At 65.8% G+C, this 55155-nt stretch carries 58 protein-coding genes and 2 pseudogenes (1 of these 60 only partly in view); 32 read left to right on the top strand and 28 right to left on the bottom strand.

Annotated features, from left to right (window positions below; genetic code table 11):
- The 3 genes from ACX80M_RS11370 to ACX80M_RS11360 form a co-directional block, all read left to right on the top strand.
- Positions 1-44, top strand: partial view of a response regulator gene (locus ACX80M_RS11370; RefSeq protein ID WP_252614812.1) — the end only. It extends 649 nt beyond the left edge of the window; 44 of the gene's 693 nt are visible here — the last part of the coding sequence; its start codon lies off the left edge, out of view; the stop codon is at positions 42-44.
- Between the two features lie 81 nt (positions 45-125).
- The gene (locus tag ACX80M_RS11365; RefSeq protein ID WP_459309696.1) at positions 126-983 is read left to right on the top strand and encodes an intradiol ring-cleavage dioxygenase; all 858 of its coding nucleotides are present in this window, start codon (positions 126-128) and stop codon (positions 981-983) included.
- Positions 984-993: 10 nt separating this feature from the next.
- The gene (locus ACX80M_RS11360; protein ID WP_459309694.1) at positions 994-2337 is read left to right on the top strand and encodes a M18 family aminopeptidase; all 1344 of its coding nucleotides are present in this window, start codon (positions 994-996) and stop codon (positions 2335-2337) included.
- Between the two features lie 377 nt (positions 2338-2714).
- Here the strand turns inward: ACX80M_RS11360 and ACX80M_RS11355 are convergent, their stop codons facing one another.
- Positions 2715-3371: an Ig-like domain-containing domain gene (locus tag ACX80M_RS11355; RefSeq protein WP_459309735.1), complete on the bottom strand. Its 657-nt coding sequence runs from the start codon at positions 3369-3371 to the stop codon at positions 2715-2717.
- 1374 nt (positions 3372-4745) lie between these two features.
- Between ACX80M_RS11355 and ACX80M_RS11350 the strand changes: the two genes are divergently transcribed.
- A complete protein-coding gene (locus ACX80M_RS11350; RefSeq protein WP_252600823.1) occupies positions 4746-5561 on the top strand; it encodes a glycosyltransferase family 2 protein in 816 nt (271 codons plus the stop codon).
- Between the two features lies 1 nt (position 5562).
- A complete protein-coding gene (locus ACX80M_RS11345; RefSeq protein WP_254749588.1) occupies positions 5563-6561 on the top strand; it encodes a glycosyltransferase family 2 protein in 999 nt (332 codons plus the stop codon).
- Between the two features lie 503 nt (positions 6562-7064).
- Here the strand turns inward: ACX80M_RS11345 and ACX80M_RS11340 are convergent.
- Positions 7065-7505, bottom strand: coding sequence for a CBM96 family carbohydrate-binding protein (locus ACX80M_RS11340; RefSeq protein ID WP_459309733.1), 441 nt, complete (start codon positions 7503-7505; stop codon positions 7065-7067).
- Between the two features lie 146 nt (positions 7506-7651).
- Here ACX80M_RS11340 and ACX80M_RS11335 point away from each other — a divergent pair, with 146 nt between their 5' ends.
- Positions 7652-8650: a glycosyltransferase gene (locus ACX80M_RS11335; protein WP_252599696.1), complete on the top strand. Its 999-nt coding sequence runs from the start codon at positions 7652-7654 to the stop codon at positions 8648-8650.
- A 100-nt stretch (positions 8651-8750) separates the two neighbouring features.
- Here the strand turns inward: ACX80M_RS11335 and ACX80M_RS11330 are convergent, their stop codons facing one another.
- The 3 genes from ACX80M_RS11330 to ACX80M_RS11320 form a co-directional block, all read right to left on the bottom strand.
- Positions 8751-9386 carry a NeuD/PglB/VioB family sugar acetyltransferase gene (locus ACX80M_RS11330; protein WP_252611444.1) on the bottom strand — a complete coding sequence of 212 codons (636 nt, stop codon included), beginning with the start codon at positions 9384-9386 and terminating at the stop codon, positions 8751-8753.
- Entirely contained in the window at positions 9383-10546 is a 1164-nt protein-coding gene (locus ACX80M_RS11325) for a DegT/DnrJ/EryC1/StrS family aminotransferase (RefSeq protein WP_252614505.1), read from the bottom strand. The genes ACX80M_RS11330 and ACX80M_RS11325 overlap by 4 nt, the downstream gene beginning before the upstream one ends.
- 244 nt (positions 10547-10790) lie before the next feature.
- Entirely contained in the window at positions 10791-13484 is a 2694-nt protein-coding gene (locus ACX80M_RS11320) for an AAA family ATPase (protein WP_459309690.1), read from the bottom strand.
- 425 nt (positions 13485-13909) lie between these two features.
- Between ACX80M_RS11320 and rpsF the strand changes: the two genes are divergently transcribed.
- The 4 genes from rpsF to rplI all read left to right on the top strand — a co-directional run bounded on the left by rpsF (position 13910) and on the right by rplI (position 15708).
- A complete protein-coding gene (rpsF, locus tag ACX80M_RS11315) occupies positions 13910-14215 on the top strand; it encodes a 30S ribosomal protein S6 (protein ID WP_011693941.1) in 306 nt (101 codons plus the stop codon).
- Between the two features lie 73 nt (positions 14216-14288).
- Positions 14289-14870, top strand: a complete 582-nt coding sequence (locus ACX80M_RS11310) for a single-stranded DNA-binding protein (protein ID WP_056341689.1) — start codon at positions 14289-14291, stop codon at positions 14868-14870.
- A gap of 128 nt (positions 14871-14998) precedes the next feature.
- Positions 14999-15238, top strand: coding sequence for a 30S ribosomal protein S18 (gene rpsR, locus ACX80M_RS11305; RefSeq protein WP_003800144.1), 240 nt, complete (start codon positions 14999-15001; stop codon positions 15236-15238).
- Between the two features lie 17 nt (positions 15239-15255).
- Complete coding sequence (gene rplI / locus ACX80M_RS11300) at positions 15256-15708, top strand: 50S ribosomal protein L9 (protein ID WP_056341694.1); 453 nt, start codon at positions 15256-15258, stop codon at positions 15706-15708.
- Positions 15709-15857: 149 nt separating this feature from the next.
- On the opposite strand, the gene ACX80M_RS11295 is transcribed toward rplI, so the two are convergent.
- The 8 genes from ACX80M_RS11295 to ACX80M_RS11260 form a co-directional block, all read right to left on the bottom strand.
- Positions 15858-16037 (bottom strand): hypothetical protein, encoded by a 180-nt coding sequence (locus ACX80M_RS11295; protein ID WP_308293052.1) that lies wholly within the window; start codon positions 16035-16037, stop codon positions 15858-15860.
- 112 nt (positions 16038-16149) lie between these two features.
- Complete coding sequence (locus ACX80M_RS11290) at positions 16150-17202, bottom strand: metallophosphoesterase family protein (RefSeq protein WP_252614507.1); 1053 nt, start codon at positions 17200-17202, stop codon at positions 16150-16152.
- Positions 17199-17423, bottom strand: a complete 225-nt coding sequence (locus ACX80M_RS11285) for a hypothetical protein (protein WP_252614508.1) — start codon at positions 17421-17423, stop codon at positions 17199-17201. The genes ACX80M_RS11290 and ACX80M_RS11285 overlap by 4 nt, the downstream gene beginning before the upstream one ends.
- Positions 17420-17758 (bottom strand): hypothetical protein, encoded by a 339-nt coding sequence (locus tag ACX80M_RS11280; protein WP_104062931.1) that lies wholly within the window; start codon positions 17756-17758, stop codon positions 17420-17422. Before ACX80M_RS11280 ends, ACX80M_RS11285 begins: the two co-directional genes overlap by 4 nt.
- Positions 17755-19533, bottom strand: a complete 1779-nt coding sequence (locus ACX80M_RS11275) for a glycosyltransferase (RefSeq protein ID WP_252611454.1) — start codon at positions 19531-19533, stop codon at positions 17755-17757. Before ACX80M_RS11275 ends, ACX80M_RS11280 begins: the two co-directional genes overlap by 4 nt.
- Complete coding sequence (locus ACX80M_RS11270; RefSeq protein ID WP_252611456.1) at positions 19530-20813, bottom strand: lipopolysaccharide biosynthesis protein; 1284 nt, start codon at positions 20811-20813, stop codon at positions 19530-19532. The genes ACX80M_RS11275 and ACX80M_RS11270 overlap by 4 nt, the downstream gene beginning before the upstream one ends.
- Positions 20803-21633: a glycosyltransferase gene (locus ACX80M_RS11265; protein WP_459309686.1), complete on the bottom strand. Its 831-nt coding sequence runs from the start codon at positions 21631-21633 to the stop codon at positions 20803-20805. Before ACX80M_RS11265 ends, ACX80M_RS11270 begins: the two co-directional genes overlap by 11 nt.
- A gap of 1 nt (position 21634) precedes the next feature.
- Entirely contained in the window at positions 21635-22726 is a 1092-nt protein-coding gene (locus tag ACX80M_RS11260; protein WP_141138841.1) for a hypothetical protein, read from the bottom strand.
- Positions 22727-23178: 452 nt separating this feature from the next.
- On the opposite strand from ACX80M_RS11260, the gene ACX80M_RS11255 reads away from it, so the two are divergent.
- The gene (locus ACX80M_RS11255; RefSeq protein WP_459309685.1) at positions 23179-23805 is read left to right on the top strand and encodes a CE1759 family FMN reductase; all 627 of its coding nucleotides are present in this window, start codon (positions 23179-23181) and stop codon (positions 23803-23805) included.
- A gap of 102 nt (positions 23806-23907) precedes the next feature.
- Positions 23908-24288: a zf-TFIIB domain-containing protein gene (locus ACX80M_RS11250; RefSeq protein WP_256472992.1), complete on the top strand. Its 381-nt coding sequence runs from the start codon at positions 23908-23910 to the stop codon at positions 24286-24288.
- A gap of 67 nt (positions 24289-24355) precedes the next feature.
- Here the strand turns inward: ACX80M_RS11250 and ACX80M_RS11245 are convergent, their stop codons facing one another.
- Positions 24356-24928, bottom strand: coding sequence for a hypothetical protein (locus tag ACX80M_RS11245; protein ID WP_252611463.1), 573 nt, complete (start codon positions 24926-24928; stop codon positions 24356-24358).
- Positions 24929-24930: 2 nt separating this feature from the next.
- Complete coding sequence (locus ACX80M_RS11240) at positions 24931-25386, bottom strand: hypothetical protein (protein ID WP_056341733.1); 456 nt, start codon at positions 25384-25386, stop codon at positions 24931-24933.
- Positions 25387-26076: 690 nt separating this feature from the next.
- Here ACX80M_RS11240 and dnaB point away from each other — a divergent pair.
- Complete coding sequence (dnaB, locus tag ACX80M_RS11235) at positions 26077-27459, top strand: replicative DNA helicase (RefSeq protein WP_058930676.1); 1383 nt, start codon at positions 26077-26079, stop codon at positions 27457-27459.
- Between the two features lie 63 nt (positions 27460-27522).
- Here dnaB and ACX80M_RS11230 read toward each other — a convergent pair whose 3' ends face one another.
- Both ACX80M_RS11230 and ACX80M_RS11225 read right to left on the bottom strand, forming a co-directional pair.
- On the bottom strand, positions 27523-28491 hold the full coding sequence (locus ACX80M_RS11230; RefSeq protein ID WP_252599684.1) for an acyl-CoA thioesterase: 969 nt from the start codon (positions 28489-28491) through the stop codon (positions 27523-27525).
- 123 nt (positions 28492-28614) lie between these two features.
- Positions 28615-28947 (bottom strand): annotated as a pseudogene (locus ACX80M_RS11225) (rhamnogalacturonan lyase family protein); the annotation flags it as partial.
- 64 nt (positions 28948-29011) lie between these two features.
- On the opposite strand from ACX80M_RS11225, the gene aztD reads away from it, so the two are divergent.
- On the top strand, positions 29012-30307 hold the full coding sequence (gene aztD, locus ACX80M_RS11220; RefSeq protein WP_252614510.1) for a zinc metallochaperone AztD: 1296 nt from the start codon (positions 29012-29014) through the stop codon (positions 30305-30307).
- A 96-nt stretch (positions 30308-30403) separates the two neighbouring features.
- Here aztD and ACX80M_RS11215 read toward each other — a convergent pair whose 3' ends face one another.
- Complete coding sequence (locus tag ACX80M_RS11215; protein WP_252599682.1) at positions 30404-30838, bottom strand: DoxX family protein; 435 nt, start codon at positions 30836-30838, stop codon at positions 30404-30406.
- Positions 30839-30966: 128 nt separating this feature from the next.
- Between ACX80M_RS11215 and ACX80M_RS11210 the strand changes: the two genes are divergently transcribed.
- From ACX80M_RS11210 to ACX80M_RS11200, 3 genes are all read left to right on the top strand, one after another.
- A complete protein-coding gene (locus tag ACX80M_RS11210; RefSeq protein WP_252611469.1) occupies positions 30967-32319 on the top strand; it encodes an MATE family efflux transporter in 1353 nt (450 codons plus the stop codon).
- 25 nt (positions 32320-32344) lie between these two features.
- A complete protein-coding gene (locus tag ACX80M_RS11205) occupies positions 32345-32935 on the top strand; it encodes a hypothetical protein (protein ID WP_252611472.1) in 591 nt (196 codons plus the stop codon).
- 103 nt (positions 32936-33038) lie between these two features.
- A complete protein-coding gene (locus ACX80M_RS11200) occupies positions 33039-33410 on the top strand; it encodes a hypothetical protein (protein ID WP_058930682.1) in 372 nt (123 codons plus the stop codon).
- Here ACX80M_RS11200 and ACX80M_RS11195 read toward each other — a convergent pair.
- Positions 33407-33952: a CGNR zinc finger domain-containing protein gene (locus ACX80M_RS11195; protein ID WP_252599679.1), complete on the bottom strand. Its 546-nt coding sequence runs from the start codon at positions 33950-33952 to the stop codon at positions 33407-33409. The genes ACX80M_RS11200 and ACX80M_RS11195 overlap by 4 nt on opposite strands.
- Positions 33953-34023: 71 nt before the next feature.
- Here ACX80M_RS11195 and ACX80M_RS11190 point away from each other — a divergent pair, with 71 nt between their 5' ends.
- Positions 34024-35028, top strand: a complete 1005-nt coding sequence (locus tag ACX80M_RS11190; RefSeq protein WP_252599678.1) for an EamA family transporter — start codon at positions 34024-34026, stop codon at positions 35026-35028.
- A 170-nt stretch (positions 35029-35198) separates the two neighbouring features.
- Here ACX80M_RS11190 and ACX80M_RS11185 read toward each other — a convergent pair whose 3' ends face one another.
- On the bottom strand, positions 35199-35462 hold the full coding sequence (locus ACX80M_RS11185; RefSeq protein ID WP_252611473.1) for a WXG100 family type VII secretion target: 264 nt from the start codon (positions 35460-35462) through the stop codon (positions 35199-35201).
- A 234-nt stretch (positions 35463-35696) separates the two neighbouring features.
- On the opposite strand from ACX80M_RS11185, the gene ACX80M_RS11180 reads away from it, so the two are divergent.
- Positions 35697-35969 carry a DUF2277 domain-containing protein gene (locus ACX80M_RS11180; protein WP_104062916.1) on the top strand — a complete coding sequence of 91 codons (273 nt, stop codon included), beginning with the start codon at positions 35697-35699 and terminating at the stop codon, positions 35967-35969.
- A gap of 89 nt (positions 35970-36058) precedes the next feature.
- On the opposite strand, the gene ACX80M_RS11175 is transcribed toward ACX80M_RS11180, so the two are convergent.
- The 6 genes from ACX80M_RS11175 to ACX80M_RS11150 all read right to left on the bottom strand — a co-directional run bounded on the left by ACX80M_RS11175 (position 36059) and on the right by ACX80M_RS11150 (position 41568).
- The gene (locus tag ACX80M_RS11175; RefSeq protein ID WP_252614511.1) at positions 36059-38485 is read right to left on the bottom strand and encodes a heavy metal translocating P-type ATPase; all 2427 of its coding nucleotides are present in this window, start codon (positions 38483-38485) and stop codon (positions 36059-36061) included.
- 24 nt (positions 38486-38509) lie between these two features.
- Positions 38510-38740 (bottom strand): heavy-metal-associated domain-containing protein, encoded by a 231-nt coding sequence (locus tag ACX80M_RS11170; protein ID WP_252599676.1) that lies wholly within the window; start codon positions 38738-38740, stop codon positions 38510-38512.
- 63 nt (positions 38741-38803) lie between these two features.
- The gene (locus ACX80M_RS11165; protein WP_252599675.1) at positions 38804-39151 is read right to left on the bottom strand and encodes a metal-sensitive transcriptional regulator; all 348 of its coding nucleotides are present in this window, start codon (positions 39149-39151) and stop codon (positions 38804-38806) included.
- Between the two features lie 322 nt (positions 39152-39473).
- The gene (locus ACX80M_RS11160; RefSeq protein WP_252599674.1) at positions 39474-39992 is read right to left on the bottom strand and encodes a universal stress protein; all 519 of its coding nucleotides are present in this window, start codon (positions 39990-39992) and stop codon (positions 39474-39476) included.
- A gap of 71 nt (positions 39993-40063) precedes the next feature.
- Positions 40064-40828, bottom strand: a complete 765-nt coding sequence (locus ACX80M_RS11155) for a class F sortase (RefSeq protein ID WP_252614513.1) — start codon at positions 40826-40828, stop codon at positions 40064-40066.
- 116 nt (positions 40829-40944) lie between these two features.
- Positions 40945-41568 (bottom strand): LPXTG cell wall anchor domain-containing protein, encoded by a 624-nt coding sequence (locus tag ACX80M_RS11150; protein WP_252614514.1) that lies wholly within the window; start codon positions 41566-41568, stop codon positions 40945-40947.
- A 284-nt stretch (positions 41569-41852) separates the two neighbouring features.
- On the opposite strand from ACX80M_RS11150, the gene ACX80M_RS11145 reads away from it, so the two are divergent.
- The 3 genes from ACX80M_RS11145 to ACX80M_RS11135 all read left to right on the top strand — a co-directional run bounded on the left by ACX80M_RS11145 (position 41853) and on the right by ACX80M_RS11135 (position 43596).
- Positions 41853-42053 carry a hypothetical protein gene (locus ACX80M_RS11145; protein ID WP_056342139.1) on the top strand — a complete coding sequence of 67 codons (201 nt, stop codon included), beginning with the start codon at positions 41853-41855 and terminating at the stop codon, positions 42051-42053.
- A 126-nt stretch (positions 42054-42179) separates the two neighbouring features.
- The gene (locus ACX80M_RS11140) at positions 42180-43316 is read left to right on the top strand and encodes a WD40/YVTN/BNR-like repeat-containing protein (protein ID WP_252614515.1); all 1137 of its coding nucleotides are present in this window, start codon (positions 42180-42182) and stop codon (positions 43314-43316) included.
- Positions 43309-43596, top strand: a complete 288-nt coding sequence (locus ACX80M_RS11135; RefSeq protein WP_058930693.1) for a MoaD/ThiS family protein — start codon at positions 43309-43311, stop codon at positions 43594-43596. The genes ACX80M_RS11140 and ACX80M_RS11135 overlap by 8 nt, the downstream gene beginning before the upstream one ends.
- Before the next feature lie 137 nt (positions 43597-43733).
- Here ACX80M_RS11135 and ACX80M_RS11130 read toward each other — a convergent pair whose 3' ends face one another.
- Positions 43734-43970, bottom strand: coding sequence for a hypothetical protein (locus ACX80M_RS11130; protein ID WP_056341782.1), 237 nt, complete (start codon positions 43968-43970; stop codon positions 43734-43736).
- A 238-nt stretch (positions 43971-44208) separates the two neighbouring features.
- Here ACX80M_RS11130 and ACX80M_RS11125 point away from each other — a divergent pair, with 238 nt between their 5' ends.
- Positions 44209-45285: an ATP-dependent DNA ligase gene (locus ACX80M_RS11125; protein WP_252611481.1), complete on the top strand. Its 1077-nt coding sequence runs from the start codon at positions 44209-44211 to the stop codon at positions 45283-45285.
- Between the two features lie 148 nt (positions 45286-45433).
- Here the strand turns inward: ACX80M_RS11125 and ACX80M_RS11120 are convergent, their stop codons facing one another.
- Positions 45434-46753: an MFS transporter gene (locus ACX80M_RS11120; RefSeq protein WP_252611482.1), complete on the bottom strand. Its 1320-nt coding sequence runs from the start codon at positions 46751-46753 to the stop codon at positions 45434-45436.
- Between the two features lie 232 nt (positions 46754-46985).
- Here ACX80M_RS11120 and ACX80M_RS11115 point away from each other — a divergent pair, with 232 nt between their 5' ends.
- The 9 genes and pseudogenes from ACX80M_RS11115 to ACX80M_RS11075 form a co-directional block, all read left to right on the top strand.
- Entirely contained in the window at positions 46986-47801 is an 816-nt protein-coding gene (locus ACX80M_RS11115) for an IclR family transcriptional regulator (protein ID WP_252599667.1), read from the top strand.
- Positions 47802-47940: 139 nt separating this feature from the next.
- Positions 47941-48822 carry a shikimate dehydrogenase gene (locus tag ACX80M_RS11110; RefSeq protein WP_252611486.1) on the top strand — a complete coding sequence of 294 codons (882 nt, stop codon included), beginning with the start codon at positions 47941-47943 and terminating at the stop codon, positions 48820-48822.
- The gene (locus tag ACX80M_RS11105; RefSeq protein ID WP_459309675.1) at positions 48822-50744 is read left to right on the top strand and encodes a bifunctional sugar phosphate isomerase/epimerase/4-hydroxyphenylpyruvate dioxygenase family protein; all 1923 of its coding nucleotides are present in this window, start codon (positions 48822-48824) and stop codon (positions 50742-50744) included. The genes ACX80M_RS11110 and ACX80M_RS11105 overlap by 1 nt, the downstream gene beginning before the upstream one ends.
- Positions 50745-50792: 48 nt before the next feature.
- The gene (gene pcaH / locus ACX80M_RS11100; RefSeq protein WP_252599664.1) at positions 50793-51575 is read left to right on the top strand and encodes a protocatechuate 3,4-dioxygenase subunit beta; all 783 of its coding nucleotides are present in this window, start codon (positions 50793-50795) and stop codon (positions 51573-51575) included.
- Between the two features lies 1 nt (position 51576).
- Positions 51577-52140, top strand: coding sequence for a protocatechuate 3,4-dioxygenase subunit alpha (pcaG, locus tag ACX80M_RS11095; RefSeq protein WP_252599663.1), 564 nt, complete (start codon positions 51577-51579; stop codon positions 52138-52140).
- A gap of 14 nt (positions 52141-52154) precedes the next feature.
- Positions 52155-53615, top strand: coding sequence for a lyase family protein (locus ACX80M_RS11090; RefSeq protein WP_459309731.1), 1461 nt, complete (start codon positions 52155-52157; stop codon positions 53613-53615).
- The gene (locus tag ACX80M_RS11085) at positions 53608-54426 is read left to right on the top strand and encodes an alpha/beta fold hydrolase (RefSeq protein ID WP_252611492.1); all 819 of its coding nucleotides are present in this window, start codon (positions 53608-53610) and stop codon (positions 54424-54426) included. Before ACX80M_RS11090 ends, ACX80M_RS11085 begins: the two co-directional genes overlap by 8 nt.
- On the top strand, positions 54423-54902 hold the full coding sequence (pcaC, locus tag ACX80M_RS11080; protein ID WP_252599661.1) for a 4-carboxymuconolactone decarboxylase: 480 nt from the start codon (positions 54423-54425) through the stop codon (positions 54900-54902). Before ACX80M_RS11085 ends, pcaC begins: the two co-directional genes overlap by 4 nt.
- 105 nt (positions 54903-55007) lie before the next feature.
- Positions 55008-55155: pseudogene (locus ACX80M_RS11075) on the top strand (3-oxoadipyl-CoA thiolase); the annotation flags it as partial.

Genomic DNA, 55155 nt, shown 5'->3' with positions numbered 1-55155 from the left:
CCTACGAGACAGGCCTGGTGGTCCCCAGCAATCCGGATTACTGACGCTGGCGCGGCCTACTGACGCACAGGTTCCGCACAGGAAGGGCCTATGCAGGGGATAGGCGGGGCGCGTTGGATGGAGCCATGAGCAACCACCTTCCCCACCCCAACCACGACCGAGGCCTTGAGTTTGATCTGTCCACCATGATCAGCCGCCGTTCCCTCGGAATGTTCCTCGGCGCCGGCGGTGCGGCAGCCGCTTTGGCAGCTTGCACGCCCGGCGGGTCAGGCACCACAGCCGGGACGTCGACGTCGGCCGCCACTGCCACAGCCACCGCAAGCGCCGCCACTACGACGGCGACACCCGCCGCCAGCCCCACGCTCACCCGGGCGATCGCGGAGTGCGGCGTGGAGATTCCGCAGGAAACTGCAGGTCCTTACCCCGGTGACGGCTCCAACGGCCCCAACGTCCTGGCCTCAAGCTTCGGAACCGGGTCTGCTTCGGCTGAAGGCGTGCCGCTGACGTTCACCCTGACCCTGCTGGACAACGCCAACGGCTGTGTACCCCTGGCCGGCGCGGCCGTTTACGCCTGGCACTGCGACCGGGACGGCAGGTACTCCATGTACGATTCCGGACTCGCAAACGAAAACTACCTCCGCGGCGTCCAGGAAGCGGACGCCAGCGGCCAGGTCACCTTCACGTCCATTTTCCCCGGAGCCTATCCCGGCCGCTGGCCGCACATCCACTTCGAGGTGTTCGAGTCCATGAGCAACGCCACCGCCGCCGGACAGGTGCTGGCGGTATCGCAGATCGCCCTGACGAAGGCCGCCTGCGACGACGTCTACGCCACTCCCGGCTACGAGGCCAGCATCGCGAACATGAAGCGGACTACCCTGCAGTCGGACAATGTCTTCAAGAATGACGGCGGTATCTACCAGCTGGCCACCATGATCGGATCGGCTTCGGCCGGCTACACCGCCGGGCTCAATGTGACCATCTAGACTCGGAACCATGCCTTCGCCTTCCGTTGCCGCCGCCTCCAAAGCCGTTGACCACATCCAGGACCTTGGCGCGTATGTCAGCGCATCGCCGTCGAGCTTCCACGCCGTCCACGAGGCCGCCCGGCGCCTGGACGCCGCAGGGTTCACGGGCCTGGACGAGCGTGAGCCCTGGGCCGGCGGGGCTGGTTCGTTCTACCTGGTCCGCGACGGCGCGCTGATCGCTTGGGTGGTCCCGGAAAATGCCGGGCCCACCACAGGGTTCAACCTCCTTGGCGCGCACACGGATTCCCCGTCCTTCAAGCTCAAGCCGCAGCCCACCACGGGAGCGTTCGGCTGGCTGCAGGCCGGGGTGGAGGTCTACGGCGGGCCGCTGCTCAACTCCTGGCTGGACCGCGAACTTCAGCTGGCGGGCCGGCTGGTCATGCTGGACGGCACCGAACACCTCACCGCCACCGGGCCCATGCTCCGCTTCCCGCAGCTGGCCATCCACCTTGACCGTGCCGTGAACGACGGCCTGACGCTGGACAAGCAGCGGCACATGAACCCTGTGTGGGGCCTGGGCGATCCCGCCGATTTTGACCTGCTGGCGGTTTTGGCATCGCATGTGCCTGGCGGCACTTCTGTTGATCCGGCGCGGATTGGCGGGTACGACGTCGTTATTGCAGACACGCAGCCACCCGCGGTTTTCGGGGCCAACAGCGAGTTCTTCGCCTCCGGGCGCCTGGACAACCTTTCCGCGACGCACGCAGGGCTGGCGGCGCTGATCGCGCATTCTTCTGCTGCGTCTGGCGGCGCGGCCGGTGGGCCGATCGGCGGCGCCCCGATCGCCGTTCTCGCGGCGTTCGACCACGAGGAAATCGGCTCCAACTCCCGATCCGGCGCGTGCGGGCCCATCCTCGAAGACGTGCTCGTGCGCGTCTCCGACGGCCTCGGCGCAACGGTGAGCCAACGGCGGCAGGCGCTGGCGGCGTCGTTCTGCGTTTCCGCGGACGCCGGCCACGCCGTCCACCCCAACTACCCGGAGCGGCACGATCCGGCCAACCACCCGGTCCTGAACGGCGGCCCGCTGCTGAAGATCAACGCCAACCAGCGGTACGCGACCGACGCGCCGGGCGCGGCATTCTGGGCCAGACTGTGCGGGGAGGCGAAGGTGCCGTACCAGGAATTTGTGTCCAACAATGTGATGCCCTGCGGCTCCACCATTGGCCCGCTGACCGCCACGCGCCTGGGGATCCGGACGGTCGACGTCGGCGTGCCCCTGCTCTCGATGCACTCCGCCCGCGAGCTCTGCGGCGTGGCGGACCCGCACCGGCTGGCAACGGTCACGGAGCTTTTCTTCCGGACGGCGGTGTAGGCGTGGCCTGAACGCGGTCAGCCAATTCGGCTATCTGGCCGGAAGGGGCCTCCCAGCGTTCGGTCCGCCCGCTGACGGATGTCGGCGGTGCTGTATGGAAGGCGGGACACCTAACGCTACGGGCCATTTTCATCGGGGCTCCCGGGCACTTGGAAATCGTCAACCTGAAGTCCCTTTTGCGCGCTAGCCCACATATAGCGGTCAAATCCCTAAAATATGGGCGGAATGAGAACCCCTATACCTAATATTCGGATCGGCGGCCAAACCCCTGTACTTGGGTAGGGAACGTATATCCGGCGCTCAAAAGTGAGTACCTGCCACTGGTGACAGGCGCCTCAGGCCAGCCATAGGCTCATCTTCACGGCCAGAGTCGAAGGCTAAATGAGAGCTGNCGTCGTTGTCCCCGCCTTCAGCGTGAACGTGCTCGAGGTGACGGTCGAGGCATCCATCGCCTCCGAGAACGACCCCGTCACATTCGCTGTCACCGCCACACCAGTCGCACCATCAGTCGGAGACGTACCCGTCACCGTCGGAGCCGTCGTATCACCACCACCACCACCGCTGGGGTCGTAGGAGTGCCAGTACCGGCTCGTGGCGTTCACATCGGCGAGCAACAGCAGACCGCTGTTGGCCGTGCCCCGCGCCGCGCTGTTGAGGTTCTGCTTCGTTGACGTCACGTTGTGGACATACTGGTCGGCGTCCACGATACGAGCCGTCTTCGCGGTGGTGAAGTTGATGTTGTCCAGCGGCGAGGACTTCTCGTAGATCGCACCCCCCGAGGAAGTGCAGACACCGGCGTTCGTCGTGCCACTCGGCTTCGGATAGGTAGCGAAGGTACGCAGTCTCTGCGTGCTCTCATCAATCAGGACGATCACCCGGTTCGGGCACTCCGACACAGGCGCGATCGGGTGCGCCGACCAGGTCGTGCCATTCAATGCCAACAGCTGGATCAGCGGCTGAGGCGCCGACGTGAACGACGTCTTGACGGCGGCGAAAACCCGGTCACCCGAGGAGTCCAGCCACTTCAAGTTCATATGGTCATCAGCGCTGCGCTGCCCCGACACCGCCGCCACAGGAGTGCTCCATCCGGTGTTCGGGGCTCCGCCGACACTGTCGGCACGGTAGCTCCAGTACATGCCGTCGGTGGAGCCACCGACCTGCCGGCTCCACATCAGACCCATCTTGCCGGGTCCGAACGCGATCACAGCCGACGTGTCGTCCACAGACACGTTGCTCAACGACGCAGGATGCGGGAACGGCGTGCCCCAGGTCTTGCCATCCGTGCCGGTGGCGTTCAGATAGATCCGGTTCCCCTGCTGCCACGTGGCCCACACCCGACCCGTCGAGTCCTTATCGATGGTCAGGGCCTCTACGCGGTAGTTGTTGATGTTTGTAGGACTCTGCGCCAGCAGCGAGTACGTCTTCGTACTCGAGCTATAACTGTAACGTCGCATCGTCGTTGGGAAGCCCGGCTCAGCCGGCACACCGTCGTTGACGAACCGATAGCTCGCCACATACAACGTCGTCCCGTCCCACAACACGTCATGATGAGTGTTCGCCCGCGTGTCCGTCGCCACACCCGTATCGACCCACGAGCTCGACGCGGCATTGAACCGGAAGATATGAAAATCCGAGCTGGAAGTGTCCCACAGGTTCCCCCACCAGAGCCCGTCGTTGAACCACAACCCGCTCGTCGCCCGCTTCGTACCCGTCGGCGTCCCCGTCCCCGAATGCGACGGACCCTCAACCCCAACATCACCCGGAGCAGCCGACGCCGCAACCGGCACCACCAGAACACCACCCAGCGCAAGCAGCAGCGCTGTCAGCAGTGCATGGAGCCGCAGATTCCGCGACCCGCGTAGACGAAGACCAGCCGAGCGACCACCTCCCCGCCTTACGCATAGGGTGCTAAGGACGAGTGCCTGGCTTAGCCACTTGACGGGCCTATTTATCTTCATGGCTGATCTCCTGGGTTCTTGGATGTCACGCCTGAACTCCGCATATACGTCGACAGAAACGACGGCAGAAGCCCTAGGCCACAAGCGTAGGAGCGCCCAATGAGGCGCACAATGACAGCCCTGTACCTAATAATTACTGTGTTCCCAATACCCCATACCTAAAGAATTCGCCCGTTGGTAAATCCCTGTACTTACGAACAGTCAGCGGGAGTGCTCTTAAAAGCGAGTACTGACTACTCGTGATAGCTCATGGAGCGCAACGTAGGCTCTTTGCACGGCCAGAGTCAATGGCAATGAATGAGAGCTGGGCCAGAGACCAGACCCATGACCGGATGTAGCGCTAGTGCCGCGCCCGACTTCCGAGCCGAGTGCGGAGTTGACTAAATCCGCAAGCGTCATGAAGTGGTGAGGTATTTGTCTATTTCAACCCAGCTCCCAATAACATTCCCGATGCTGGCCTTCGAAGCTCCGAGGGCGTCAGTCAGTGTCGTCATTCCCACCCTGAACGAGGCGAGGAATATCCCGTGGGTTCTTCGCCGGATTCCCTCGTATGTGGACGAGGTTGTCATCGTGGACGGCCGTTCCACGGACAACACGGTGGGAGTAGCCCGCGCTATCCGCGAGAACCTTGTCATCGTCGATGAGCAGCGCAAGGGCAAGGGCGTGGCCCTCCGCTCGGGTTTTGCCGCAGCCTCCGGGGACATCATTGTCATGCTGGACGCGGATGGCAGCATGGATCCGCAGGAGATCGGCTGGTTCGTTGCCCCGCTTCAGCACGATTTCGACTTCGTTAAGGGCTCGCGCCATGTCACGGGCGGAGGATCCGAAGACCTGACCCGGCTGAGGAAGGCCGGCAACCGCGCTCTGACCGGATTGGCCAATGCGGTCCTGCATAGCAACTACTCTGACCTTTGCTATGGATATATTGCGTTTCGGAGGGAATGCCTGGAGATCCTTCAGCTGGAATCGGACGGCTTTGAAATTGAGACCGAGCTGATTGTCCGGGCGGCAAAGGCCGGTCTGCGCATTGCCGAAGTCCCCAGCCTGGAGCTGGACCGGATCTCCGGCGCGTCGAACCTGCAGACGTTCCGTGACGGCTGGCGGGTACTGGGAACGCTGGCGCGCGAATGCACCATGTGGGAGGCGCCCACCGCAGGCGCCAGACCTGAAGCCCTCCGCCGGGTGAAATATACCTACGCAAATGTCAGCGTCCCGCGGACGCCTATGGATCCCCAAGCGGTTCTCTCCCTCGTTCGGGGAGCGTAGCATGCTGGATCGTGGTGCACGTCCGAGCGTAACGATCGTCATTTGTGCTTATACCGAAAGGCGTTGGGACCGGTTGCTGGACGTCATAGAGTCCGTCCGGGCCCAATCAGTTGCACCCCAGGAGGTCCTGGTGGTGATTGACCATAACGCGGACCTCTACGAGCGGCTCACCGAAATTGTAGATGACGTGACGGTGGTGGAGAGCAGCGGTCCACGCGGGTTGTCCGGAGCGCGGAACACCGGCGTCGGACTTGCCGACTCGGACATTGTGGCCTTCCTCGACGACGACGCCGAGGCAGCCCCGGACTGGCTTCAACGGCTGCTTGCCCTTTATGACGATCCTGATGTCTTGGCCGTCGGCGGCCGCGTGGAACCGGTGTGGGAAACGGGCCGTCCGGGCTACTTCGGTGAAGAGCTCGACTGGATCGTAGGATGCAGCCACCGCGGAATGCCCAAGGTGGCCTCCGAGGTCCGGAACGTCATCGGCGCAAACATGTCCTTCAGGCGCGAAGTCCTCCGCCAGGTGGGCGGCTTCAACCTTTCGCTGGGGCGCCAGGGCACCTTGCCCCTTGGCTGTGAGGAGACCGAGATCTGCATCCGTTCGAAGATGGGCTCACCCGGATCGCGGATCGTCTACGAACCCGCGGCTTTGGTCCGCCACCATGTGCCGGCGGACAGGGGGACTTTGCGCTACATGCTGTCGCGTTCCTGGTCCGAAGGTATCTCCAAAGCCCAGGTCAGCCGGGTGGTAGGCCAAAAGCGGGCTCTAGGCCCGGAACGGCGCTACGTCCGGAGCGTACTGCCACGGGCGGTTTTTGCGGGAGTGCGCGATTGGGGCCGGGGCGACAACCCTCAGGGGCTGGGCCGGGCGGGAGCCGTCATCGCAGTCCTGGCTTGGACGGCCGCCGGGTACGTACGCGGACGCCGGATAGCGCACGTGGAGGGCCGCCCGCTGTCCGGGACCGTCATTGCGCGCGCACCGTGGAGCGAGGTCCAGTGAGCGAACGCGTCGACGAACTCCCCCAGGAGGCGAGCGGGCCGGCCCGCTCTTGGATCGGAGCCTAAGTTAAATCTGCTGCTCCGAGTCCCTGCTCTTGGGGCCAGCGACTCAAGTCAGCCGCCATCCTCAGCTCGCTGGCGTCAACGGCGTAAAGCCCATATCCTTCAACGCCCACCTGAACGCAGGTGCGAATGACGCCAACGGTCCGCTCACACGAACCCTGCATACCTTGGTTGTAGGACACTCATGTCTTCCTCCTTCATGAATGGCAGTTACATGAAGGAGGAACCAGACCCCGCGGTTATGCCGATAATTCCAGGCTCCCCACCCATCTGATCTGTGACGGCGCAAGAAGGTCGGCATACCGCGAACATCGACATAAATAGGCGAGAAGTGCGGCCTATGAAATTCCTGAACCTTGTGTCGCAGGTTCGCTAAACATGGCCGGGACCCCATCCTTAAGGATGGAGTCCCGGCCATGTTTAGTCCTCTTCCTGCCTGACCTAGCTCAGGGTGAGGATGAGCTTGGGTGCGAAGGTGCTGCCGGCCTCCTTGGAGTTGAGGTCCAGGCCGTCACCGCTGCTGGTGTCCATTCCCAGGGAGAGCTGTTGGCCGAGCTCACTGGTCAGTCCGCTGACCGTCAGCGGAATGTTGTAGTTGGTGTTGGTGGTTGTCGGGCCGAGGGTGCCGATGCTGGTGCCGAGCGCCGGGCGGATGCTGTACGTGATCCCAGTCTCGGTCCAGCTGTCATCGGCGACCAGCTTGATGTTCTGCGTGCCCGTTGACCCGCTCCCGGCGCTGCGCAGCTGCAACGTTGCACTCTGGATGGTCCTGCCCGCATACGCTGACAGGTCGAACTTCAGGTACGTGACTTCCACCGGGCTGTTGTCCACACCCAATATGGTGCTTGTGCCATTGTTCGTCCCCGGCGCCGCGCTCGTCACATAGCTGTCAGCGGTGGCCGTGNCGCCCACCGCAGGCGCCAGACCTGAAGCCCTCCGCCGGGTGAAATATACCTACGCAAATGTCAGCGTCCCGCGGACGCCTATGGATCCCCAAGCGGTTCTCTCCGCGGCTCGGGGAGGCCAGCATGTTTAGCCTTAACCCGCCGCCGACCGCCTCTATTGTCATTTGTACCTACACCGCGAAGCGTTGGGACCTGCTACTGGATGTCATAGAGTCCGTCCGGGCCCAAACGGTCGCGCCCCAGGAGGTCCTGGTGGTCATTGACCACAACGAGGCTCTGTATGAGCGGCTCATCGAAATCGTGGACAACGTGACAGTAGTTGAAAGCTCTGGCCCCCCGGGGCTCTCAGGCGCACGAAATACCGGGGTGGGCCTGGCAGACGCCGACGTCGTGGCTTTCTTGGACGACGACGCCGAAGCCGCGCCGGACTGGCTGGAGCGGCTGCTCGCCCTCTATGACGATCCTGATGTCTTGGCCGTCGGCGGCCGCGTGGAACCGGTGTGGGAAACAGGCCGTCCGGGCTACTTCGGTGAAGAGCTCGACTGGATCGTAGGATGCAGCCACCGCGGAATGCCCAAGGTGGCCTCCGAGGTCCGGAACGTCATCGGCGCAAACATGTCCTTCAGGCTCGAAGTCCTCCGCCAGGTTGGCGGCTTCAATGTCTCCCTCGGCCGGCAGGGCACGAAACCGCTCGGGTGCGAGGAGACCGAAATTTGCATCCGTTCGAAGATGGGCTCACCCGGGTCACGGATCGTCTACGAACCGGCCGCTCTGGTTCGTCACCACGTCCCTGCCGACAGGGGAACCATCCCCTACATGCTGTCGCGTTCCTGGTCCGAAGGGATCTCCAAAGCCCAGGTCAGCCAGATCGTTGGCCACAAGCGGGCACTCGGCCCTGAGCGGCGATACGTCCGGAGCGTACTGCCACGGGCCGTTTTTTCCGGGATTCGCGATTGGGGCCGGGGATCAAACCCGCAGGGCTTGGGCCGCGCCGGTGCGGTGATGGCCGTTCTGGCGTGCACTGCCGCTGGCTATCTGCGAGGGCGCCGGATCGCGCATATCGAGGGCCGCGCATCGGCCGGGACAGCGCTCGTAGGCACACCCTGGAGGGAGGTCCAGTGAGCGAACGCATCGACGAACTTAGCCCGGTCGCGGGGCGGGCTGCCCTGAAGCTGGCCCCCGCCATGGAGTGCGCCTTTGCCGCCGGAGTGCTTTCCCTGCCTCATTCCTGATCGATAGGGTGGGCTGGGACGCCGACCCATGTTTCGCCGTCGGGTACGTTGCTCAACACTGCCGCCCCCATGCCAACAGTCGCGTAGGACCCCACTGAAGTCCGTGCGCGGACGCTGGAATTCAGTCCCAGGTAGGCCGCCCGGCCGATCCGGACTCCGCCGCCCAGCGACACACCGGCGGCGAACGTCGCGAAGTCCGCCACGTCGTCGTCGTGCGTGAAAGTCACGGACGGCATGGCCACAACATGAGCCCCAAGCGTGACCGAAGCCGTCAGCGTCACATTCCGCAGCAGGATGCTGCCCCGGCCGATCCGGCAACCCTCGGGGCACTCCACAGTGGGGTCGATCGCAGTGGCGTACCGGGCATCGCGCACGCCCTGGGCCGCCAGCCGTTCCACCACGGTTTCCCGGGATTTTCCCGAGGCCAGGCAGACCAGCACCAGTGCGTGCGTGAACTTGGAGGCGTCGTCAATGGTCCCCAGCACCGGCGCACCGTCCACGGTGACGCCTGCCATTTCCTTGTCGTCGTCGAGCAGCCCTACGACGTCGTACTGCCCGCTGGCGCGGACCATGGTCAGGACCTCCCGGGCCAGCCCGCTTGCTGCGATCAGCACGAGTTCGCTCACCGGCGTACACCGGCGGCCGCCCGTACGCTGTTCATGACCCGGTTCAGGCCCACGTTGTCTAGGCCGTGGAAAATCGGGAGAACCAGGGTCCGGTCCGTCAGCCGTTCGGTGTTGTGGAGCCCTGCGTTGCCAGTTTCGCGCCACCGGTAGGCAGGCTGCCGGTGAGCCGCCATGGCGCCGCGGCGCGCCGAAATTCCGGCATCGGCCAGGCGGGCCAGGAGCCCTTCGCGGTCAATGGCGAAATCCGGGAGGACTTCGACCCAAAAGGACTGGAAGTTGGCCGTCCCGTACGGTGGGTCGGCCACAAACCGCAGACCAGTCAGGCCGGAAAGCCCTGCCTCATACTTCGCGGCGATCTCCCGTCGGCGAGCCACTATCTCGCCCAGCCGGCCGAGCTGCACGATGCCGACGGTGGCCTGCAGATCCGTCATCTGGTAGTCGAAGCCGACCTCGACGTACACCTCCGGCGCGGCAATGCGGGATCCGCGACGGTCCGCCGCCGGCACGTTCAGGGAGTGGCCGCGGAGGCTCCGGGCCCGTGCCGCCCAGTCCGCCCGGTGGGTTGTCAGCATCCCGCCCTCGCCAGTGGTCAGCACATTGTCCTGGTGGAACGACCACACGGTAATGTCGGCCCCCGTGCCCACGGGCCTGCCCTTGTATTCAGAGCCAACGGCGCAGCCGGCGTCTTCGATCACAGTGATTTCGTGACGGTCGCACAGTTCGCGGACGGGGTCCAGGTCAACGGGGACGCCGGACTGGTCCACCACGATCACGGCCCGCGTGTCCAGGGTCAATGCCGCCCGGACCGTGGCCGCAGTCACAGTCCCGGTGGCGGGGTCCACGTCGCAGAAAACCGGCCGTGCCCCGATATACGTGACAGCATTCGCCGTGGCGATGAAGGCCAGCGACGGCACCACCACGTCATCGCCGGGACCGATGCCGGCCACTATCAGCGCCAGGTGCAGTGCGGTGGTACTGCTGGAGGTTGCGACGGCGTGGCGCACTTCTTGAGAGGCGCTGAACCTCGCCTCGAACTCTCTGACCTTGGGCCCTTGCGAGAGCAGACCGGAGGCCAGGACGTCCGCCACGGCTCGGGCTTCTTTGTCGCCGAGCCAGGGTTCCATGACGTTGATGCGGGCAAGGACGGTTTCCGCAGTCACCGTGCACCGGCCTTCCTGGTGGCCGTTCTCATGTCCGAGTCCTTCCCACGTGCAGCTCCGGGATGTTCATTGCCTATTGCAAAATTAGTCCCTTCCGTCCCGTTCCGGGGCGGAACGGAAGCGGTACTGCGGGCGCTGGCCGGGAACAATGCGGGAACTGCGGTTACCTGCAACGCCGGTGCCTCAGCTCGGGGCCCGGCGGCGGGATGCACCCCATCAGGGGGCACGCCGCCCGGCTACTGTCCTAGACGGCAGGAAGGACGAACGGCTCCTTAGCGAAGGCGGCTTCCTTGCCGGCCGCAAGGGCCGTCAGCTGGGCTCGTGATTCGACTCCGAGCTTCCTGTAAATCGCAGTCAGGCGCACCTCCACGGTCCGGACGGACACATAGAGGGTGGCCGCGATTTCCTTGTTCCGCATCCCGCGGGCCACCATTCGGGCCAGCACGCGTTCGTGGTCTGCAAGCATCAGCATCGCCGGATTGTCGGGCGTGCCGGCTGGTTCCACCCGCTCGTCGAGCAGCAGCGAGTCCACGTGCTGGGCCCAGGCATGGGCACCCGCTTCGTCGAACATCACTTTGGCACGAAGCAGACCGTCCCGGGCGCTCCGAAGGCGGCCGAAGGCGTTGAGGCGTTCGGAGTAGCAGAGCAGTGTCCTGGCGCGTTCCAGCAGGGACTCCTGGGCGTTCCTGCCTGCAAGTGCATCATTGAACATCTGGAGGGACTGCTCGCCGTCAGCCAGCATCGCCCGGCTCCGGGCAACCGCCATCATGAGCCATGGCGAACGCAGGCCCACCGCCCGGCTTTCCAAGTGCCACAGTGCCTGGGCGGCTTCCCTGTGCCTGCCCAGCCTGACCAGGACTTCCACCAGATCGGCCTCACAGCGCAGCAGAGTCGGGTTGCTGAAGGCCTGGCCGATCTCCGCTGCCCGGGACAGCTGCGCGAAGGACTCGGCGAGATTTCCGCGCATGAGGGCAAAATGCCCCTGGCACGCGGCCAGTTGCGCCGTGATGGCCGGGTGGCTTTCCGCCCCGGAGAAGTGCTGTGCGTCTGTTGCGTAGGCGTGGGCGAGTTGCTCGTTTCCGAGCGCATTGGCCCGCCAGACCCGGAAGACGTGCCGCATTCCACGGTGGTATTTGGTTTCCGGTTCGGCCAGTTCAAGGTCCTCGATCAGTTTCACGGCTTTCCGGACGTTGCCGGCACGGATTTCGTTGTCCACAGCAAAGAAATCGGCGGTTTCCCGCCAATTGACGGTATCGGCCTCCAGCACGTTCCGCACCCGGGCAAAGGCCTCCTGGGCGGCAGCATGGTGTTCGGCGTAGGCCAGCGCGCGGCCCTGTACCAGAAGGGACGCCACGGTTTCGTTCCCGCCGTCGGGCTTGCGGCCGAACTGTCCGGACTTCCCGCCGATCACCTCGATGAGCCGCTGGGCGCTGTCCGCCAGTGCCAGGCAGTCGGGGGAGGCATGGTCCAGGTACTTCTCGGCGTACTGCACCAGGCCGGTGGCATCCTCAAGCTCCCAACGGTCCGCGTAGTACAGCGCAGCGGCCACGAGCAGGCGGGCTGCAAATGCCGGATCATGCTGTCCGAATTCCTTCACCAGCCGGAGCACCATGCTGGAGCGCACGGCGCCGCCCTGGATGAACTGGATCTCGAAGGCGAGGCCTGTCAGTCGAAGGACCAAGGCAGGGTTCCGCGTCACCCGCTGGGCCCAGTCCAGGTAGCGCTTGGCGTAGACGAACTCACCCCTGTTCAACAGCAGTTCGGCCACCGTGGTGAGCCTGGCGGTGGTCTCCGCTTCCCAAGGGTTGATGGTCAGGGCCCGTTCAATGTACTCGACGGCGAAGGGCACCTCGCCGCTTCGGATCAGGTCAACGGCAAACCGGAGCAGGCCAAACGGAGTCTGCCGCTCCAAAGCGGTAAAACTCAGATGCCAGCGGTGGGCATAGGGATCCGCGGGCTCCGCTGCGGCCGCCATGGCACGGTGGCTGGCGGTCCGCGTTGCCGGTGTCATGGCAGCATAAACGTAGCCCCGGAGCAGCTGGTCCTGGATCCTCAGGTGTGGTCCGGACCGGTTGACCATGCCATTTGCCAGCAGTTCGTCGATCCCGCCCCACAGTTGGTCGCATGCCCGTTCCAGGGTGGCGATATCGCTGCGGCAGGACAGCGAGAGGAGGTCCAGGACCTGCCTCGCACCTGGCGAGAGCCCGCCCACGGTGGCGGCGAACTCGGCCTCGAAGCTGCCTTTGCCGGGGAGCGGGACGGGGAGTGCGTATTTTCCCTCGGCCTGGCGTTCCAGCAGCAGCCCAAAAAGCTCGACGGCGGCGAGCGGGTTCCCCTGGGTGGCCGCGGCAACTGCGTGGACCGCCGCTGTCGCGGTCTGCCGAGCCGGAATGGACTCCAACATGCGGACCGTGTCGTTGTAGCTCAGCGGCGCCAACTGGAGGGCCGGCAGGGAGGCGAAGGGACTTTCGGCAGTCTCTTCCCGCACGCTCATAAACAGTGCCATGTCCGTCCCGGTCAGCCGGCGTGCCAGGTATCCGATCACGGCCTGGCTGCTGGGGTCCAGCTGGTCGGCATCATCGATGACGATGACCGTCCGGGATGACGAGCGCTGGTGCAGTCCGTTGAGCAACATGGTGGAGACAGTGGGGACGTTCATGGCGCCGCTGGAATCGCGCAGTAGTTCATCGGCGAAACGGTTAAGGACGGGGTCGTCGATGCCGGTGAGGAGCGCGGTAAGGCCGGAGAGCGGCCAGTCGGACTCGGACACGCTCGCGGTGAGAAAAACGGTTCGGAAGTCGGAAAGGCGGGGAATCTCGGACAGGAGGGCGGATTTGCCCATCCCACGCCGGCCCACCACCTTGAGGGCTGAATCCTTAGGACCCCGGATTACGGAGAGTATCCGGTCCAATTCCCTGCTTCTGCCTATTAACGACATGTGGTCCCCATCCATCGAAGAAGGAGACCGAACTGCTTGCTCTATCCAAAATCCTGGGTCCATCCAGCCGCTTGCGCGACACGCGGACCGGCTTTCCTGGCCGCGTCATTGCGTCCAGCACGGTACCCAGCCGTTCTTGCAAATATAGCCCTGTTCCGCGGCGGGCACCAGAGACTTTTGCCTCATGCGCGGAGCCTGTTTCCCGGGTTATCCACATAGCCCGCCGGACGCTTCCGGCGACGCGCGCGCTACGCGTAGCCTTGAGTCAAGCGCGAATCGCCTATCCGGTCCAAATGCACTAAGATATTGAAGTCTGTGCTGCGCCCTGCCTCCGTTCTGTTGGCCGGGCATTGCACGGCATCGCAAATGAACCTCCTGTTACGGAAATGCCGTAACCGCTTAGCCCAAAGGAGGTGGGTTCACATATGCGTCCTTACGAATTGATGGTAATCATCGACCCCGAGGTCGAAGAGCGTACCGTTGAGCCGTCGCTTCAGAAGTTCCTGAACGTCATCACCAACGATGGTGGAACCATCGAAAAGGTTGACATCTGGGGCCGTCGTCGACTGGCTTACGAAATCAAGAAGAAGTCCGAAGGTATCTACGCCGTGGTGAACTTCACCGCCAAGCCGGACACCGCCAAGGAACTTGACCGCCAGCTGTCTCTTAACGAGACCATCATGCGCACCAAGATCACCCGCCCCGAAGAGCAGAAGGTTGTTGCTGAGTAATTTCAGCTCCGATTTTCATTCTTTACCCCGCAGGATCGAATTCTTCACCCAGGATCGAACAAGGAGGCAGTAGATGGCAGGCGAAACCACTATTACGGTCATCGGTAATCTCACCAGTGACCCGGAATTGCGGTTCACACCGTCAGGTTCGGCAGTCGCGAACTTCACCATCGCTTCCACCCCGCGCACCTTTGACCGCCAGTCCAATGAGTGGAAGGACGGGGAAACCCTGTTCCTCCGCGCAGCGGTTTGGCGTGAAGCAGCCGAGAACGTCGCAGAGTCCCTCACCAAGGGCATGCGCGTGATCGTTTCCGGCCGTTTGAAGAGCCGTTCCTACGAAACAAAAGAAGGCGAAAAGCGCACCGTTATCGAGCTCGAAGTCGATGAAATCGGCCCGAGCCTGCGTTACGCCAATGCCAAGGTCAACCGCACCCAACGCTCCGGTGGTCAGGGTGGTCAGGGTGGCTTCGGCGGCGGCAACAGCGGCGGCGGCTTCGGAGGCGGCAACACTGGTGGAAACCAGGGCGGCAACTCCGGTGGAAGCTTCGGTGGCGGCAACCAGCCGGCTGCACAGGAGGATCCCTGGGCGACGCCCGGTGTCTCCAATGCAGGTGGCGGCTGGGGCAACGGCCCCGATTCCGAACCTCCCTTCTAAACCAATCATTTAGGCCCGACGCCGGGACCGCCGAAAGTGCCGCAAGGCATCTGACGTGGCTGTCGCCGTCGGACCACCACCATCCCGTGGATCAACATCCACGGGCTCCATAGAATAGGAGCTCCACGATGGCTAAGGCTGAACTCCGTAAGCCCAAACCAAAGTCCAACCCCTTGAAGGCCGCTGACATCACTGTCATCGACTACAAGGACGTAGCATTGCTGCGCAAGTTCATCTCCGACCGCGGAAAGATCCGCGCCCGTCGCGTCACTGGCGTCACGGTGCAGGAACAGCGCAAGATCGCCCAGGCAATCAAGAACGCCCGCGAAGTTGCACTGCTGCCCTACTCCGGCGCTGGCCGCGGCTAAGGAAGGGACTGACTAACATGGCAAAGCTCATTCTGACCCACGAAGTAACCGGTCTCGGTGCCGCTGGCGACGTTGTCGAGGTCAAGGACGGTTACGCACGTAACTACCTGCTGCCCCGCAACTTCGCCCTGACCTGGTCGAAGGGTGGCGAGAAGCAGGTTGAGTCCATCAAGACTGCCCGCGCCGCCCGCGAGCACGCTTCCCTGGAAGACGCTCAGAAGCAGGCCGCTGCACTCTCCGCGAAGCCGGTCAAGCTCGTCGTCAAGGCTGGCGAGACCGGACGCCTGTTCGGCACCGTCAAGCAGGCCGACGTAGCCGACGCTGTTGAGGCCGCTGGCCTTGGCAAAATCGACAAGCGCAAGGTTGAACTGCCGGCACACATCAAGTCGGTTGGTTCCTACCAGGCCAACGTCCGCCTCCACGCTGACGTTGCCGCTGTGATCGAACTCAACGTAGTCGCAGGCAAGTAGCCTTTCCGGTTACGCAGCCTCAAACTGCACAAAAACCCCCGTTGCCGTCACCGGCGGCGGGGTTTTTTGTGCCCTGCGCTGCGCCGACATGGCACTTGGCGGCAGTGTCGGTGCCCGGGACTGCGGTTAAGTGCCATGTCGCGCGTCAGTCAGTAGTGGTACCGCCCAAAGCCCACGATGGTCGGCCCCCACATCTCGGGCTCTTTGCCGGTGATCTCCCTCATGAGCGCCAGCAGCCGCTGGCCATCACGGTGCCTGACAGGGTCCCCGACTGCGGCCAGGAATTCGTCCACTGAGGCGCCGGTTGCCTGGGTCTTGTTTTCAGCCATGACGGAAGTCTCGCAGAGCCCAGGTCACTTGTCAGCCGCGCCGGTCCGGATGGTAGCCAGCGGCGGTGAGCCGCAATACTCCCCCCCGCGCGCCGCCGGCGCGATGCCCGGCTCAGCCACCGTCCGGACGCCAGTACCGCAGCCCGCCGCTGGTGGTGCCGTCGCGGGCGACGTCGACCACGGCGTACGGGAACGCCCGACGGTCCGACTGGTCAGGTCCGCGACCGCGGACGTCCGAACACCACGTGCCGGTGTTGACGTATCGGGTGGGGCACGCCTCGAGCGCCGACTCGAGGGCCCGGTGGGTGTGGCCCGAGACGTACCAGGCCACTCCGGAACCGTGCGCCTCGAGGGTACGTGCGAACCGGCCCGCTGCAGCAGGAGCCTTCTCGCCGGTGACTCTGCGCCCGGCGGCCGAGAGCACTATGCGAGTCGCGGCGACCGGGAGCGCCGACACCGTCCGGAACCGGGACAGGCGCGCCAGGTCCCGAACGGCCACCCCGTCGAGCGCGAGCCGCAGTGACTCGCCCTGCAACAGCTCGTCGTACGCGGGCTCCCGAATGCGACGTTCCGCCAGCTCCGACGCCAGGCACGACCGGGCAACGGCCCGGGCACGGCCCAGGCGCGACCTCGACGGATGGGCGTGCCAGGCGGCGAGCGGCGGAAGGTCCAGCTCGTCGGTGCCGTTGACCGCCGCGCGGAGCACCTCGGGAATCCGGTGCAGCGCGTGGTGCTGGTGCCCGTGCTCGGCCACGAGCACATGGGGCACGTGCAGGAACCACGGGTGCACCCGGACCCGCGTGGGCTCTGCGGGGGACAGCAGCGCCGACAGGCGGGCCGCAACCGAGGGCCGGGCCAGCTCCACATCGTGGTTTCCGCACACGAAGTGCAGGTGCACGCCGCGCGCCGCACACTCCTCCAGCGCCCGGAACGTCTCGAGATGTCGGACGAGGATGGACTCGAGCCGGGCCAGGCTCTCGTCCTCATTGACCCCAGCCAGCTCGAACGTGTCACCGACAAAGACGACGTGCTGCTGCAGACCGGAGGCAGCGAGCACCTCGCGGCGCAGGAAATCGGGCAGCACTTTGCCGGGGCACCGGGGGTCGTCGTCGGACACACCCAGGTGCAGGTCGCTGAGGAGCCACCACCGTGCCGGGCGGCTCACGCTAGCAGTTCCAACACACGTGGAAGGAAGAAGAGCAGGGACACCATCCACATGACGGCCACGACCCTGCGGCTCACTGTCCGGCCGAGTAGCCTCGGACGTGTCGTGGGCTGACCGGCTTCCGGCCCAACGCGTCGGACCTCAAGCCCGACGAGGGTAACGAGCAGGGCGAGGGTGACGACCAGCGCGGCTGTCGCGAGCAGTCCCGACAGATCGATCATGAAACGGCCTCCTGTCGTGCGCGTGCTATGCACGCGAGGATGGTGATGACGCCCATCGTGACAACGCATGCCTGCCACGACCACACAGCGAGGTAGAACATCGCCGTGGACACCGCCGTGAGGGCGGCGAGGCCAAGCGCCAGGACCAGCAGCGCGCGGAGCGCGAAGTCGGTAACCGGCGTGAGGCGGGCCAGTGCCTGCCCTGGAAGCAGGATGAGGACGGCTATCGCGGCGACCGCCTGCAGCGGTGTCGGCAGCCCGAGGAGCGTCACCAGCGACAGTGCGACGGCCGCGAGACCGAGCACCGCGGTGGGCCGGCTGATGCCGGCGTTCATGGTGTCACCCGGTAAACGCGTGCGTCAACGTTGCTGAACACGAGCTCCACGCCGTCCTGCGCGCTCAACCACGCCTCCAGCTCGTCGAAGCTGCCCTCGCTGCTGACGCCCCGGAGCACGAGACTCGCCTCCGACGAGCGCGTGAGCAGCACGACGGCACCGGCAGGGTTGTCCCTGGCGTCTTCGTAGACGAGTGGGCCGCACGTCGCCGTCGACAAGTCGGACTTGCACATGAAGTCGATCGTCCGGTACCGGTGTTCGAGGTATGCCTCGCTGCGCCACGGCGTCGGGGTGGACGCCGAGATGATCATCGAGCCGGGGGGCGCGAGACGCTTCACAGCGGCGACGGCGGTGATCTCATTGTCGGTGAAGACGTCATACTGGGCGTTCCCGAACCGGCCTGTCACGGTCATCCCGGCCAGCAGGAGGCACGTGAGCACAAGGCCACCCGCGGCGCGGGAGGAGGGGCGTGTGCTGCCGTCCGCGGGAAGCAGGACCGAGCACGCCTGCAGGGCGATGAAGGGCAACGCGAAAAGCGAGACGCGGATGAGCATCTCCCCGCCGTACAACTGCACGGGGAAGAGCAGCAGTGGGGTGACGGCGAGGAGGACCACCCGGATGTCGAGACGCCCCCTGCGCCAGTCGCGCACGGCCCCCGCCGTGGCGAGCGCCCACAGCACGAGGGTGAGAAGGACCCTGACCTGCACCACGAGCACGTGGCCGGCAGTCCCGCTCACGCGGTCGACGACGTTGGCGTCGATCGCGGCCAGCAGTCCTCCTTCCGCCAGGGGTGGGTTCCCGGCGAGGTATGCACTGGCGGGAAAGACGAGCCAAAGCGCCAGCACGACCGCGGTGATCAGGGGCAGCCGGCTGGGCCAGACACGTCCGCTCAAGGTGAGAGCGGTAACGGTGATGAGCACCAGGAACGGCGTCAGCTGATGGCTCGCACAGATGACCGTGATGAGCAAGAGGGTCACCGCGAGGGCGCTCACCCGGTGCCCCGGCCGGTGCTCTGCGGGCGACCGCCCTAGCCACCACGCCGTCAGGTCGGCGCGTCCGAAGCCGAGAAACTTAGGGGTCCGCGCGGCCAACGGGCCAAGGACCAGCGCGATCACGACGAGGTACAGGAAGAAGCCGAAGGCCTGGGGAGACAAGTAGTCCTGGTCCTGCCAGTTGCCGAGGCAGAAGATCCAGAGCACGAGCCAGCGCCGCCGCGGATCGCGCGTCAGGTAGCCCGTCAGCACACTCAGGGCAGCGAGCCACAGTCCCATGTTGAGCACCGGTGCCCACAGGGCAACGGTCACCGGGTCGAGACCGGTCGCCTTCAGCACCGTCGCCAGAAGGGCGAAGAAACCCGGCCAGTTGAAGTAAGCATCGATGTCGGGGTCGATCCCCTCGGTGCGCGAGAGGGCGTCCGCAATGCCGAGATGACGGAACGCGACCTCACCCCGCGGTACGTCCGTCACGAAGGCTGCGGTCCCGAAGAGCACGAGCACCAGCACCACGACCAGCCACAACATGACCGGGCGGCGCGCCGGGCCCGCGGCATCTCCGCGCAGCGCCACGATGAAGGCGACGTTCAGGATCAGAACCCCCACCCAGAACGGGTAGGGGAGCACGGCGGCGAGCCCCAGATCGCTGCTAACGGGCACTGCCACCGTGGACGCGGCCCACACGGCAAGAGCCAGTGACACTACTCCCGCCAGTGCGCACCACACGTCACGGGGCTTCCAGCGTCCCTGGATGCGGTTGGGTGCTTCAATTGTGGTGGTCATCGTGACTCCTTCGTGATGCGCCGGAGAACGGCGACTAACCGGAGGCCGGCCGCAACGGCCCCAATGGAGAGCACCACCAGCCACGCAAGGGCCATGGCGCCGGGGCCCGTTCCGGCGACGAACAGCGCTGAGGTGCAGAGGGCGACTCCGAGCGTCACGCCTACTACGATCGGCTCTGTGTAGCGGCCGAGAGCCCGGCACACGGCGTTGTACGCCTGCAGCACCGCGTACGGCACCAGTCCGGCCGCCAACCACCGCAGAGCGTCCGCGGATGCGTCGGCGTACCGCTCGCCCAGCAGACTGAGCAGCGGGTGAGCGAGGAGGACGAGGACGACTGCCGCCAGACCTCCTACGGCAAGCGACCAACGGAGACTCGCCCAGGTTGTAGACACCAGGCGGTGCGGGTCGCGGACGCCTTCGGAGAACTGGACGATGCCCATCAACATCGGAGCGGAGTAGGCGGCCCAGGCCATCATCCATGCGGGATACCAGTAGGCAGCGATCTCCGGCGCCACCGTGTGGGCCAGCAGGAGCGGCAGCACCAGCCCGGGGGCGCGCTCGGTGAGGGTGAGGAGCTGGTACGGAATACCCACCGCCAGCAGTGGACGGCCGCGCGCCGAGCGCAAGGATGGTCGCGGCCGGTAGCCAATCAGTTTTCGCAGCTGGATCACACCGACGACGCACGCCACCGTATTCCCGAGGGTCCAGCAGGCCATTACGACGTCGGCGGAGGCGCCGTGCGCCTGCCAGGACACGAGCGCTGCAGCCCCGAGTGAAACCCCGCCGCCCAACGCGTACCTCAAGGTCGCGCTGGCACCGCGTCCCAACGCCACGAGCGCCTGGTCCAGCACAATCACCAAGGTGCCGGTGACGGCAGCCGCGAGGAACGTAAGCCAGAAGAGAACCGATGTCGACGCCGTGTCCGGCGCCACAGCCGACTGCAGCACGAGGTAGCCGAGGGCCAGCACGGTGCCGGCTACCCCCACGATGGCGAACGCCGAGTCCAGCACCCGTGCGGGGGGCTCTCCTCGCCCCACCGCGACGATTACGGCCGACCCGGCACCCAGCACCGCGAGCTGCGTGCAGATCATCACTGCCGCGACCGCGGCCATGGTGAGCCCGACCTCACGGTCTGACGTCGCGCGCGCGGCCACGACCCAGAAGGCAAAACCCCAGCCAATCTGGGCAGCCTTGCCCACGATGAGGCCGAGGGAGCTGCGCAAAGCGGAGTGCCGGACGGTCGAGCCGTCCCGGACAGTGGTCCCCCGCTCAGCGCTCACGACGCAACCCCTTCGCCAGGCCGGCGTAGTTATACCAGCAGAAGGCGAAGTAGTAGCGCAGCCACCGTGGCTGGCCCGCGGCGAGGCTCAAGGCGCTGCCCCGGACTGCCGCGGCGAAGGGCAGCAGCGCCAACCTCGCACCGCGCCAGCCGTGCTTGCGGACCATCCGTCCCAGTCCCGTTCCGTCCATGAGGAACTGGTCGAGCGCGAAGTCGAAGTCGTCTGCGGCAAAACGATGTTCGACGACGACCCGGCGTGACACCGCCGTTCGCAGCCCTGACTCCCGCATCCGCCAACGCAGCTCGATGTCCTCTCCCGACTTGAACGAGTCGTCGAAACCCACGCCCAGCATGAGGTCCCGGTCGACGACCGTCGCCACAAGCCCGAACCAGTTGCGGCTGCGGCCGGTGCGATGGTGATGTGCCAGCGCCTGCCCCCAGTAGCCCGGTCCAGCGACACTCTCCAGACCGGCCTGGAGGGCGTCGTAGCCGCCCTCGACCAGCTCCGTGAGCAGGTCGGCAACCCCCGTGGGCCCGAACACGACGTCGGCGTCGACGAGCAGGACCCAACGGGTGCTGCTGCTCTGCACACCGAGCGTTCGAGCCCATGGCAGGCCGCGCCCCTCGTCACTCAGGACCCGGGCACCGGCCGCTAGGGCGAGGTCGACGGTGCGGTCGGTGGAGCATCCGTCCACCACGATGATCTCGGCTACACCTGACTGACGCAGGGCCCCCAGACAGCGCGGGAGCAGGTGCTCCGCGTTGCGGGCCGGAACGACCGCGGTGATCTCGGCAGGGCTGTGACTCTCTGTGTCCCGCACTTCAGGCCTCCTGGTCGAGGACCGACGGCAGCAGCTCCTCGAGATACCGGACAATGTCGTCCGACGCTTCGTCCGCCGTGTACGCGGAGGGCACCTGCAGCAGGTGGCAGGGACGTCCGTCGAGTGCCTTGCTCAGCACGACCCCCTTCGCCGCGAAGTGCTCGCGCCACGGGAGGACGGACGTGGCCGCCAAGCCAGTCACGACCCGCTGCGAGAAGCCCGCCATCTCGATGTGGAAGTTGCCGATCATGCGGTCGACCATCCAGTCGCTCGTCCGCTCGACGATCCGAGACCGGGCGCCCTCGAAGCGCTCGATGTAGATGGCGGCCGCGAGCGGGGCCGAGGTCGTCACTTCTCGCCCCGGGAACGCGGTCCCCGCCTCGACCATGCGGTGCTCCGGCGACCATCGCCGGGAGAAGTCCGCGAGGCGCGGATAACGGATGACGTAAGGATGCACCACCGTCGTGAGACGGCCGACGCTCTTCGAGAGCTGTGACGGGACGAGGGGTTTCCGGACACCTTCGAACAGGTGCGGGTAGATGGCCCGGTGGTGCGGCTTGATGAACATCGGCTTCGCGTAGCCGAGCAGCGTGGCGTCCTCGGCGAGGAAGGCCCAGTCGTCACCCATGAACGACCACCCCTCGCGCCGCATCAGCTTGGCAGCGGTGCTCGTCTTACCGGTCCCTCCGGCGGCGGGAAGCGCAATCGCGTGACCCCGGTACGCCATCGTTGCCGCGTGGATCATGCCGGCTCCTCGACCGACCATGGCGACATCGAGAACAGGGACCACGGAGGTCAACAGCTCACCCGGTCCGTGAATGCGCCACTGCTCTGCGTCTCTCACGATCTGGACGCGATCGGCTTGGAAGCGCACGCTGTTCCCCGTGTACGCGAGCTCGTGCTCGAGCAGACCCGCATCCGGCATCGGCTCCGGCCCGGCGTCGACGACGATGTCGGCCGGCCGTTCGGTGTCGGTGGCGAAACACGCCAACATGCTCTGGAGCTGGGTCGCTGACGGCGCCTTTGCGTCGACGCGGATCGTGATGCGGCCGTGGATGTCGAAGTGCAGTGCCTTGCTCTGCCAGGTGCGCATGGTCGTCTCCTGTCTGGGGTGGTCTCGGTCGGATGGTGTCTCGGCCCCGGCGACTAATCCAGCCAGTGCCTCTAGAGGAATTCGAAACCCCCGGCCGAGTGACCCTGCCCGTAAATTGAGCATATGACCAGCCCGGCCAGGTAAACACCAGTACTGAGTACTCGCTTTTTGTATCGCGTCCTACATAGGGAATTTCGTGCTCCCGCCAGAGCTAGGTGTGGAGGGGCAGCGCCGAGTGACCTGTTAGGTGGAGTGGGGACTTATCCCGTAACGCTTTAGGTAGAAGGGGTGCCCCTCCCGCGCATCCAGGAAAACGCAGATGCTCATTTCATGCCGCCTGGAGTGCAACCGCCGGTGACCTGGCACCGCTGGAATAAACGCGGACAGGCATCGGTTATCTCGATACATGCAAACACATGTATCATAGGCTGTACCGAACCTCAGGAGTCCAAGTGGAAACCCGCCGCATCACCGTACTGTCCGCCGGCCTGGGCGTGCCGTCCTCGAGCAGGCTGCTCGCCGACCAGCTCGCCGCTGCAGCAGAGCACCGCCTCGCCGATGCGGTTTTCGAGGTGAAGGTTGAGGTCGTTGAGCTCCGGGACCTCGCGGTGGACATCGCCAACAACTTTGTCACCGGCTATGCGGCCCCTCGCCTGGCGGATGTCATTGCCGGCGTGGAGGCAACCGACGGCATCATTGCCGTTAGCCCGGTGTTCAGCGCTTCCTACAGCGGCCTGTTCAAGTCCTTCATCGACGTCCTGGACCCCAAGTCCCTGGACGAGAAGGCCGTCCTGCTGGGCGCCACCGGCGGTACCGACCGCCACCAGATGGTCCTCGAGTACGCCATGCGCCCGCTGTTCAGCTACCTGCGCACCAGGATGGCCGCTACGGCCGTTTTCGCCGGCCCCCAGGACTGGGGTAAAACGGACGACGGCGGCTCGCCCTTATCGTCGCGGATCGACCGTGCGGCGGCTGAGTTCGCCGCCCTCCTCGCGGAGGATCAGCCCGGCCGCAAGCCGGCGGCACTGGAGTCCCTGCCGTTCGAACAGCTCCTGGCAGGCATTTCCGGCGGACGCTAAGGCGCCGGTCCGCAAAGTCCGCGCCCGTCCGCAAAGCTCCCCCGTCAGCGCCCGGGATCCCGGCGTCTGAACTATTCGGTGTCCCCGGTCGTTGACCGGAACATGAAATGTCCTGTGGATTCAATTGACCTGATCATGAGCGAACGCAGCGGCGTCGAGATCGACTACTGCCCGCAGTGCCGCGGCGTCTGGCTGGACCGCGGTGAGCTGGACAAAATCATCGACCGCGCCAACGACGCTATGGACGGCGGCGCTCCTACGCCGGCGCGCCCGGTGGCCGCGGCGCCTGTCGCTGCTCCGGTTCCGCCCCCGCTGTATACGAACTTTGAACCCCGCCGCGAGCAGCCGCGGTACGAGCAGCCCCGTTACGACCAGCCGCGCTACGACGACCGGAAGTACGACAAGCCGGGGTATGACCGCGACCACGACCGCCGGCGGCCCAAAAAGAAGGAAGGCTGGCTGGGAGACATCTTCGACTTCTGACGGCCGGACGGCGCACTGTGCCGCGGCTGGGAGCCTTGGGGTCCGGGAGCGTAGCCGCCCAGGATCCTTAGTCGTCCAGGAGGGCGATGAACTCGCGTGCCTGTTTCATGGAGATGTCCGAGTGCTTGGTCAGCGCAGTGGCGGCGCCTTCGGTGTCGCCACTGCGCGCCAACGTGCGGATGCGGCCGTAGATCTCGTCGTTGAGCATATTGCTGCTGACCTCACGCGTTACATCGCCCTTGCTGGCAATGGCGCGGTAGCGGTAGGGGAACCGCTGGGGCGTGTCGTCATCGTCGGGCTCCGCCTCCGCCGCTTCAGCGGCAGGGCTGCGGTAGGCCTGCGGGTGGGCGGCCAACGCCCCCACCGCGTCCCGGGATGCCCGCAGTCCTTCTCCTGTGGCCTCGTAGTACAGCTTGATGGCCGCCATCGCCTGTCCCTGGGCAATCAGCGCGTACAACCTGCGGTGCTGGTCCTCGGAGAGCTTGGTGGCGGCCCGGCGGGCCACCTCAATCGGATCCGGCGCAGGGGCCGTGCCGGCCTGCTTGGCGGCCGCCTGCCGCCTGCTGACCGCCCGGGCAGCCAATGCGACACCGGCGGCCACGACCGCGAGGATGATAACGGGGATCACGAGCGATTCCATTTCTAAAGCCGATCTACATACTTTTTGGCTGTCGCCAGGTCCGTTTGGGTTGCCTGGCGGAGGAGTTTGATGGCCTGGATCTTGTGCCCGTCGTGCGCCATTGTCTGCAACTGCATGGCCAGCTGAGGGTCCAGAATCCCGCCGGGGAGCGCCGCATAGCCATACTGGCCGGCACCCGCTCCGGACTGCCCGCGCCGTGCTGCCCGGGCATGGTCTTCCTGCTGCGATTGCTGCTGTTCGTTCTGGCTGGGCCGGGTGTTGGCTTCCAGGCGGGCACGCACGGCTGTTGCCACGCGTACCTGCTCGGCATAGTGCTCCGCAGAGCGCCTCGCCAGGTCCTGCTGGTACTTCTCGGCGTCGGACGTCCCGGAATTACGGGGTCTGAGGGCCGTCGTAAATGCCCAGATTATTGCCGCCAACACGCCAGCCGGCAGAAACACCATCAGTACATCGCCCATAATCAGAGCTTATGCCAGATGCCCGTTATCCACAGCACATTCCGGCCGTTGCATACAGCCGATTCGCTGTGGCGTCAAAAGATGCCGGCAGGTGTGCGATGCATCACTAAACCGGTATGAATCGCCGGTGGAGGCGCTCGGATATCCGGATCTTTCAACAGCGCCACGCCGCAAGCTGTGGATGAAGGTTGCGAAAAAAAGAATTTAGTCCACATCTTCGACGAACGTTTTCGCAGGTCAGACGCCTATATACGGCAAAAGTTTTTTTGTTTCCACAGGTCCACCCACAGGCTGTGCACAAGCTATGCCCCTTAGTGCACAGGTTATCCACAGCCCTCCGGGTTGGCGGGCTTGGACGCTGGGGCGGTGGCGGCTACCGTTGCGGGATACCTGCTTTTGGGGTGCTGTGACGCCGTTGCGCACATGTGCTGTCGCAGCAGTGGAGGACTTCGGTCCGGCTGCTGCGGCGCTTTCTGTGGATAACTAGCGGAACATGGGGATAACTCCCACGCGCGTTGCGCAGACTCAACGTTGCGGAGGCTTCAATCGGGCCCGCCGCGCTTCATTGTCGGAGGCCGCTGATAGACCTGAACGTATGCCGTCCCGTGGAGGTCCCGCAGGAGGGCATCCCGGCAGGTGAATGACTTACTCGCCGCATCAAGTCGCGGCACACTATGGAGGACGGCAGCTTTGTCAGTAACGCACCTGGACTCGATCGAGGGTACCCGCGGATCAGAAGGCAGCCGTAAGCCACCACAGGACATTCCCGCTGAGCAGTCCGTCCTCGGCGGCATGATGCTGTCCAAGGACGCCATCGCTGACGTTGTGGAAATCCTCCGCGGACAGGACTTCTACCGGCCTGCGCACGAGACCATCTACGAGGCGATCATCGACCTCTACGGCCGCGGCGAGCCGGCGGATGCGGTTACGGTCTCGGACGAACTGACCAAGCGCGCAGAGATCAACCGGATCGGCGGACCCGCCTACCTGCACGAGCTCATCCAGACTGTCCCTACGGCCGCCAATGCCGGCTACTACGCCGAAATCGTGGCAGAGCGCGCCATTCTGCGCCGGCTCGTCAACGCAGGCACCAAAATCGTCCAGCTGGGATACGGTTCCGACGGTGAGGTGGAGGACCTGGTCAACCAGGCACAGGCCGAGGTTTACGCCGTCGCGGAGCGGCGCACAGCAGAGGACTATGTGGTCCTCAAGGACGTCATGGAAGCCACGGTGGACGAGATCGAAGCGTCCGGACACCGCGGGGAAGGCATGACCGGTGTGCCAACGGGGTTCTACGAACTCGATGAACTCACCCATGGATTGCACCCGGGGCAGATGATCGTTATTGCCGCCCGTCCGGCAGTTGGCAAGTCCACGTTTGCCCTGGACTTCGCCCGCTCGGCCGCCATCAAGAACAACCTGGCCACTGTGATGTTCTCGCTCGAAATGGGCCGGAACGAAATCGCCATGCGCCTGTTGTCCGCAGAGGCAACCATCGGCCTGCAGGACCTTCGCAAGGGCACCATCAAGGACGAGCAATGGTCCAAGATCGCCACCACCATGGGCCGGATGAATGATGCCCCGCTCTTCATCGATGACAGCCCGAACATGTCGCTGATGGAAATCAGGGCCAAGTGCCGCCGCCTCAAGCAGCAGCATGACCTGAAGCTCGTGATCCTGGATTACCTGCAGCTCATGAGCTCCGGCAAGAAGGTGGAGTCACGCCAGCAGGAAGTCTCCGAGTTCTCCCGTGCGCTGAAGCTGCTGGCCAAGGAACTCCAGGTTCCGGTCATCGCCCTGTCGCAGCTCAACCGTGGCTCCGAGCAGCGCCAGGACAAGCGGCCCATGGTCTCTGACCTCCGCGAATCCGGCTCCATCGAGCAGGATGCGGACATGGTCATCCTGCTGCACCGTGAGGACGTCTACGACAAGGAATCCCCGCGTGCGGGCGAGGCGGACATCCTGATCGCCAAGCACCGTAACGGCCCCACCAAGGACATTGTGGTGGCATTCCAGGGTCACTACTCGCGCTTCGCCAACATGGCGGCCGACGCCGGCGGCAGCGGCTTCTAAGGTCGTTCCCGCCGGGGCTGGCTGGCTGGTTTAGCCCTGCCCCAGCAGATGGATCCCTCCGTCTTAGCCCTGCCCCAGCAGGTGGTTGGGCAGCCGGTTCCCCGGGGCGGTCCCACGGATCTCGAGCAGTTCGCGGGCGTGGGCATGCAGGCGTTTGTCCTCCGCCGAGACCGGCACCCAGCCGGGGACGGGCACGGAGTTGCCGTCGGCGTCGCGGGCCACCATCACCGTGAGGCAATACGTGGTGAGGTTCAGTTCTTTGCCCTTCGGATCTCCGGAGCGCACATGTACGGCGATGTGCATGCCTTTCGTCCCGGTGTAGACCAGCCTGGCCTCGACCTCCACTACGTGGCCGATCAGCAGGGGCCGGTAGAAGCGCACGCCGCCGGAGAAGACCGCCACGGTGTCCATGCCGCAGTAGCGGGACGCGCAGACGTAGGCGGCTTCGTCGATCCACTTCATCACGATTCCGCCGTGCACTTTCCCGCCCCAGTTCACGTCCGTGGGGGCCGCCATGAACCGCAGCGTCACGCGTTCGGCGGTCCCGGCGTCGGTATATTCCTGGGCGTTCATGGCTTCGACGATCCGTTCACGGACCTTGATCCGCGCCAGGGCGTGGTCCCGCTGTTCGATCTCCGCGGCCGTGATCGGTTCGAACTGTTTGACGGGTATGGGCTTGCCGTTGTCGCCGACCGCCACAAAGATCACCATGCACTGGCTGCGCATCGTGGCAGGCCCGCCCTTGGGGTCGCTTGACGAGACGACGGTCCGGATGTGCATGGAGGAGCGTCCCGTGTAGACGATGGTGGCCTCCACCTCCACCATGTCGCCGCTGTTCACGGGGTCCGCGAAGTGGATGTTGCCCACGTAGGCGGTGACGCAGTAGGACTTGGCCCAGCCCACGGCGGCAGCGTACGCAGCCTTGTCCACCCATTCGAGGACGGTCCCCGCATCCACCGAGCCGCTGTGGCCCACATCCGTGGGGGCAGCCAGGAAGCGGAGGGTTACGGAATTGGCCGCGGTCTCAGTCATGCTGCGATCTTACTGAGGCGCGGTGTTACCGGAGGGTCGGGGCCGACACATACCCGCAACAGGTACTGCCCCACCCGCCCTTTTGGGGCGGACAGGGCAGTTCTGTCGGTGGACTACTGGAGGCTACTTTGCGCCGGTATAGGTGATATCCGGCTGTGCGGGCAGTTTCATGCCCACTCCGATGAAGAAGCTGGGGTGCGGCGGCTGGTTGTAGGCGATGTTCTCGCGCGCAACCGACTGCCGATACACAGGATCATGCATCAGGGTGCGGAGCCGGACGTCAGTGCCGGCGCTGGTGGTGTAGATCCGCAGTTCCGTGCTGTCCGACGACGGCCACGCAATTTCCTCACGCCAGTCACCGAGCAGATCGGCCTGGATGGCCGGAGTGCCCTTGGTGCTGTTGTTCGACTTCGTTCCGGCCGCCGTCAGCCATGACGCAGCCGAGGTCATCCAATTTGCATCACTATTGATAATGACTATCGTTAGTGATATGATAAAAACTCACTCACATCCCGGCCATATGCGCACTTATCCGCAGGCTCTCCCGGCAGTTCTCGCGGTTTCGGCACTGCTCCTCACGGCATGCGGGGCTGCTCCGGGCGCGGGCTCCGGACCGTCGCAGGGCGCAGGCCCTGACTCGGCCGGCACTTCCGCTTCTGCCACAGCAGGGCGGGCGAAGGAAGGCCAGGCCCCCACCCCTCGGCTGGTCCTGACCCACGACGCCGGCATTAGCGTTCTCGATGCGAAGACGCTGAAGCCCGTGGAGGAAGTGCCGCTGGAAGGCTTCAACCGCCTCAGCCCGGCGGGCGACGGCCGGCACGTTCTGGTGGCCACCGGAGATTCCTTCCGCGTCTTCGATGCAGGTGTGTGGACCGAGGCGCACGGCGACCATGGGCACTCCTATGCCGCCGCACCTCGGCTGACGGACCGGGCCTTCAGCGCCAGCAAGGCCGGCCACGTGGTCAACCACGCCGGGAAGACAGTGCTGTTCAATGACGGTTCAGGGAAGGTGGAGGTCTTTGATCCGGCCGCGCTGACTGACGCACTCAAGGCCGGCCTGCCCGAGACCAGCACCTACACCGCACCCGAAGCCCACCACGGCGTCGCCATCGCGTTGGAGGATGGGAAGCTGCTGGTCACCCTCGGGAACGAGGAGGGCCGCACTGGCCTGGCGCTGCTGAGTGCGCCGGAAAATGGCGGCGGGCAGGGACGCGGTGAACTGCTCCGCAACCAGGAGTGCCCCGGCGTGCATGGTGAGGCAGTGGCGGGCCATGAAACCGTGGTGGTGGGCTGTGAGGACGGCATGCTGGTCTACCGCAACGGCGCCTTCACCAAGGTTGCAGGCCCTGACCCGTACGGCCGCATGGGCAACCAGGCCGGAAGCCATGAATCTCCCGTGATCCTCGGCGATTACAAGGTGGACAGGGACGCTGACCTGGAGCGGCCCACCCGGATCTCGCTGGTCAACACCGACACCGGGACGCTGCAGCTGGTGGACCTGGGCGCCAGCTATTCCTTCCGTTCCCTGGGCCGCGGTCCGGGCGGGGAGGCTCTGGTGCTGGGCACCGACGGGGCGCTTCATGTGATTGATCCGACGACGGGCGAAGAGAGCACTGCCATTTCCGTGGTTGGCGCCTGGACGGAGCCGGATGCCTGGCAAGATCCCCGCCCGACCCTGTTTGTCCAGGGTTCAACCGCCTACGTCACAGAACCGGCTGCTTCCAGGATCCATGCCGTGGATCTCAAATCCGGGAAAATCATCAACAGCACGGACCTGGACCACGTGCCCAACGAACTGACCGGGGTGACCGGCTGACGCTCCTGCCACGGCAAAGACGTTAAAAGCCCGACGGCGGACCGGCACCTGGGTGCCTGTCCGCCGTCGGGCGCTGCTCGTTGAGGAGGAGTCCGCTTAGGCGAGGACTGCCAGTTTGGAGCCCTTGCGGCCGAACAGGACGCGGTCCACGGACACGCGGCCGGCTCCGGTGAGTGCGAGTGCCAGGGCGGCAGCGCCCAGGAGCAGCACCAGTTCGTACCCGCCCTTGTCGGCGAAGACTCCTGCCGAGGCGTGCACCAGGAAGAAGGCGCCGATCATGTTTACGGCCAGCAGGGCGGCCACCACGCGGGTGAGTACGCCCAAGATGAGGGCAATGCCGCCAGCCAATTCGAGGCCTGCGACGAGGGGCGCTGACACGTTGGCTGCCGGAACGCCCATCTGGGTGAACGCGGCCTGGGTGCCGGCGATGGTCCATTCGTTGAACTTCTGCCAGCCGTGGGCGGCGAAGAGGAAGCCGAGGGCGACGCGCAGGACGGTGATGGCAGTGGTGGTGAGGCGTGACTGATTCATAAATCGAGTCTCTCTGACCATTAGTTGAAGTGTCAACTAATGGTCCGCCATTGTGTCCTTTGTCATGACTTCCGGCGTCACGGAAGCGGAGCAGCCAGGTGGGCGGTGCCGGCCGTTAGGCTGAAACCGTGCCCAACCAATCCGCCCCCGCTGCCGTCCAGCGTCCCGCCAGCCATGCCCGGGAAATCCTGCGGCTCGCCGTGCCGGCGTTCGGCGCACTGATCGCCGAACCGCTGTTCCTGCTCGCGGATTCGGCCATTGTGGGCCATCTCGGCGTGGCCCAGCTGGCCGGGGTGGGGCTCGCCTCCGCCGTGCTGCACACCGCCGTCGGCCTGATGGTTTTCCTCGCCTACTCCACCACCCCGGCGGTGGCCCGCGCGATGGGACACGGCCAGCTGGGCAAGGCACTCGCGGCCGGGCGCGACGGCGTCTGGCTGGCACTTCTGCTCGGCTTGGTCCTGGCTGTGGCTGGCTTCTGGGCTGCTGAACCGCTGGTGGCCCTGATGGGGGCGGAGGGTGAGGTTCGCGCGTTCGCCGTTGACTATCTCCGCTGGTCCATGCCCGGCCTGGTGGCCATGCTGCTCATCTTCGCAGGCACCGGCGTCCTGCGCGGATTGCAGGACACCAGGACGCCGCTGCTCGTGGCCACCGCAGGCTTTGCCTTGAATATTGTCCTCAACCTGTGGCTGGTCTACGGGCTGGACTGGTCCGTTGCGGGCTCGGCGGCAGGCACCAGCGTGGCCCAATGGGCCATGGCGGCCGTCTATCTGGTGATGGTCCAGCGCAATGCCGCCCGGCACGGCATCAGCCTGTGGCCCGACTGGAGCGGCATCCGCGCAATGACCCGGGTCGGTTCGTGGCTTATGCTCCGCACGCTGAGCCTGCGCATCGCCATCCTGGCCACGGTATTTGTGGTCACGGGGCAAGGTGCCGTCAACCTGGCGGCACACCAGCTGGCCATGACCATCTTCTCGTTCCTCGCCTTTGCCCTCGATGCCCTTGCCATCGCCGCCCAGGCCTTGATCGGCAAGGAACTGGGCGCCTCCAACGCCGTCAGGGCGCGGCACCTGACCCGGACCATGATCCGCTGGGGCATTGGATTCGGCGTGGTCACGGGAGCCCTGCTGGCCGTCGCGGCGCCCTGGGCAGGGGTGCTGTTCACTTCCGACGCCGGCGTCCAGTCCGTGCTGACCTACGCCCTGTGGATCCTGGCAGCCGGTCAGCCTCTTGCCGGGTTTGTTTTTGTCCTGGACGGCGTGCTGATCGGCGCCGGGGACGCCAGGTACCTGGCGCTGGCGGGCGTGGTCAACCTCGCTGTCTACGTCCCCATGCTCGTGGCCGTTGCCGTCTCCGGCATGTCCGCCGCCGCAGGCCTGGTGTGGCTGTGGGCCGCCTTTGCGCTGGGGTACATGGCCGCCCGGGCGCTGACGCTGGGCCTGCGCGCCCGGGCGGACCGCTGGATGGTGCTGGGTTCGCCATAGGGCCGGCGGCCACTAAACTGGACCGGTGAACCAACCACTGACGCCCACAGATGCTCCCGCCGGCACCGCCCAGCAGGCAGACCTGTGGAAGCCGGTTCTGCTCCGGGCCGTGGCCGCACTGTTGTTCGGCGCCGCGACCATTTTCTGGGCCGGACCGTCGGTCCAGGTCATGGGCTGGGCGGGCGGGCTGTACCTGCTGGCCACGGGCCTGCTGGTCCTCTGGGCCATCCCGAAGACCGGCTACGCGCGTGACGGCATGCCCGGCAAGATCCTCTCCGCCGCAGGGGCCGCCCTGGCAGGCGCCGGTGTTGCCCTGGCGCTGCTTCACGGGGACCGCGTCTTCGGCGTCGTCGCGGCAGTGGGACTTGGCCTGGCCGGAGCCGTGGAGCTGTACTGCGGCCTCAAGTATCGTCGCCGGCACGTGCTGGCCCGCGACTGGCTGGCCTCGGGCATCATCGGCCTTGGTACCGCGACGATCCTGCCCTTCTTCATCAGCCTCGGAGCCCATGCCCTGCTGGGCGTCGCCGGCGGCGGAGCCATCATCTCCGGTGTGCTCTGGGTCCTGTCGGGGCTGACGCTAAGGCACGATTCCCGGCCCGCCTCCACGAAGCCGTAAACTAGAAGCGAAAGGTTCTACCCGGCGTAGAAAACGCGCCCGGAACAACCCCACACATTCGAACCAGCACGCCCTTCGGCATGGCTGTAGGAGAGGAACTACCTTGGCAGACCAGAAACCAGGAAAACCGCGCAAGCTGCGGACCTCGGTGAAGGGGCCGCTGATGTTCTCTGCGTTCTGGGCCGTCCTCGCCTTCGTTACGGTGCTGATCTTCGCCTCCGGCGGCAGCTCGAAGACCCCGCGGTTCGACCTCGCCTTCACGGGCGCCGGCATCGCGTTCATCGTCACGCTGGTGATCGCGGCCATGCTGGCCATGAGCCACAAGGAGAACTCCGAACACCTGGGCAAGGGATCCGGCGTCAACCTGAGTTCCGCCCGGAAACCGTCGCACGGATTCGGGGGACACGGCCCCAGCCAGGCCGGCGGCGCCCCTGAGACTCCGGACGCTGACGGTACCGGCTCCAGCCACTCCTAGCGAACAATAGCCTGCCGCGCGCGGTACGCTGCCACGTGCGCGCGGTTGGCGCAGTTCCCGGTATCGCAATACCGTTTCGACCGGTTGCGGCTGAGGTCCAGGACCACGGCATCGCAGTCCTCGGCCTCGCACACGAGCATGCGGTCCATCTCCTTGCTCCGGATGACGTCCGCCAAGGCCATGGCGGCTTCGGTGCCCATGCGCTCTGCCAGCGGCGCGTCCCTGGCAGTGGCGTGCAGATGCCAGTCCCACTCATCGTGCTTCATTAGCTGGGGGAGTGCGTTGGCCTCGCGCAACAGGCGGTTGACGCCTGCCACAGCAGAGTCTTCGTCTGCAGTCCAGAGGGCGGCAAGCCGCCCGCGCAGTTCGTGGACACTCGACAGCTCCGCCGCATCGCGGGCGCGGGCTCCACTGAACCCCTCGGACTGAAGGAAATGATCCAGGTCCGCCACCGTGGCGAGCGATTCGCGTCCGTTGGCGGCGGTGTTGATCAGGTTGACGACGGCGCGCAGGGCTATTTCGGTGTCAGGGGCAAAGACCATCTTGACTCCTTACTGGGGTCGGGCGTAATGTCAGGACCATTATCACACTTTACTCCTGACAGGAGGCGTCGGTGACTGCCGCCCCTAACCCCGCAGCCGCGGGCGGATTCCTTGGCTCGGGCCTTGGAATCGCGTTGTTCTCCTCTGCCGTCTTCGGGCTCTCCGGCTCCTTCGCCAAAGCGCTCCTGGAAACCGGCTGGTCCCCGGGCGCTGCCGTGACGGCCCGCCTGACCGGTGCCGCGCTGATCCTCGCCGTTCCTGCCGTTCTGGCCTTGCGCGGACGGTGGTACCAGCTGCGCGACAACTGGGTCACCATCGGTCTTTTCGGCCTGATCGGAGTGGCCGCATGCCAGCTGTTCTACTTCAACGCGGTAGCCCGCCTGTCCGTGGGTGTAGCGCTGTTGCTTGAATACCTGGCTCCCGTCCTCATCGTCCTTTGGCTATGGGGAGCCAGCAAGAAGCGGCCACGGGCGCTGACCTTCGGCGGAACAGTGCTGTCGCTCGGCGGCCTGGTTCTCGTCCTGGACCTCACCGGAACGGTCAAGATCGACATCATCGGGGTCCTGTGGGGGGTGGCCGCTGCCGTATGCCTTGCCATCTACTTTTTCATCACGGCCAAGGAGAATGATTCCCTGCCGCCCATCGTCCTGGCGTCCGCCGGGCTGCTGGTGGGGGCAGCCGTTATGTGGCTGGCGGCCGCCACGGGACTGCTTCCCATGGCCTTCAGCACCGCGGATACCAGGCTCGGCCCCTGGATCACGCCCTGGTGGGTCTCCCTGGGTGGCCTGGTCATCCTGGCAACAGTCCTGGCGTACGTTTCCGGCGTTGTCGCTGCCCGCGCCCTTGGCTCCAAGGTTGCGTCCTTCGTTTCGCTGACCGAGGTGCTGTTCGCCGTGACCTGGGCCTGGCTGCTTCTGGGTGAGCTGCCCGGCGCCATCCAGCTCCTGGGCGGCGTCCTCATTGTCGGCGGGGTGGTTCTGGTCCGGCTGGACGAGCTGCGCTCCGGCACGGCCGCTGCAACTGTCGGTGCGCCCGCGCCGCTGGACCACGCGAACGACGTCGAACCTGTGCCCTGAGTGCCGGCTGCCTTGCCCTGTAGGACTTGCCCTAAAAGGCAGGTGCCACAGGCCGGGGCACCGCCGTCGCCCCGCCGTTGTGCCTCCCTTTCGTTGAGCACCCGCCGATAAATGCCGCGAGGGCCCGGACACTGTGCAGTGTCCGGGCCCTCGCAGTAGGGCTTCTGCGGTTAGCGTGAAGCCTGGTCCTGCTCGCTGGCGTTCTTGGTGGCCTTCTTGCTGGCATCCTTCAGCGCCTGGATGACCTGGTTCAGCGCCGCGGTGTGCGTGCCTGACCATTCGCCGCGGAAATGGTCGGCGTCCGGGCCCTTCCAGTTGGTGCTGTCCAGCACGCGCGTCAGGTTGGACCTCTGCTGCTCGATCTCGCCAGCACCGGCCTGCAGCTTGCTGCCAAGAGTCCTGAGCTGTTCTACATCTGCGCCCCAAATAGCCATCAGTTTTCTCCTCGTTGCCTTGGATCCGATCCAGATCGGCATCCCAGCGGCCCCCGGCTCACCCGGAAGATCCATTACCTGGAACCTATCCCGGCCCCAAATCACTGTCGATGGGCACCGCTGCCCATGCACCACTCCCCATGGGCCACAGCTCCCGGTGGTTGAATGTCGACAAGCTCGATCACCGGTGGGCGGGGGGTCGATCCGAAGCGTTCCAGAGCCTAGCATGGGCATATGTGCCGGAACATCCGAACCCTCCACAATTTCGAACCGCATGCCACCTCTGAGGAAGTGCATGCCGCCGCGCTGCAGTATGTGCGCAAGGTCAGCGGCAGCACCAAGCCGTCCAAGGCCAACGAGGACGCCTTCGAAGCGGCGGTGCACGAGATCGCCCACATCACCCAACACCTGCTGGATTCGTTGGTCACCCACGCTCCCGCCAAGCACCGGGACGAAGAGGCCGCCAAGGCAAGGGCCCGGGCGGCCGTGCGCTTCGGCACCGCCTGAGCGGCGCTTCCCCTGAAAGTAAGTAGCGCCAACAGTCGTTTTGAGCGTTCATAACGACAGTTAGCGCTACCTAGTTGGGTGGGCGCTGCCTACTTGCCGAAGCTGCGCAGCCGGAGCGAGTTTGCCACCACCAGGACGGAACTCGCCGCCATCGCGGCACCGGCAATCATCGGGTTTAAAAGGCCCAGGGCGGCCACGGGAATGCCGACGGCGTTATAGAAGAACGCCCAGAACAGGTTGGCCTTGATGGTGGCCAGCGTCCGCCGGGACAATTCGATGGCCTGCGCCACCTGTCCCAGGTCATTGCCCATGACGGTGAGGTCCGCCGCCTCTATGGCCACATCGGTACCGGAACCCATGGCGATGCCCAGGTCAGCCTGCGCCAGCGCGGCGGCGTCATTCACGCCGTCGCCGGCCATCGCCACAATGGCCCCGCCCGCCTGGAGCCGACGGACGGCGTCGACCTTCCCGGCAGGCAGAACACCTGCATAAACGTTGTCAGGGGAAATGCCGACGGCGGCAGCGACCTGCGCGGCCACCGCGGCGTTGTCCCCGGTCAGCAGAATGGGGCGCAGCCCGAGCTTCTTCAGCTTTGCCACAGCTTCCGCGGATCCCGGCTTCACGGTGTCGCGGAGACTGATGATGCCGGCAGGGGTGCCGTCCACCGCCACCCAGATGGCCGTGGCACCGGTAGCTTCCGCATCGGCCAGCGCCTCCATCTGCGCGCCGGAAGGGCGGACGTCGTTCTCCGTGAGCCAGCCGGTGCGGCCCGCGAGGATCACTCGCCCATCAGCGGTTCCCACCACTCCGCCGCCGGGTGCCGAACGGAAGTTTTCGACGGCGGGGAGCCGCCCGCCGTCGTCGTGCCCGGTTTGTGCCTCAAGGGCCGCGGCCGCGATGGCGTGTGCGATCGGGTGCTCCGATGCCGCTTCGACGGCGCCGGCGAGCCGCAGCACGTCCTTGCCCTGGTATCCGTCAAACGCGAGAGTGTTGGCCACGGCGAGTTTTCCGGTGGTGACGGTGCCGGTCTTGTCGAGCAGGATGGTGTCCACGGTGCGGGTGTCTTCGAGGACCTGCGGGCCTTTGATCAGGATGCCCAGCTGGGCGCCCCGGCCGGTTCCGGTGAGCAGTCCCACGGGAGTGGCAAGCCCCAGGGCGCACGGGCAAGCGATGACCAGGACGGTGACTGCGGCGGTGAAAGCTGCCCTGAGCTCGGCAGGCTCAATCACCGGGCTGCTGAATGCGAGCCACAGCGCAAACGTGAGCACGGCGAGGGCAAGAACTATGGGGACAAAGACGGCGCTGATCCGGTCGGCGAGGCGGGCGATGGGGGCTTTGCCGGTCTGCGCCTGCGAGACCAGCCGGGCCATCTGTGCCAGCGTGGTTTCGGAGCCCACGCGTGTGGCCCGGACCAGTAGCCGGCCGGAAGTGTTGATGGTGGCGCCCGTGACCTTGCTCCCGGGCTCCACCTCCACCGGGACGGATTCGCCGGTCAGCAGGGATGCGTCCACTGCTGAAATTCCGTCGATCACCTCTCCGTCCGTGGCGATTTTTTCGCCGGGGCGGACCACAACGACATCTCCCACGCGGAGCTGATCGGCGGGGACTTTATGTTCGGAGCCGTGGCGAAGGATGGTGGCGTCCCTGGCGCCAAGGTTCAGCAACGCCTTGAGGGCGTCGCCGGCCTTCTGTTTGGCGTTGGCTTCGAGGAACCGGCCAAGGAGCAGGAAGGTGGTGACCACGGCGGCCACTTCGAAGTACAGCCCGCCGCTTTCCATGCCCTCCATGGCCGGGTGTTCGGTCATACGGGGATCCAGGGCCAGTTGCCACACGCTGAAAAGGTAAGCGGCAGCGACGCCGATGGAGACGAGAGTGTCCATGGTGGACGCCAGGTGGCGGGCATTGACGGCCGCAGCGCGATGGAAGGGCCAGGCCGCCCAGCTGACCACCGGAAACGCCAAGGCCCCGGCTACCCAGCCCCAGTTGGGAAACTGCACGGCCGGAACCATCGAAATCGCGAGGACCGGGAGCGTCAGTATCGCGGCCACGATCAGGCGCGGGCGCAGTTGCGAGGAGGCGGGGCCGTGGGACATGTGGTCACCTTGCGCGCCGCCTTCGGCGCCATGCTCCGCGTGCTCGGTCGTTCCTCCCTTAGACGCACGCTTCCGCATGCCACCGGAGTCGGCGCTGTGCCCGTCTTCCGTACCGCCGTGCTGAGGCTGGTCGTGATCGGTGGCGTGGTGCTCGTGGGCGGTGCTTTGGCTCGGGTAGCGCGGGAGGCGGACGGTTGCTTTGTAGCCGGTGGCGTTGACTGTGTCCACTATTTGCTGGTCCGTGATGCCGGCCGGGACCGTGACGTGGGCGGATTCCAGCGGGAGGTTGACGGAGGCTTCGACGCCGTCGAGTTTGCCCAGCTTCTTTTCCACGCGGTTCACGCAGGAGGCGCAGGTCATGCCCTCAATGTCCAGTTCAACCACCCGGCTTTGAGGCTGGTGATGGAGATGGTCTGTGCTCATGATGGATCCCCCGATCAGACAGCGTTACGCGTCGTTGGCAACAACCAGGTAGCCTGCTTCGGCTACCGCCTCGCCGATCTCGGACGGCGACAGCTCCTGGCTTGAGGTGATGGTGACGGTGGAAATGCCGCCGGCGTTGAGTTCGACGTCGACCGTTTCAACCCCGGCGAGCGATTCAAGTTCCTCGCTGACAGACGAAATGCAGTGGCCGCAGGTCATGCCGGACACGTTGACGGTGGTGGAGGTGCTGCTCATGGCTGGCTCCTTGAAAGGGGGCCGGCGGTGGCCGGCCGTGAATGGGTGGTCAGTGGCAGGTGGTCAGCGCAGGAGGCGGCCGATGGCCTCTGTAGCTTCCTTGACTTTGACGTCGATGGCTTCAGCGCGAAGGTCAGGGTCAGGTTCCGCGGCGGCACCCACTACGCAGTGGCCGATGTGCTCCTCCACGAGTCCCAGGCTCACGGCGTGAAGCGCTTTGGTGACCGCGGAGACCTGAGTCAGTATGTCGATGCAGTATTTGTCCTCATCCACCATCCGGGCGATGCCGCGGACCTGGCCTTCGATGCGCTTGAGCCTGCGCAGGTATGCCTCTTTGTTGGCGGTGTAGCCATGCGTAGGCGCCGGGTCGGTGCCAGTGTGTGTGGTCAAGGTTTCCTGCGAAGGTTCCATGCTGCCAATATATACCCCGTAGGGGTATATAGCAAGTACCCCCTGGGGGTATCCAATTCGGGGATGCTCGCCACGAGCCAGGGGTAGGTACGGTTGCCGGAGGGCAGAAAAAAGCTCCGGAGTGCGTTATTGGGGGATACGCACTCCGGAGCAGCTTTTGGGGCAGATTAATCCGGCCTCTGCGACCGGATCCTTCTGCTTGAATTAGCTTACGTGCCGGTACAGCCGTCCGCTACCACCTCGAATAACTACTTTCGCTTTATTATTTCGGACCCCCGGAAACGGCCCCGAAGAGCCGAGGCCAACGGCTCAGGCTCCCGGCTCAGGCCTCGTCCTGATGCGCCGGTCTCCGGTAGGGAACCACCAGCACTGGCCGGCTTTGATGATGAGTCAGCCAGAGTCCAACTGATCCGTTGAGCAGTTCGGAGATCCGGTGGGTCAGGCCCCGCTCCGACGTTCCCACGACGATCATGGGGGAGTTGCTTTCCGCGGCGAGACGGGCCAGTGCACGGCCCGGATCCCCCGCCAGGGTCCGCAGGGTCCAATCAACGGGGGCGCCCGACGTCGCGGCGTCGGCCACGGCTCGCTCGATCACCGCCCTGAGGCCGGAGGTGACCGATCGGATATCGTCGTCGTCCTTGTCCGGGTGAAGCGACAGTCGGTGCGCGGATCTGGTCGGATCCCATTCCACCAGGTAGCTGGCCTCGTCAACATAGGCGCACAGCAACGGCGCTGACAGTTTGGCTGCGAGGGATGTTGCGGTCTTCAGCACCTCCGGATGCTGATCGGGCAGCAAGCCGACCAAGAGTGGAGGCGGGCCACTGAAACGTTCTGGATTCATAAGGCCATTCTGTGCCGCTGGGCGCCACTTGAACAGGGCGTCAGGCGCGTGGACGTGTCAGCATGGACGTGTCAGCCGGCAGCGGGCGACGCCGAGACCACCACGTTTTTTCCCCACGGGTCTTCCGTGTAGCAGCTGATCAGGACCACGCGGCTGGGCACCATGTCCCAGATGGGGCTGTCCTTGAGGCTGTCCTTGAGGTATGTGGTGACGCTGTCCACGCGGTAAGGGATGGTGCCGGTTACGGTGACGACCTCGAACGTGTCGCCAATGACGGCAGCGGAGCTGAGGTGATTGAACGGGGCGTCCCGGCCCTCCCAGCTGTGTCCGATGATGTACGTGGTGTTGCCCGACCCGTTGCCGGGAGTCCCGAACGGTGTCAGCCAATACCCGTCCATGGTGGTGGGCGGCTCTACTGTACGGGTGGCGACGGCCGAGGCGTCCGGTTCAAGGGGATGGACGGCCGTGTCGATTGCCGCAGCGGGGTAGAGGATACGCAGGGGTGCGGAGGCTTCCGGCAAAGCCGGGCCGGGGGTGGTGGCGTCTGCGGCCGGGGCTGTTGCCGTCTTTGGAGCTGCCCCCGGAGCTTCGCCAGTGCCGGACAGCGGCCAAGGAACGGACGACGGCGTGGCCCGGGACCGTGCCGACAGTTCCGCTGCGGGGACGGCGGCTTCCCCGTGCTTGAGCAGCGGAGCACCGAAGGTGAGGGACAGGAAACCCAGGACTCCGCACAGCAGGATTGCCAGATCTCCACGGTTCCATGCCCGGACGCGCAGGACTTCCAGGACACGCAGAACGCCACCCCGGACGCCGTGGGTGCTGGAGTGCTTCGCCATGATGTTCCTTTGCGTTCAGAGGGTTGAAGGTGCGCCTGCTTGAAATTGCGCCGAGGGCGTCCCGCCAGGTTTTGGCGGGACGCCCTCGGTGACAGTCTGTGGCAGCGCTGGCGGCGTCAGCCCGCCGTCGGCGATTCCGTGCGGGACTTGCGGCGCACCGCAACCACGGCGCCTGCACCCAGCAGGACACCCAGGCCGGCCAGCCACGTAGTACCTTCATCTGTTCCGCCCGCAGCGGTTTGTGCGTTGAAGCCCTGGTTGGTGCCCTTGCTGACAGCGGCTGCTGCCGCGGCGGGCGCCTTGGCAGCTGCGCCCTTGGGGGCGGCAACCTGGGGTGCTGGCGTCTGCGCCGCCGGTGTGACCGCGCCGGCGGCCCCAGCCACCACTGCCGGTGGGTCCACGACGATGGGCGGAACAACAACCAGTGGATCCACAACAACCGGTGGGTCCACGACGACGGGCGGAACAACAACCGGCGGCAGCGTCACGGCCTCGCAGTCATTGTCAAAGTCCGCCATCCCTTGAACGTCCCAGTTCAATCCGCCAGGCAGCAGCTCATTGGGAGGGATGATGTCCCTTGAGTGACCGCTATGGGCACCCAGGCCGTTCACCCCGCTAAGGTCAATGCTGATGGTGTGTCCGTTGTGGCAAAGAGTGAAGTTGTCTGCCGCGCTGGCCGGGGCCGTGACGCTGAGCATTGTCAGCCCCACCACTCCCAAGGTTGCGAATGTTCGTTTCATGGTTTTTCGTCTCCCCAGATTTTTCCGAAAGGACCATGGCGGCGAGGGAGAAGCGGCGGTTCTCTGAATGCCCCCAGCAGCATGATCAGTTTTGCTTGTGGATTCAGGCTAGGGGCGCCGGACGGGCGCGGTCGCGAGTAGCGGGTACTCGTCTTTTTCCGCCTTTGACCTGCGCCGTTACCTGTGGGTACGCGGAAATGGGAGCCCGCTACTGGAGTTTTCCACCCTTGAACGTGGACAGAGCGGCGCCTAACGTTGGAGCATACGAAAGGTGCGTGACCGGCATGGAAATCTACATGTGGTGGCTGGATCTGGACCTGCAAACCAAGGAATGGCTGAGAGAAAACCTCCGTGCGGCGGAACTGCCGCTGCCGGTGCTGCAGGGCATCGCCGAAGCCGGCGGGCCGCATCCGGATACCCCGGTGGCTGTCCTCACCGAAGCCGACTGGGATTTCATCGAGACGCAGTCCGAATTCGTCGACTGACCGGACGCCCCTGGCGCCGCCGGCACGGCCACGCCGGACCGGTACACCCGGAGCAGTCCCCTCGGACCAGTCCACATAGCGAAGAAAAGCGTTGCGGCCCTCCGGCCGGGGTGGTTGCATGGGTGCATGGCAACCGCAGAGAACTTTGTCTTAGCGATCGGGACCAAAAAAGGCCTCTGGCTGGCCACCAGCCAGGACCGGAAGCAATGGTCCTTCTCCGGCCCGCATTTCCTGATGAGCGAAATCCCGAGCATCGGGATCGACACACGGGACGGCCGTACCCGGATCATGGTGGGCGTCAGGTCCGAGCACTGGGGCCCGACTGTGGCCCATTCCGATGACCTCGGCGCCACCTGGACCGAACCTGGACAGGGCGCCATCACGTTCCCCGAAGACACCGGCGCGGCCGTGGAGCGCATCTGGCAGATCTACCCGGACGCAGAGTCGCGGCCAGGGGTGGTATGGGCAGGTGCCGAACCGATTTCGGTCTGGAAATCCACCGATGGCGGCGAGCATTTCGAACTCAACCGCGGGCTATGGGACCACCCTCACCGCAGCGACTGGGGTGCGGGCTACGGCGGCGCCGCCGCCCACTCCATCGTGGTGAATCCGGCCGGGGACAACGTCCACGTCGCCATGAGCACCGGCGGTGTGTACCGCTCGCTCGACGGCGGCGAGTCCTGGGAACCCCGCAACAAGGGTATTTCGGCCTACTTCATGCCGGACCCCAATCCTGAGTTCGGCCAGTGCGTCCACAAGATCGCGGCGGATGCTGCGGTGGAAGGACGGCTGTACGCGCAGAACCATCACGGCGTCTACCGCACGGATGATAACGGCGAAAACTGGAACTCCATCGCCGAGGGACTTCCGGCCGACTTCGGTTTTGTGATGCTGACGCACCCGCGCCGGGAAGGAACCGCCTGGGTTGTGCCGCTCAAGGCCGACGGCGAGCGGATCCCGCCCGAAGGGAAGCTTGCCGTGCACCGAACGGACGATGCCGGGGCCACCTGGAAGCGCCTGGATACGGGCCTGCCCAAGGGGGAGTACAACAGCGTCCTCCGCGACGCCGCGGGCGTGGATTCATCCGAGCCGGCCGGCGTCTACTTCGGAACGCGCGGCGGCACCGTGTACGCCAGCGCGGATGAGGGGGAGACGTTTGCTGAGGTTGTCAGCCATCTCCCCGACGTCCTGTGTGTCCGCGCCTGCGTAGTCTCTACGGCTGGACTGCCGGTTCCGGAAACGGCAGCGGCCCGCGGTGCCTGACATCAGCGTCGTACTACCCAGTATCCTCCAGCCGCTGGCCGGCGGCCAGTCCATCCTGACTGCGCCCGCCGACGGGACGGTGACGGTGGGAAGCCTGCTGGATTCGGTGACCGGGGATTACCCGGTGCTGGCCAGGCGGCTGCGGGACGAAACCGGGGCGCTTCGCCGGTACGTGAATATTTACGTTGCCGGTGACGAAGTGCGTCGGCTCCAGGGCCTGGAAACTGAGGTGTCGCCCGGCCAGGAGGTACTGGTCATCCAGTCGGTGGCCGGAGGTTAGGGCCGAAGTATCTCTCGGGCGGTCCGGCGGGCAGTCCTGACTGACTGCGCCCGCCCTCGTCGTGCAAGACTCCGGAGTACAAGATTCAAGGGTGCAAGATTCCGCAAGTAGCGCTGCGCCAGCGGCCCAACACGCGGTCAGGCAATGCGCCAGACGCTGCATTCGTCCGTATTGATCGCTTTCCGCGAGCCGGTGTGATGGTCCATGATCCAGACAACGCCGATTCCCGGTGCTGTCTCCTGGACACGGCCACGGCGGATGACCACGTCGTCGTAGCTGGGGCCTACGGAGAGGCGGGCCTCGATTTCATCGCCGCGGTGGAGCTGGTCCAGGGCGCGGACTCTTGTTACATGGGCTTTGGCTTCCTTCAACATGGGGGCCTCCTGGCTGGAGCTGGTGCCTGCGCTTGCCGGCACTTCCAGTGTGGCTGGGCAATGTTGCGCCCTGGTTTCCTCAACGTTAGGAGCCGGTTAGTTCTCCGCGATCGATTCGTTTCCGCCGGCACTACAGATTCGGCGAATCCCACACGTCAAACCCCGCTGCGGCCTTCAGTTGGGCATCGTGCCGGTTCAGGCCTACCGCCGGCGGGCCTCCCGGGCAAGAATGAGCACTATGCAACTTCCCGTGATGCCTCCCGTCCCGCCCATGCTCGCCAAGGCCGTCAGCGGGATGCCCGACGGGGCCCTCAGCTATGAGCCCAAGTGGGACGGGTTCCGGTCCATCATTTTCCGCGACGGCGATGAGCTGGAGATCGGCAGCCGCAACGAAAAGCCAATGACCAGGTATTTTCCTGAGCTCGTGGAAGCCCTGAAGGAAAACCTGCCGCCCCGCTGTGTGCTGGACGGCGAGATTGTCCTGGTGGGGGCCTCCGGTGACCGGCTCGATTTCGATGCCCTGCAGCAGCGCATCCATCCTGCCGCCAGCCGGGTCAAGCTCCTCGCCGAACAGACGCCCGCCAAGTTTGTGGCCTTTGACCTGCTGGCCCTGGGCGACGACGACTACACCGGCCGGCCCTTCGCCGAGCGTCGGGCAGCGCTGGAAAAGGCGCTCGCCGCCAGCAAGGCTCCCGTCCACCTCACCGCCGCGACCAAGGACAAGGCCACCGCCGAGCAATGGTTCCAGCAGTTCGAAGGTGCAGGCCTGGACGGGATTGTGGCCAAGCCGCTGGAGGGGAGCTACCAGCCGGACAAACGCGTGATGTTCAAGGTCAAGCACGAACGTACGGCCGATTGTGTGGTGGCCGGCTACCGCGTGCACAAGAGCGGACCGGACGCGATCGGCTCTTTGCTGCTGGGCCTGTACAAGGACGACGGCGGCCTGGCGAGCGTGGGCGTGATCGGCGCCTTCCCCATGAAGCGCCGGCAGGAGTTGTTCGAGGGACTCCAGACGCTGGTCACGGACTTCGACGGTCATCCTTGGGCCTGGGCCAAGCAGGAGGAAGGCGAACGGACCCCGCGCAACGCGGAGGGCAGCAGGTGGAGCGCGGGCAAGGATCTGTCTTTTGTGCCGCTCCGGCCACAACTGGTGGTGGAGGTCAGGTATGACCACATGGAGGGCGACCGCTTCCGCCACACTGCCCAGTTCAACCGCTGGCGGCCGGACCGGGATCCCGAATCCTGCACCTACGCCCAACTGGAGGAACCGGTCAGCTTCGACCTTGCCTCGGTCCTGGACACCGGACGGCCGTAGGCACCCTGCCCGCTTCCCGCCGTCGAACGTTCCAGCCCATCTGCCCCGCGCGGGTACGGAAAAGCCCGGCGCGTCCTGGGGACACGCCGGGCCTTCCGGTAAGCAACTGGGCAGCAGCGTCCGGGCTGTAACGTCTGGGCTGCCGGGCCTACTTCAGGCCAAGCTGCTTGGTGGGGACGTTGAAGGTCTCCTTGGCTGTCAGGGCGGAGATGGCCGAGATCCCGCAGATGACGGCGGTGAAGATGCTGATCTGGACCCAGCCGCCGGGCCTGATGCCGCCCATCGCTGCCACGATGGCGGGAGCGAAGCCTGCCATCAGGAAGCCGAGCTGGGTTCCGATGGCCAGGCCGGAGAAGCGGACCTTGGTGCTGAACATCTCGGCGTAGAAGGACGGCCAGACGGCGTTGGAGGCAGCGTAACCGCAGGAGAAGAACCCGATCGCTGCGAGGAACATCAGCGGGACGCTTCCGGATTCCAGGCTGAGCAGGAAGACCGGCGTGAGGATGGCGCTGGAGAGTGCGCCGTAGATGAAGACCGGCTTGCGGCCGATCCTGTCGGCGAGCATGCCAAAGAGCGGCTGGGTGCCCAGGGCCACCAGGTTGGCGCCGACGACCAGCCAGAGCGTCGTGGTCCCGTCAACACCGGCGACGGTCTTGGCGTAGCTGATGGCGAGGGTGCCGAACACGGTGGAGACAGCGGCGATGAAGGCACAGCAGACCACTCGGAGCACATCGCGCCAGTGGTCCTTGAGGAGGTCGGCAACGGGCAGCTTGGAGATCTGGGCGGTCTTCTGGGCTTCCTCGAAGGCCGGCGGTTCGTGCAGTGTGCGCCGGATGAAGAACGCCACCAGCACCACCACAGCGCTGAGCCAGAACGGAATGCGCCAGCCGATGCCGTACTTGATCTCGTCCGGGAGGGCCAGGACGGGGATGAAGACGAGGGCGGCGAGGATCTGGCCGCCCTGGGTGCCCGTGAGGGTCCACGAGGTGAAGAAGGAGCGGCGGTTGTCCGGCGCGTGCTCCAGCGTCATGGATGACGCCCCGGCCTGCTCGCCCGCGGCGGAGAGACCCTGGCAAAGCCTTGCCAGCACCAGCAGTGCCGGAGCCCACCAGCCCACGGTGTTGAAGTCAGGCAGGCAGCCGATCAGGAACGTGGACGCGCCCATTAGCAGCAGCGTGAACATCAGCACCTTCCGCCGGCCCACCCGGTCACCGAAGTGGCCCAGGATGACGGCGCCCACCGGCCGTGCCACGTAGGCGAAACCGAAGGTGGCGAAGGACATGATGGCCGCGTTGGCCCCGGCGTCCGGGAAAAACACCGTGGGGAAGATCAGGGCGGCGGCGGAACCGAAGATGAAGAAGTCGTAGTATTCGACGGCGCTGCCCAGGAAGCTGGCGAGGGCTGCTTTCTTTGGCGTCCCGGCCGGGGCAACGGTGCCCGGCCCGGCGGACGGAAGTGTCTGGCTCATGGAGTTCCTTTGATGTGACGACGTTGTCGCGGATGGATCTGGAGGGCGCAGCCGCACCTGCCTGAGTGATGGCGGAGCGCGGTGCGGCTGGTGTCCGTTGAAAGACCCGGACCAGTAGCCACATGGTGGGAGCTACTTGTGCGATACAGCAATGATGGCTGTGAGCGCAGTCACTTGTCAAGAAAATAATCACCATCTAGAAATAGTTCCCACGATGTGGCAACATCGACGTATGAGTGTGAATCAAACCACAGCAGTCGATGACGTTGCCGCCGAGTCACAGCCGCCCAAGGGTGACCGTACCGACATGGTGGGCAAGGCCCTGGGCCTGCTGGTCCTCCTGGGCGACGAACCCCGCGGTGCCAGCGCCGCGGAGATCTCGCGCCGGGCCGAACTTCCGTTCAGCACCACCTACCGCCTCCTGGGTTCCCTGACGCGCGACGGCTTTGTGGACTATGAGCCGGACGGCCGCCGCTACCACCTGGGCCTCCGCATCTTCCAGCTGGGGCAGCGGGTCTCCAATCATCACGGATTTGCCGGCACGGCCCTGCCGGTCCTGCGTCGCGTCACCGAGCAGACGGGGGAGGCCACCATCCTCAGCGTCCGCGACGGCCATCATCACCTCACCGTTAACAAGGTTGACGGCCCCCAGGCGTTTCGCGTCACCAGCGACCCCGGCCACCTTGGCGCCCTGCATGCAACCGCCGTGGGCAAGGCCCTCGTGGCGTTTGCCGAGGACGCGGAGCGGGAAGCCCTGATCGAGGAGCTCCAGTTGGAAGCGCTCACCGAACACACCATCACGGACCGGGGTGCCTTCCGCGCCGAAATGGAACTGGTTCGCCGCCAGGGGTATGCCGTGATGGATGAGGAGAACGAGAACGGCATGCGCGCCGTGGCCGTGCCGCTGCTCAATTCTCAGGGCCACGCCTTCGCCTCCCTTGCCACCGCCGTTCCCGTGTTCCGCCTCAGCATGGAAGCCCTGCTGGCCCATGTGCCCCTGCTGCAGGATGCCGCGGCGGAGCTGGCAGCGCGCTTGCCGCAACGGTAAATAACTCCAAAATGTTCGCATCTAGAACAATCGTGCGAGAAGTGAACAAGTGTTGTACTGTAATCCCTATCACCCGACCCGCCGCAGACGCCTCGAGCGCCGCTGCCCGCCGGGTGCCGTATCAAAAGGAGCTGCCCGGATGAGCAATCGAACTGAGTCCTACCTCGTGGGACTGGTCGGCGATGGCGTGATGCCGTCACTCACTCCCCCCATGCACGAACGCGAAGGCGATGTGCAGGGCCTGCGCTACCTCTACCGCCCCATTGACCTGCTGGAGCTCGGGCTTTCCGGCGATGCCGTGGGGGATCTGCTCAAGAGTGCCCGCAGCCTGGGCTTCAACGGCCTGAACATCACCCATCCGTGCAAGCAGCTTGTGCTGGCGCACCTGGACGAGGTTTCGCCGGATGCACTCAGGCTCGGGGCCGTCAACACAGTCGTCATCGAGGACGGCCGTTTCATCGGCCACAACACCGACTTCTCCGGCTTCGCCGCCGCGCTTGCCTCCGGCCTTCCGGGCGCGCGGCTGGACCGCGTGGTCCAGCTTGGCGCGGGAGGTGCTGGGTCCGCCGTCGCCTATGCCCTGCTCACGGCCGGCGTGAAGGCGCTGGACCTGGTGGATGTGGACCCCGCCCGCTGCGCGGCACGCGCCGCCGAGCTGGCCGGCTTCTTCCCGGGCCGCACCGTCACAGCGCGTACGACGGCGGAGCTGCCGCAGCTGATGCACTTGGCCGACGGTCTGGTGCACTGCACGCCCGTGGGCATGGCCGCCCACCCGGGCGTCCCGCTGGACCTGGACCTGCTGGAAACACGGCACTGGGTGGCGGACATCGTCTACCGCCCGATCGACACCGAACTGGTCCGCGGCGCCCGCGCCAAAGGCTGCGAGGTCCTGGACGGCGGCCGCATGGCCGTGGGCCAGGCGGCGGACTCTTTCCGGATTTTCACCGGGCAGGAAGCCGACGCTGACCGTATGCGCGGCCACTTCCTGGAGCTTGTGGCCAAGGAAGAGGTGGCTGCCTGATGCGCACCGGAATCGCTACGGTCTGCCTCTCCGGCACCCTGAAGGAAAAGATGCAGGCCTGCGCCATCGCCGGCTTTGACGGGATCGAAATCTTCGAGCAGGACCTGGTCACGTCGCCGCTCACGCCCGAGGACGTCCGCAAGATGGCGGCGGACCTCGGCCTCACGCTGGATCTTTACCAGCCGTTCCGCGACTTCGACAGCGTGTCCGAAGACCTCCTGGCCGCCAACCTCCGGCGTGCCGAAGCCAAATTCAAGCTCATGGCGCGGCTGGGCATGGACACCGTCCTGGTCTGCTCGAATGTGGCCACCGCCGGCATCGACAGCGACGACCTCCGGGTGGAACAGCTCGGCCAACTGGCTGCGCTGGCCGGGGACCACGGCGTCAAGGCGGCCTACGAGGCCCTGGCCTGGGGCAAATACGTCAACGACTACGAGCACGCCCACAAGCTGGTGGAAGCCGTGGACCACCCCAACCTGGGCACCTGCCTGGATTCCTTCCACATCCTTTCCCGCAACTGGGATACCGCCCCCATCGAGGCCTTCAACCCGGACAAGATCTTCTTCGTCCAGGTGGCAGACGCCCCCAAGCTCTCCATGGACGTCCTCTCCTGGAGCCGGCACTACCGGGTGTTCCCGGGCGAGGGCCAGTTCGAGCTCGCCAAGTTCATGGGCCACGTGGTCCGGGCGGGGTACAGCGGCCCGGTGTCGCTGGAAATCTTCAACGACGTCTTCCGCCAGTCGGACGTGGAGCGCACCGCCGTCGACGCCATGCGCTCGCTCATCTGGCTGGAGGAGCAGAGCGCCAAGTGGCTGGATGCTGCTTCTGACGGCGAGACGGGCACGGGTGCCGCTGGCACCCGTGCCCCCGGCCGCCGTCGTTATCCAATGGAACTCGCCACGCTCCCGCAGGTAGCCGAACCGGCAGGCTACAACTTCGCCGAAGTCAGGGCCGCGGACACCAAAGGACTGGAAACCGTCCTGGGCCAGCTGGGCTTCGAGTTCAACGGCCGGCACCGCACCAAGGACGTGCAGCTCTGGAGCCTGGGCCACGCCCGGGTGATCATCAACGAGGCCGCACCAGCAGACGGGGACGACTCAACGGTGGGCACGTCAGCGGGGGATGCGTCGCCCGCCACCGCTCCTGCCATTGGTGCCCTTGGCTTTGACGTCGCCTCCCCTGTGATTGCCGCTGCCCGCGCCCAGCAGCTGAAGGCCCCCGCGGTCCCGCGCAAGAGCCAGGCCAACGAGGAAGTGTTCCAGGGCTTCGCCGCCCCGGATTCCACGGAGATCTTCCTGTGCCAGGGCACGTCCGACGGCACCGCGGCCTGGACCAGCGAATTCGGGGAGGGGCTCGAAAAGCCAGCCGCCGGACCCTCCGCCGTGATCGACCACGTCAACCTGGCGCAGCCGTGGCAGCATTTCGACGAGGCCGTCCTCTTCTACACAAGCGCCCTGGCCCTGGAGCCGCAGCCGTTCGCGGAGGTGCCCAGCCCCACCGGCCTGGTCCGCTCGCAGGTCATGGCCACCGGGGACCGCGCCGTGCGGCTGGTGCTGAACCTGGCGCCGCTGAACCAGCAGCGCAGGACCTACCAGGAACACATCGCCTTCGCCGTGGATGACCTGGTGGCCACCGCCAGGGACTGCAAGGCCCGCGGGCTGGAGTTCCTGCAGATCCCGGCCAACTATTACGAGGACCTGGACGCACGCTTCGGGCTGGTACCGGACTTCCTGGCCACGCTGCAGGAACTGAACCTGCTGTACGACCGGGACGCGGATGGCGAATTCCTCCACTTCTACACGGCCACCGTGGGCAGTGTGTTCTTCGAAATGGTGGAACGCCGCGCGGCCTACGACGGCTACGGCGCCCCCAACGCCCCCGTGCGCCACGCAGTCCAGTACGACCACCTGCAGCACCGGTAAAGACAGCACCACCACTCAGAAGCAACAACCAGAGAAGAGGAGGCCGCAGTGGAGACACAGCAGGATCTCAGTGCAGAGATAAACGCCATGGGCGATGCCTACGCGCGGGCGCTCAAGGACGGCGCCTCGGCCGAGACCCAGCCCCGGCTGGACTACGCGCCATACCGCAGCAGCATCCTGCGGCACCCCACCAAAAGCCTGCACCACGCGGACCCGGAAACCATTGAGCTGTACTCGCCGGCGTTCGGCCACCAGGACGTGCACGCCCTGGAATCGGACCTGACCATCCAGCACAACGGCGAACCCCAGGGCGAGCGGATCATCGTGGCCGGCAAGGTCCTGGACGGCGACGGCCGCCCCGTGGCCGGGCAGCTCGTGGAAATCTGGCAGGCCAACGCGTCCGGCCGCTACATCCACAAACGCGACCAGCACCCGGCGCCGCTGGACCCCAACTTCACCGGAGTGGGCCGCTGCATCACCGGCCCGGACGGCTCGTACCGGTTCACCACCATCAAGCCCGGCGCCTACCCATGGAAGAACCACGTCAACGCCTGGCGGCCGGCCCACATCCACTTCTCCATGTTCGGCACGGAGTTCACGCAGCGGATCGTCACGCAGATGTACTTCCCCGGGGACCAGCTCTTCCCGCTGGACCCCATCTACCAGTCCATCGTGGACCAGGACGCCCGCGACCGGCTGGTGGCCAGCTACGACCACAACCTGACCGAGCCGGAGTGGGCGCTGGGCTACAACTGGGACATCGTCCTCACCGGTTCCAAGCGGACCTGGACCGAAAACGAGGCGCTCGGCGCAGCAGGAGACGAGGAATAACATGAGCACAACCACCAATCTTGTTCCCACCCCCGGCCAGACCGTCGGCCCGTTCTACGGTTACGCCCTGCCGTTCGAGAAGGACAACGAACTCCTGGCTCCCGGCTCGCCCGGTTCCCTCCGCCTCCAGGGCACCGTTTACGACGGCGCCGGGGAGACCATCCCGGACGCCATCCTGGAGATCTGGCAGCCCGACGCCGACGGCAGGATCGTGCAGCAGACCGGCTCCCTGGTCCGCGACGGCTACACCTTCACCGGCTGGGGCCGCGCGTCCGTGGGCCACTCCGGCGTGTACACCTTCACCACCGTGAACCCCGGCCCCACCGGACCCGGTGCCGCACCCTTCATCTCCGTGGCCGTATTTGCCCGCGGCCTGATGAACCGGCTTTTCACCCGCATGTACCTGCCGGAAAACGAGGAAGCCCTCGCCAAGGACCCGCTGCTCAGCTCCCTGGACCCGGACCGCCGCAAGACCCTCATGGCCCGCCGCGATCCCGACGGCGGACTCACCTGGGACATCCGCCTGCAGGGCGAGGGCGAAACAGTCTTCCTGGACTTCCAGTGACGGACGCCGCCGGCATGGAAGGTACCGGCCACTTCGGAACCGCTGCGGACGGCGACGTCGGCCTGCTCAGTCCTGTCTCGGCGTCGCCCCTGGTGACGGCGCTGACCGGTGACCGCACGGTGCTGGCGGCGATCCTCGCCGTCGAGTCCGGCTGGGCCGCCGTGCTGGAGAAGGCGGGCCTGGCGCCTGCCGGTTCCGCCGCCGTCGTGGCCTCCGCCGCCGAGGCGGGGCGGTACGACGCAGCAGACATCGCGCTCCGGGCCCAGGGCGGCGGCAACCCCGTCATCCCGCTGCTGGCAGATCTGCGGACGCATGTCTCGGCGTTGGACGGTGCCCGCATCGGCGCAGTAAAGGCGGTCCACGCGTCGCTGACCAGCCAGGACGTTCTGGACACGGCTCTGATGCTGCTCGCGCGCAACACCGTTGAGGCGGTGCTTGCGGACCTGAAATGCACGACGGCGGCGCTCGCCTCCTTGGCGGAGCAGCATGCGGACACGCTGGGCGTGGGCAGGAGCCTGACCCAGCACTCGCTTCCGTATACGTTCGGGCTGCGGGCGGCGCAGTGGTTCCATGGGCTGGCCGCCGCGGGCCGGCAGCTGGGCACCGTGCAGTTCCCGGTGCAGTTCGGCGGGGCGGCCGGAACATTGGCCGCCGGAACCGTGCTCACTTCCGGCTCGGCCACCAGCCCCTTTGATCTGGCCGACTCACTGGCCCGGCAACTGGGCCTGGCCGCGGCGCCCGCGCCCTGGCACACCAACCGTCTGGCCGTCACGTCCCTCGGACATGCCCTGGCCTCGGCGCTGGATGCCGCCGGCAAGATCGCCACCGACGTTCTGTTCCTGAGCCGGCCCGAGGTGGCCGAGCTCGGCGAACCGCGCGCCGCCGGACGCGGCGTCTCCTCGGCCATGCCGCAGAAGCAGAACCCCGTGTTGTCGGTTCTCATCCGCAGCGCCGCACTCCAGGCGCCGCAGCTGGTGGCCCAGCTGCACCTGGCCGCCGCCAACTTCAACGACGAACGCCCCGACGCCGCCTGGCATACGGAATGGCCGGCCCTGCGCCAGCTTCTCCGCCTGGCACTTGGCGCGGCCGGGCACCTGCGGGAACTTGCCGAGGGCCTGCAGGTTTTCCCCGACGCCATGCGCCGCAACCTCGAGCTCGCCGGCCCGTTGCTGCTGGCCGAAGGCGTGGGCGCCGCAGTTGCCCCGCTGCTGGCCGAACAGGATGGCCGCAGCGGGAAGGAGCAGCTGCAGGCCGTGGTGGACCGGGCGCTCCAGGCGCCCGCCGCCGAGCAGGGCGCCACCTACCGCCGGCTGCTCCGCGAGGCTATCCCGGCGGGCGTGCTCACCGATCTGCGGCTCGACGAACTCCTGGACCCGGCCAGCTACCTGGGCCAGGCAGCCGAAATATCGCGACGCATCCTGGCCGCGTACCCCGACTTTTCCAAACCTACCCAGAACGGAGCCAACCGTGGCTAAACCGACCCTGAAGGCAGTTCTGCTGTCGCCCGAACGGGCTTTTGGCGATCGTCCCCTGCTGGTGGTTGGACCATCACTGGGTACGTCCTCCGTCCTGTGGTCCGACGCGGCCACCCTGCTCAGCAACGACTACGACGTGGTGGCCTGGGACCTGCCCGGGCACGGCGTCTCACCCGCCGCAACCGAGACCTTCGACGTCGCGGGCCTGGCGGATTCAGTGGTGGACCTGGTGGACTCGATCGCCCCGGGCGAAGTCTTCCACTACGCCGGGGTTTCGCTCGGCGGTGCCACCGGCCTGCAGCTGGGCATCAAGCACGGCGAACGCCTCAAGAGCCTGTCCATCCAGTGCGCCGGGGCCAAGATCAGCACCCCCGAGGCGTGGCTGGAACGTGCCGAAACCGTGCGCAGCCAGGGCACTCCCGTGATGATCCAGGGCTCCGCGCAGCGCTGGTTCGCGCCGGGCTTTATGGACCGTGAGCCCGAGCGGAGCAGCCGGCTCCTGCATGCCCTCCGCGACACCGACCGCTTCAGCTACGCTTTCTGCTGCGAAGCCCTTGCCGGCTTTGACGTCCGTGCCGAACTCGGCAGCATCACCGTCCCCACCCAGGCAGTGGCGGGTGCGGCAGACACTGTTGTGCCGCCGTCGTTCGCGGAAGAAATTGTTGCCGGCATTACCGCCGGGGGCGGCACTGCGAACGCCGTGACGCTCGGGGGAGTGGCCCACCTGGCCCCGGCCGAGGCGCCCGCCCACGTTGCTGACCTGCTGCGGAGCCTCATCACCTGGAGCGAATCCCGTGGAGCAGCCAAATGAGCGGCGCAGAACTTCCGGGCGATGAACGGCACGGCGTCGTCCAGCCGGACGCCACCAGCCAGCAGATTTACGACGGCGGCATGGTGGTCCGCCGCGAAGTGTTGGGCGCCGCGCACGTGGACCGGGCCAACGCCAACAAGGACGAATTCACCGACGACTTCCAGGACATGATCACGCGGATCGCGTGGGGTGGCATCTGGACCCGGCCGGGCATCTCGCGGCAGATGCGCTCGGCCGTGACCATCACCGCGATGGTGGCGCACGGGCACTGGGAAGAGCTGGCCATGCACATCCGCGCGGCCATCACCAACGGCCTGAGCCGGGACGAGATCAAGGAAATCCTGCTGCAGACCGCCATCTACTGCGGAGTTCCCTCCGCCAACACAGCCTTCAAGACCGCCCAGCAGGTATTCCAAGAACTGGACGCCGCCACCCCACCCACCACCCCGGATAACGCGCCCACCCCACCCCACTAGCCCACCCACCCACCCAACTAGGTAGCACTAACTGTCGTTATGAGCCCTCAAAACGACAGTTCGTGCTACCTAGTTGGGAACCGCGCAGAATTTTGAGGACCAGTTATGAATCAGGCTTTTGTGTACGACGCCGTGCGCACCCCGTTCGGCAAGTTCGGCTCCGGCCTTGCCGCCGTCCGCCCGGATGACCTTGCCGCCCACGTCATCACCGAATCCGTGAAGCGGGCCCCCGGGCTGGATCCCGAGCGGATTG

Source organism: Pseudarthrobacter sp. MDT1-22 (genome assembly GCF_054511035.1).
This window is presented reverse-complemented; position numbering and strand designations above follow the sequence as displayed.

Coding starts and splice junctions, on each gene's coding strand:
- ACX80M_RS11285 (WP_252614508.1), bottom strand. CDS start 17,423: ATGATCGATCTGTCGGGACTGCTCGCGACAGCCGCGCTGGTCGTCACC.
- ACX80M_RS11180 (WP_104062916.1), top strand. CDS start 35,697: ATGTGCCGGAACATCCGAACCCTCCACAATTTCGAACCGCATGCCACC.
- ACX80M_RS11250 (WP_256472992.1), top strand. CDS start 23,908: ATGAAATGTCCTGTGGATTCAATTGACCTGATCATGAGCGAACGCAGC.
- ACX80M_RS11110 (WP_252611486.1), top strand. CDS start 47,941: ATGAGCAATCGAACTGAGTCCTACCTCGTGGGACTGGTCGGCGATGGC.
- ACX80M_RS11335 (WP_252599696.1), top strand. CDS start 7,652: ATGTTTAGCCTTAACCCGCCGCCGACCGCCTCTATTGTCATTTGTACC.
- ACX80M_RS11105 (WP_459309675.1), top strand. CDS start 48,822: ATGCGCACCGGAATCGCTACGGTCTGCCTCTCCGGCACCCTGAAGGAA.
- ACX80M_RS11310 (WP_056341689.1), top strand. CDS start 14,289: ATGGCAGGCGAAACCACTATTACGGTCATCGGTAATCTCACCAGTGAC.
- ACX80M_RS11195 (WP_252599679.1), bottom strand. CDS start 33,952: ATGGTCTTTGCCCCTGACACCGAAATAGCCCTGCGCGCCGTCGTCAAC.
- ACX80M_RS11150 (WP_252614514.1), bottom strand. CDS start 41,568: ATGAAACGAACATTCGCAACCTTGGGAGTGGTGGGGCTGACAATGCTC.
- ACX80M_RS11155 (WP_252614513.1), bottom strand. CDS start 40,828: ATGGCGAAGCACTCCAGCACCCACGGCGTCCGGGGTGGCGTTCTGCGT.
- ACX80M_RS11275 (WP_252611454.1), bottom strand. CDS start 19,533: ATGACCACCACAATTGAAGCACCCAACCGCATCCAGGGACGCTGGAAG.
- pcaC (WP_252599661.1), top strand. CDS start 54,423: ATGAGCGGCGCAGAACTTCCGGGCGATGAACGGCACGGCGTCGTCCAG.
- ACX80M_RS11295 (WP_308293052.1), bottom strand. CDS start 16,037: ATGGCTGAAAACAAGACCCAGGCAACCGGCGCCTCAGTGGACGAATTC.
- ACX80M_RS11230 (WP_252599684.1), bottom strand. CDS start 28,491: ATGACTGAGACCGCGGCCAATTCCGTAACCCTCCGCTTCCTGGCTGCC.
- ACX80M_RS11165 (WP_252599675.1), bottom strand. CDS start 39,151: ATGGAACCTTCGCAGGAAACCTTGACCACACACACTGGCACCGACCCG.
- ACX80M_RS11260 (WP_141138841.1), bottom strand. CDS start 22,726: ATGCGCACCTGGCAGAGCAAGGCACTGCACTTCGACATCCACGGCCGC.
- ACX80M_RS11320 (WP_459309690.1), bottom strand. CDS start 13,484: ATGTCGTTAATAGGCAGAAGCAGGGAATTGGACCGGATACTCTCCGTA.
- ACX80M_RS11350 (WP_252600823.1), top strand. CDS start 4,746: ATGCTGGCCTTCGAAGCTCCGAGGGCGTCAGTCAGTGTCGTCATTCCC.
- ACX80M_RS11115 (WP_252599667.1), top strand. CDS start 46,986: ATGAGTGTGAATCAAACCACAGCAGTCGATGACGTTGCCGCCGAGTCA.
- ACX80M_RS11280 (WP_104062931.1), bottom strand. CDS start 17,758: ATGAACGCCGGCATCAGCCGGCCCACCGCGGTGCTCGGTCTCGCGGCC.
- ACX80M_RS11245 (WP_252611463.1), bottom strand. CDS start 24,928: ATGGAATCGCTCGTGATCCCCGTTATCATCCTCGCGGTCGTGGCCGCC.
- ACX80M_RS11140 (WP_252614515.1), top strand. CDS start 42,180: ATGGCAACCGCAGAGAACTTTGTCTTAGCGATCGGGACCAAAAAAGGC.
- ACX80M_RS11185 (WP_252611473.1), bottom strand. CDS start 35,462: ATGGCTATTTGGGGCGCAGATGTAGAACAGCTCAGGACTCTTGGCAGC.
- aztD (WP_252614510.1), top strand. CDS start 29,012: ATGCGCACTTATCCGCAGGCTCTCCCGGCAGTTCTCGCGGTTTCGGCA.
- ACX80M_RS11215 (WP_252599682.1), bottom strand. CDS start 30,838: ATGAATCAGTCACGCCTCACCACCACTGCCATCACCGTCCTGCGCGTC.
- rpsF (WP_011693941.1), top strand. CDS start 13,910: ATGCGTCCTTACGAATTGATGGTAATCATCGACCCCGAGGTCGAAGAG.
- ACX80M_RS11175 (WP_252614511.1), bottom strand. CDS start 38,485: ATGAGCACAGACCATCTCCATCACCAGCCTCAAAGCCGGGTGGTTGAA.
- ACX80M_RS11130 (WP_056341782.1), bottom strand. CDS start 43,970: ATGTTGAAGGAAGCCAAAGCCCATGTAACAAGAGTCCGCGCCCTGGAC.
- ACX80M_RS11345 (WP_254749588.1), top strand. CDS start 5,563: ATGCTGGATCGTGGTGCACGTCCGAGCGTAACGATCGTCATTTGTGCT.
- ACX80M_RS11365 (WP_459309696.1), top strand. CDS start 126: ATGAGCAACCACCTTCCCCACCCCAACCACGACCGAGGCCTTGAGTTT.
- ACX80M_RS11160 (WP_252599674.1), bottom strand. CDS start 39,992: ATGAATCCAGAACGTTTCAGTGGCCCGCCTCCACTCTTGGTCGGCTTG.
- ACX80M_RS11125 (WP_252611481.1), top strand. CDS start 44,209: ATGCAACTTCCCGTGATGCCTCCCGTCCCGCCCATGCTCGCCAAGGCC.
- ACX80M_RS11170 (WP_252599676.1), bottom strand. CDS start 38,740: ATGAGCAGCACCTCCACCACCGTCAACGTGTCCGGCATGACCTGCGGC.
- ACX80M_RS11120 (WP_252611482.1), bottom strand. CDS start 46,753: ATGAGCCAGACACTTCCGTCCGCCGGGCCGGGCACCGTTGCCCCGGCC.
- ACX80M_RS11090 (WP_459309731.1), top strand. CDS start 52,155: ATGGAAGGTACCGGCCACTTCGGAACCGCTGCGGACGGCGACGTCGGC.
- pcaG (WP_252599663.1), top strand. CDS start 51,577: ATGAGCACAACCACCAATCTTGTTCCCACCCCCGGCCAGACCGTCGGC.
- ACX80M_RS11240 (WP_056341733.1), bottom strand. CDS start 25,386: ATGGGCGATGTACTGATGGTGTTTCTGCCGGCTGGCGTGTTGGCGGCA.
- ACX80M_RS11360 (WP_459309694.1), top strand. CDS start 994: ATGCCTTCGCCTTCCGTTGCCGCCGCCTCCAAAGCCGTTGACCACATC.
- rpsR (WP_003800144.1), top strand. CDS start 14,999: ATGGCTAAGGCTGAACTCCGTAAGCCCAAACCAAAGTCCAACCCCTTG.
- ACX80M_RS11145 (WP_056342139.1), top strand. CDS start 41,853: ATGGAAATCTACATGTGGTGGCTGGATCTGGACCTGCAAACCAAGGAA.
- rplI (WP_056341694.1), top strand. CDS start 15,256: ATGGCAAAGCTCATTCTGACCCACGAAGTAACCGGTCTCGGTGCCGCT.